48 protein-coding genes and 1 riboswitch (2 of these 49 only partly in view) are annotated in these 57671 nt (G+C 38.2%); of the genes, 41 read left to right on the plus strand and 7 right to left on the minus strand.

From position 1 onward, the window contains the following. Together AC6R0T_RS01210 and thiT are read left to right on the plus strand one after the other, a co-directional pair. On the plus strand, positions 1 to 354 hold the end of the coding sequence (locus AC6R0T_RS01210; protein ID WP_526159576.1) for a hypothetical protein. The gene continues 435 nt to the left of window position 1, outside the view; 354 of the gene's 789 nt are visible here — the last part of the coding sequence; its start codon lies beyond the left edge, outside the window; its stop codon occupies positions 352 to 354. A 120-nt stretch (positions 355 to 474) separates the two neighbouring features. Then, positions 475 to 574: riboswitch (TPP riboswitch) on the plus strand. Positions 575 to 663: 89 nt separating this feature from the next. Next, on the plus strand, positions 664 to 1266 hold the full coding sequence (gene thiT, locus AC6R0T_RS01215) for an energy-coupled thiamine transporter ThiT (protein WP_303753568.1): 603 nt from the start codon (positions 664 to 666) through the stop codon (positions 1264 to 1266). A 158-nt stretch (positions 1267 to 1424) separates the two neighbouring features. On the opposite strand, the gene AC6R0T_RS01220 is transcribed toward thiT, so the two are convergent. After that, positions 1425 to 2204, minus strand: coding sequence for a hypothetical protein (locus AC6R0T_RS01220; protein ID WP_206902574.1), 780 nt, complete (start codon positions 2202 to 2204; stop codon positions 1425 to 1427). 338 nt (positions 2205 to 2542) lie between these two features. On the opposite strand from AC6R0T_RS01220, the gene AC6R0T_RS01225 reads away from it, so the two are divergent. The 14 genes from AC6R0T_RS01225 (at position 2543) to AC6R0T_RS01290 (ending at position 17821) form a co-directional block, all read left to right on the plus strand. Beyond that, positions 2543 to 3256 (plus strand): class A sortase, encoded by a 714-nt coding sequence (locus AC6R0T_RS01225; protein ID WP_206902573.1) that lies wholly within the window; start codon positions 2543 to 2545, stop codon positions 3254 to 3256. Between the two features lie 182 nt (positions 3257 to 3438). Next, on the plus strand, positions 3439 to 5112 hold the full coding sequence (locus AC6R0T_RS01230) for a patatin-like phospholipase family protein (RefSeq protein ID WP_303753567.1): 1674 nt from the start codon (positions 3439 to 3441) through the stop codon (positions 5110 to 5112). Between the two features lie 196 nt (positions 5113 to 5308). Next, positions 5309 to 5530 (plus strand): YdbC family protein, encoded by a 222-nt coding sequence (locus AC6R0T_RS01235; RefSeq protein ID WP_206902571.1) that lies wholly within the window; start codon positions 5309 to 5311, stop codon positions 5528 to 5530. Between the two features lie 13 nt (positions 5531 to 5543). After that, on the plus strand, positions 5544 to 6428 hold the full coding sequence (locus AC6R0T_RS01240) for a YicC/YloC family endoribonuclease (protein WP_303753566.1): 885 nt from the start codon (positions 5544 to 5546) through the stop codon (positions 6426 to 6428). Positions 6429 to 6487: 59 nt separating this feature from the next. Then, entirely contained in the window at positions 6488 to 6769 is a 282-nt protein-coding gene (locus AC6R0T_RS01245) for a lyase family protein (protein ID WP_206902569.1), read from the plus strand. 251 nt (positions 6770 to 7020) lie between these two features. Beyond that, a complete protein-coding gene (gmk, locus tag AC6R0T_RS01250; RefSeq protein WP_303753565.1) occupies positions 7021 to 7635 on the plus strand; it encodes a guanylate kinase in 615 nt (204 codons plus the stop codon). Positions 7636 to 7640: 5 nt separating this feature from the next. Continuing rightward, a complete protein-coding gene (rpoZ, locus tag AC6R0T_RS01255) occupies positions 7641 to 7946 on the plus strand; it encodes a DNA-directed RNA polymerase subunit omega (protein ID WP_206902567.1) in 306 nt (101 codons plus the stop codon). Positions 7947 to 8165: 219 nt separating this feature from the next. Further along, positions 8166 to 10571, plus strand: a complete 2406-nt coding sequence (priA, locus tag AC6R0T_RS01260; protein ID WP_303753564.1) for a primosomal protein N' — start codon at positions 8166 to 8168, stop codon at positions 10569 to 10571. Positions 10572 to 10631: 60 nt separating this feature from the next. Further along, positions 10632 to 11123 (plus strand): peptide deformylase, encoded by a 492-nt coding sequence (gene def, locus AC6R0T_RS01265; RefSeq protein ID WP_303753563.1) that lies wholly within the window; start codon positions 10632 to 10634, stop codon positions 11121 to 11123. Then, positions 11116 to 12060, plus strand: coding sequence for a methionyl-tRNA formyltransferase (gene fmt / locus AC6R0T_RS01270; protein ID WP_206902565.1), 945 nt, complete (start codon positions 11116 to 11118; stop codon positions 12058 to 12060). The genes def and fmt overlap by 8 nt, the downstream gene beginning before the upstream one ends. After that, entirely contained in the window at positions 12053 to 13417 is a 1365-nt protein-coding gene (gene rsmB, locus AC6R0T_RS01275) for a 16S rRNA (cytosine(967)-C(5))-methyltransferase RsmB (protein ID WP_206902564.1), read from the plus strand. The genes fmt and rsmB overlap by 8 nt, the downstream gene beginning before the upstream one ends. A 9-nt stretch (positions 13418 to 13426) precedes the next feature. After that, a complete protein-coding gene (locus tag AC6R0T_RS01280; RefSeq protein ID WP_206902563.1) occupies positions 13427 to 14170 on the plus strand; it encodes a Stp1/IreP family PP2C-type Ser/Thr phosphatase in 744 nt (247 codons plus the stop codon). After that, a complete protein-coding gene (gene pknB / locus AC6R0T_RS01285) occupies positions 14163 to 16325 on the plus strand; it encodes a Stk1 family PASTA domain-containing Ser/Thr kinase (protein ID WP_303753562.1) in 2163 nt (720 codons plus the stop codon). The genes AC6R0T_RS01280 and pknB overlap by 8 nt, the downstream gene beginning before the upstream one ends. Positions 16326 to 16612: 287 nt before the next feature. Further along, positions 16613 to 17821, plus strand: coding sequence for a pilin N-terminal domain-containing protein (locus tag AC6R0T_RS01290; protein ID WP_303753561.1), 1209 nt, complete (start codon positions 16613 to 16615; stop codon positions 17819 to 17821). 66 nt (positions 17822 to 17887) lie between these two features. On the opposite strand, the gene AC6R0T_RS01295 is transcribed toward AC6R0T_RS01290, so the two are convergent. Then, positions 17888 to 18688, minus strand: a complete 801-nt coding sequence (locus tag AC6R0T_RS01295) for a hypothetical protein (RefSeq protein WP_303753560.1) — start codon at positions 18686 to 18688, stop codon at positions 17888 to 17890. Positions 18689 to 18712: 24 nt separating this feature from the next. After that, positions 18713 to 19465, minus strand: coding sequence for a helix-turn-helix domain-containing protein (locus tag AC6R0T_RS01300; RefSeq protein WP_303753559.1), 753 nt, complete (start codon positions 19463 to 19465; stop codon positions 18713 to 18715). Positions 19466 to 19959: 494 nt separating this feature from the next. On the opposite strand from AC6R0T_RS01300, the gene AC6R0T_RS01305 reads away from it, so the two are divergent. The 14 genes from AC6R0T_RS01305 to AC6R0T_RS01370 all read left to right on the plus strand — a co-directional run bounded on the left by AC6R0T_RS01305 (position 19960) and on the right by AC6R0T_RS01370 (position 40242). After that, positions 19960 to 21321 carry a pilin N-terminal domain-containing protein gene (locus AC6R0T_RS01305; RefSeq protein WP_303753558.1) on the plus strand — a complete coding sequence of 454 codons (1362 nt, stop codon included), beginning with the start codon at positions 19960 to 19962 and terminating at the stop codon, positions 21319 to 21321. Between the two features lie 214 nt (positions 21322 to 21535). Continuing rightward, positions 21536 to 25468, plus strand: coding sequence for a SpaA isopeptide-forming pilin-related protein (locus AC6R0T_RS01310; protein WP_303753557.1), 3933 nt, complete (start codon positions 21536 to 21538; stop codon positions 25466 to 25468). Positions 25469 to 25799: 331 nt separating this feature from the next. After that, the gene (locus AC6R0T_RS01315) at positions 25800 to 30224 is read left to right on the plus strand and encodes a SpaA isopeptide-forming pilin-related protein (RefSeq protein ID WP_303753556.1); all 4425 of its coding nucleotides are present in this window, start codon (positions 25800 to 25802) and stop codon (positions 30222 to 30224) included. Further along, entirely contained in the window at positions 30217 to 31455 is a 1239-nt protein-coding gene (locus AC6R0T_RS01320) for a class C sortase (RefSeq protein ID WP_303753555.1), read from the plus strand. The genes AC6R0T_RS01315 and AC6R0T_RS01320 overlap by 8 nt, the downstream gene beginning before the upstream one ends. Beyond that, a complete protein-coding gene (locus AC6R0T_RS01325) occupies positions 31452 to 32615 on the plus strand; it encodes a class C sortase (RefSeq protein ID WP_206902556.1) in 1164 nt (387 codons plus the stop codon). The genes AC6R0T_RS01320 and AC6R0T_RS01325 overlap by 4 nt, the downstream gene beginning before the upstream one ends. 189 nt (positions 32616 to 32804) lie before the next feature. Next, the gene (gene rsgA / locus AC6R0T_RS01330) at positions 32805 to 33734 is read left to right on the plus strand and encodes a ribosome small subunit-dependent GTPase A (RefSeq protein ID WP_206902555.1); all 930 of its coding nucleotides are present in this window, start codon (positions 32805 to 32807) and stop codon (positions 33732 to 33734) included. A 33-nt stretch (positions 33735 to 33767) separates the two neighbouring features. Then, positions 33768 to 34421, plus strand: coding sequence for a ribulose-phosphate 3-epimerase (rpe, locus tag AC6R0T_RS01335; protein ID WP_206902554.1), 654 nt, complete (start codon positions 33768 to 33770; stop codon positions 34419 to 34421). Next, on the plus strand, positions 34418 to 35059 hold the full coding sequence (locus tag AC6R0T_RS01340) for a thiamine diphosphokinase (RefSeq protein WP_303753554.1): 642 nt from the start codon (positions 34418 to 34420) through the stop codon (positions 35057 to 35059). Before rpe ends, AC6R0T_RS01340 begins: the two co-directional genes overlap by 4 nt. A gap of 499 nt (positions 35060 to 35558) precedes the next feature. Further along, positions 35559 to 36419, plus strand: a complete 861-nt coding sequence (mreC, locus tag AC6R0T_RS01345; RefSeq protein WP_206902552.1) for a rod shape-determining protein MreC — start codon at positions 35559 to 35561, stop codon at positions 36417 to 36419. Further along, positions 36419 to 36928 carry a rod shape-determining protein MreD gene (gene mreD, locus AC6R0T_RS01350; RefSeq protein WP_206902551.1) on the plus strand — a complete coding sequence of 170 codons (510 nt, stop codon included), beginning with the start codon at positions 36419 to 36421 and terminating at the stop codon, positions 36926 to 36928. The genes mreC and mreD overlap by 1 nt, the downstream gene beginning before the upstream one ends. Before the next feature lie 188 nt (positions 36929 to 37116). Beyond that, positions 37117 to 38454 carry a C40 family peptidase gene (locus tag AC6R0T_RS01355; RefSeq protein ID WP_303753553.1) on the plus strand — a complete coding sequence of 446 codons (1338 nt, stop codon included), beginning with the start codon at positions 37117 to 37119 and terminating at the stop codon, positions 38452 to 38454. A gap of 152 nt (positions 38455 to 38606) precedes the next feature. Further along, complete coding sequence (locus AC6R0T_RS01360) at positions 38607 to 38831, plus strand: DUF2829 domain-containing protein (protein ID WP_303753552.1); 225 nt, start codon at positions 38607 to 38609, stop codon at positions 38829 to 38831. Then, positions 38806 to 39579 carry a 3-oxoacyl-ACP reductase gene (locus tag AC6R0T_RS01365; RefSeq protein WP_526159586.1) on the plus strand — a complete coding sequence of 258 codons (774 nt, stop codon included), beginning with the start codon at positions 38806 to 38808 and terminating at the stop codon, positions 39577 to 39579. Before AC6R0T_RS01360 ends, AC6R0T_RS01365 begins: the two co-directional genes overlap by 26 nt. Before the next feature lie 150 nt (positions 39580 to 39729). Continuing rightward, positions 39730 to 40242 (plus strand): QueT transporter family protein, encoded by a 513-nt coding sequence (locus tag AC6R0T_RS01370; RefSeq protein WP_206902548.1) that lies wholly within the window; start codon positions 39730 to 39732, stop codon positions 40240 to 40242. Positions 40243 to 40448: 206 nt separating this feature from the next. On the opposite strand, the gene AC6R0T_RS01375 is transcribed toward AC6R0T_RS01370, so the two are convergent. After that, positions 40449 to 42254 carry a M3 family oligoendopeptidase gene (locus tag AC6R0T_RS01375; RefSeq protein WP_303753550.1) on the minus strand — a complete coding sequence of 602 codons (1806 nt, stop codon included), beginning with the start codon at positions 42252 to 42254 and terminating at the stop codon, positions 40449 to 40451. Positions 42255 to 42465: 211 nt separating this feature from the next. On the opposite strand from AC6R0T_RS01375, the gene AC6R0T_RS01380 reads away from it, so the two are divergent. The 3 genes from AC6R0T_RS01380 (at position 42466) to AC6R0T_RS01390 (ending at position 44560) form a co-directional block, all read left to right on the plus strand. Then, on the plus strand, positions 42466 to 42969 hold the full coding sequence (locus AC6R0T_RS01380) for a VanZ family protein (protein ID WP_230709545.1): 504 nt from the start codon (positions 42466 to 42468) through the stop codon (positions 42967 to 42969). A gap of 179 nt (positions 42970 to 43148) precedes the next feature. Further along, positions 43149 to 43874, plus strand: a complete 726-nt coding sequence (locus tag AC6R0T_RS01385) for a YebC/PmpR family DNA-binding transcriptional regulator (protein ID WP_303753549.1) — start codon at positions 43149 to 43151, stop codon at positions 43872 to 43874. A gap of 2 nt (positions 43875 to 43876) precedes the next feature. Beyond that, positions 43877 to 44560 (plus strand): YoaK family protein, encoded by a 684-nt coding sequence (locus AC6R0T_RS01390; protein WP_206902544.1) that lies wholly within the window; start codon positions 43877 to 43879, stop codon positions 44558 to 44560. Positions 44561 to 44692: 132 nt separating this feature from the next. Here the strand turns inward: AC6R0T_RS01390 and AC6R0T_RS01395 are convergent, their stop codons facing one another. Next, a complete protein-coding gene (locus tag AC6R0T_RS01395; RefSeq protein ID WP_303753548.1) occupies positions 44693 to 46093 on the minus strand; it encodes a L,D-transpeptidase family protein in 1401 nt (466 codons plus the stop codon). Between the two features lie 238 nt (positions 46094 to 46331). Then, on the minus strand, positions 46332 to 47327 hold the full coding sequence (locus AC6R0T_RS01400; RefSeq protein ID WP_206902542.1) for an L-lactate dehydrogenase: 996 nt from the start codon (positions 47325 to 47327) through the stop codon (positions 46332 to 46334). 388 nt (positions 47328 to 47715) lie between these two features. Between AC6R0T_RS01400 and pth the strand changes: the two genes are divergently transcribed. From pth to AC6R0T_RS01430, 6 genes are all read left to right on the plus strand, one after another. Continuing rightward, complete coding sequence (gene pth / locus AC6R0T_RS01405; protein WP_206902541.1) at positions 47716 to 48279, plus strand: aminoacyl-tRNA hydrolase; 564 nt, start codon at positions 47716 to 47718, stop codon at positions 48277 to 48279. 391 nt (positions 48280 to 48670) lie between these two features. Next, positions 48671 to 52204 (plus strand): transcription-repair coupling factor, encoded by a 3534-nt coding sequence (gene mfd / locus AC6R0T_RS01410; RefSeq protein WP_303753547.1) that lies wholly within the window; start codon positions 48671 to 48673, stop codon positions 52202 to 52204. Positions 52205 to 52312: 108 nt separating this feature from the next. After that, on the plus strand, positions 52313 to 53920 hold the full coding sequence (locus tag AC6R0T_RS01415; RefSeq protein ID WP_242595739.1) for a putative polysaccharide biosynthesis protein: 1608 nt from the start codon (positions 52313 to 52315) through the stop codon (positions 53918 to 53920). Between the two features lie 18 nt (positions 53921 to 53938). Beyond that, positions 53939 to 54202 carry an RNA-binding S4 domain-containing protein gene (locus AC6R0T_RS01420; protein WP_206902539.1) on the plus strand — a complete coding sequence of 88 codons (264 nt, stop codon included), beginning with the start codon at positions 53939 to 53941 and terminating at the stop codon, positions 54200 to 54202. Positions 54203 to 54280: 78 nt separating this feature from the next. Next, a complete protein-coding gene (locus AC6R0T_RS01425; RefSeq protein ID WP_396139787.1) occupies positions 54281 to 54739 on the plus strand; it encodes an FtsB family cell division protein in 459 nt (152 codons plus the stop codon). A gap of 43 nt (positions 54740 to 54782) precedes the next feature. After that, the gene (locus tag AC6R0T_RS01430; protein ID WP_206902538.1) at positions 54783 to 55232 is read left to right on the plus strand and encodes a S1 domain-containing RNA-binding protein; all 450 of its coding nucleotides are present in this window, start codon (positions 54783 to 54785) and stop codon (positions 55230 to 55232) included. A 68-nt stretch (positions 55233 to 55300) separates the two neighbouring features. Here the strand turns inward: AC6R0T_RS01430 and AC6R0T_RS01435 are convergent, their stop codons facing one another. Further along, positions 55301 to 55822, minus strand: coding sequence for a helix-turn-helix domain-containing protein (locus AC6R0T_RS01435; protein ID WP_303753546.1), 522 nt, complete (start codon positions 55820 to 55822; stop codon positions 55301 to 55303). Between the two features lie 293 nt (positions 55823 to 56115). Between AC6R0T_RS01435 and tilS the strand changes: the two genes are divergently transcribed. Next, positions 56116 to 57492 (plus strand): tRNA lysidine(34) synthetase TilS, encoded by a 1377-nt coding sequence (gene tilS / locus AC6R0T_RS01440; protein WP_303753545.1) that lies wholly within the window; start codon positions 56116 to 56118, stop codon positions 57490 to 57492. Positions 57493 to 57528: 36 nt separating this feature from the next. Beyond that, positions 57529 to 57671 carry the 5' portion of a hypoxanthine phosphoribosyltransferase gene (gene hpt / locus AC6R0T_RS01445; protein ID WP_206902535.1) on the plus strand. It continues 403 nt past the right edge of the window, so the window shows 143 of its 546 coding nt (coding positions 1–143); the start codon lies at positions 57529 to 57531; the stop codon falls past the right edge of the window.

The raw sequence follows: 57671 nt of genomic DNA on the forward strand, positions 1-57671 counted from the left end.
GGGCAGTGGCAAGTGACGCTCAATGAATCGGGTCTGCCGTATACTACGGCTACTGTCAGCTATGATAAAGAAAAAACAGCACAAGCATTAAAAGATGCAAGTAATTATGGTCAACGAATGACACCCTATGGATTTGCCAGCACTCAGATTTTCACCGAGCCTGTGAAAACAATCGAAGCAGCAAGCAAAGCTGTGGAAAAAGTCTATGCTTTAAAAGAAGATGAATTAACAGGGGAAGAAAAAACTGTGGATAACCAAGAAACCTTCGTCTTTACTGTGGGTAAACAAATTAACGGCAAAATGGTACAAGAAGTTGTGGTGATACCTGCAACCGGAGAATATTATACGCGGTAAAGCGGCAGTTAATTTTTAGTAGGTCTTAGTAGGTCTTACCAGCATGACAGCTTTAAGCTGTTCTTTCCACAAATAACATAAAATATGCTATGCTGAGTACGTAAAAAAACAAAATAGAATTCGTTCACAAAGGGGAGCCGTTTGGCTGAGATTGTAAGTCTACTAAACCCTTCGTACCTGTATCGATCATTCGAGCGTAGGAATTGTGACAAGTTTGAAGTGCTACTTCTCCTTTGTCCCGAATAGAAGTTTGCGGCGTTTTTGCCGGTCGTAAACTTTGCGTGACGGTTCTTAAAGGAGGATTTTTTTATGGCAAAAAGACTAGAATTACAAGTATGGGTGGAAGGAACGGTAATTGCTGCAGCGGCAATGGCGCTATCTTTTATTCCGATTCAAACTGCAAATTCGGCCTTTGATCTATCATTGGGGATGGTACCACTTGTTTTATACTCCTACCGGCGGGGCCTTATACCAGGACTAACAGCTGGTTTTGTTTGGGGGCTGTTAAGCATTGTCATTGGGACAGCAATGAAAAATTTTGTTTCAGTACCACAAATAATTTTTGAATATCCCTTTGCTTTTGCATTTGGTGGTTTTGGCGGAATTTTTGCTAAAAAAATCCAGACAGCAGTGGAACACCGGCGTAATACCGCGGTCTTATATGTTGTTTTAGGGGGCGTAGTGGCTGCCTTTGCCCGTTGGTTTTGGCATTTTTGGGCAGGTGTTTTCGTTTGGGGCGCCTACGCACCAGATGGGATGAACCCTTACTTGTATTCCTTTATCTTAAATGGTGCTTCAGCTTTGGCAAATGCGATTTATGTGGCGGTGGTGTTAGGTATTTTGGTGAAAGTAGCACCACAACTGTTTATTCCAAAACGCAGCCATTTCATTTCAGCGGCGAAATCAAAATAAAAAATAAGGCTTGTGGCAAAAGATTTGTCGCAGGCCTTATTTTAATAAAGGTATTATCAGTAAAATATTTAGTGATTGCTGAAAGATCTGGCGATAACTAGCAGATCTGTTGTAACGTAAGTACCAAATTGGTTTTTGCAGTCAATGGTGTGGGTGGTTTAATTTGGCATTAACAATAAATCGTTGTCTTCATGTTTTAAGTACCAATTTCGTTCTGCTTTACTGTAAATTAAAGTAGCCACCAGCATTTCTGGTTTATCATAGCCGAAAGTGACGCTTTGGCGTAAGCCGCTTTCTTCAACTAAATAAATCGGAATGTGAAATTCTTTATTAACGACTTCACTGCTTTTTAGACAGAAGATAACTCCTTCTTGAAAGAGTCCCTTCATTTCTTTTAAAAGATTTAAATCAAGTTTTTCCACAGGGGTTGCTTTTCTGAAAAAACTGCGACGATCATTTAATTTACCTAATGCAACGCGGGTAATTTTGTCAGCTAAAATACGATAAAATTCGTCTAAATAGCGATAGTAAATTCGCGTTAGGCCATCTTTTAAATCAAAGAAGACAAAATTGTTTTGCAACTTATAAAAAAACGGTGAATGAAGATGCGTTTTCATGTGGCCAAAATATAACAGCTCAGAAATTTCTAGCGGCGTTAATTCTTTTAGCATGGCTGCATCGCTAAAATCAATCCACTTTAAATCTTCGGTAATGCGCCCTTTGCGTACTTCGTCAAAAAAGCGATCAACACTTTCGTTGCCTCGAATAATCTTCATACCGGTATGTGCTTCAAATTCACCGTAGTTTGAGGAAGGATCTAATAAAAGTAAATTACTAGGATAATGCACAATGCCATGAACAAAGTCCGCCGGTGTGATTCCGCGGGCCAAAATGGCATTACTCGTTGTATCAATATGTACATAGACCATTTCTGGCATTTTGCCCACTCCTCCTTTATATCACTTTAAGTTATTTTACAATAAACAGTGAGAAAATGCTTGTATCTTTTCTTTTAAGATTATGTTACAACAAGAACACGTTTTTGCAATTATTTCAAACCAATTGTAATAATTTTGCGCTGTGTTCAAGTTGGATTTTCAAATTTTTATGGTAGGTTTATTGAAAAGAAGGGCAAAGTATAAAACACGAGCTAAATATGCTAAAATGACAGTAACAAATAAAAAATTTAACACGAAAATATTTGGTCAGTAAAACCAAATGGGATGTAGTAAGTGAAAGTGGTAGAAAAAATTGCGAAATCAAGGAGAAAAATAACATGAAAAAAAAGTCGCGCCTAAAAAATTGGCTGATTAATTTGTTGTTATTATTATTACTTTTAGTGGGATTGGGTTTAACTTTTAACAATCAAATTAAAAACTTTCTAATTGAGAAAAACGGTGAAAAATATGCCGTATCTGAAGTCACGGCGGCAGAAATTGAAAAAAATCAAAATAAACCAGCTTCCTTTGATTTTGATGCGGTGGTACCTTCTAGCAGTCAGGCAGTCTTTAAAGCACAATTTACTAATCGTAATTTACCAACAATTGGTGGGGTTGCGGTCCCTAAAGTTGGCATTAATCTACCAATCTTTAAAGGGTTAGCAAATGAAGCCTTGTTGTGGGGAGCGGGAACTTTAGAACCCAATCAAAAAATGGGGGAAGGCAACTATGCGTTAGCTTCTCATCGCGCCTATGAGCCAGATTTATTATTCACACCATTAGAGAAAGTTAAAAAAGGTGATACCATTTATTTAACGGATTTAAAAAATATTTACACCTATGAAACAAAAATCATTGTCCGAGTACAACCGACAGAAGTGCAATATTTAGATGTCATTAAGGGGAAAAAACTCGTCACCTTAATTACCTGTGGGGAAATTGAAGGGATAACACGAACGATTGTGCAAGGTGAATTAAAAGAAGTAACACCAGTGAAAGAGGCAACAAAAGAAATGCGGGATGCCTTTGCTTTGAAATCAAAAACTTATTAAATATAAAACAGGTCGCAAGTCTTTGTTGGTTTTTTTATGAAAGCCAAGTAAAGAGATGTGACCTTTTTTCTATTTTCAGACATGAGATTCATAGCAAGAGGCAGTTAGGTTAACTTTTGTTATACTAAAAATAAGCAGGTTTCGTAAATTTTGCAGCATATTTAAGTAAAAGAGGTGAAATAATGCAGACGATAAAACTATATCCCTCTGATTTTATTGACTACCAACCCGTTTTCAAACGTAGTTGTCAACTCTTCTTCTTTTTTGCCAGTAATAGCGCAGCTAGAGCAGATATGAAGCAAAAAGTAAAAGCGGAAACCGTCTGGCAGTTAAGGAAAAAAGAGCTGACTGTTTATTTAACTGGTAAGTTGGCAGCTGATAATTTTTTTGATTTGACCAATTTTTTATGGGACAGCGAGCAAAGTAGTAGTCGCAAAGGATTGTTGCAACTAGTAGACAATTTTTGTCGCATGAATTTTTTTTCAGGCCTACGCTTTGAACTTGATCCTAAAAGAATTTCAACTGAAGTTTTTAACTGGCTGATAGCTAATGATTTTCACGTAGAAAAAGGAGTCTTTAGCCGCCGCTGTCAGTATCAAACAGCGCTAGTTTTAGGCGGTGGTGGAGCCAGAGGGGCCTATCAAATTGGCGTGTGGCAGGCATTACAAGAGCTAAAAATTAATTTTTCCATTGTAACAGGAACTTCTGTGGGCGCGTTAAATGGCGGTTTGATTTTATTAAATGACTTAAAGGCAGCTAGCCAACTTTGGGAAAGTTTAAGTACCGATCAAGTATTGCAATTCCCCGCGGCCACAGCAGATACTCACGCCTTAAATTTATTATTGCGCCAAGTTCGCTCCCTTACCTTTACTGCTTTGCGGGAAAATGGTGCGAGTACGGAACCGTTAAGTCGTTTAATGCAAAAAATTTTTGATGGAAAGAAAATGTTACAAAGTAAAAAGCAGTTATATGTTTGTACCACGCGACTGTCAGATTTTAGTGAGCATGTGTATCACTTTAAAAAAGAACAATTAAAAACAGCCCTCCAGTGGTTAGGCGCCTCTGCGTCTTTTTATCCGGCGATGAAAGCTACTGAGATTGCGGGGGATTTTTATATCGACGGGGGGTATCGTAATAATGTACCTGTTGATGTTGCTGTGGCAAAGGGGGCAACAGAATGCATTGTAGTCGACGTAAAAGGTCCTGGTTTCACTAAAAATTATCAACCCCCATCAAATGTGGCTACGATTTCGTTATCTTCACCTTGGACATTAGGGAGTTTTTTGGTTTTTGATCCGCAGCGTTCCAAGTACAATTTACGGCTAGGCTATTTGGAGACGCTGAAATATTTTCAGCGGTATACCGGTTTTTGGTATACTTTTGTAAAAGAAGATTTCAATGGATTATGGCAGCAATTTTGCAAGCAATTACGAAAGCAACAGCATCCACTATGGCAAATTATTAAAGCGCCTTATTTTTGGCGTAAGTTAAAAAATGCCTATGGGAAAAAAGTTTCCTTTGAAACTGCCGGCTTAGCCATAGCAGAGCTTAGTGGCGTTTGGTTAAATGTCTTGCCAGATGAAATTTATCAACAAGAGTTTTTTATAACCCAAGTAAAACAGGCTTGTGCAGGCCAAATGGGGGAATTTAACGCCACCTTATCTGTAGCAGAGTGGCTGCATTTATACCGAGAACGATTAGTTGCATGGTCAGATTCCCGGTTGTTTTTATCTTTTTTACAATTAAAAGAATACCCGTTTAATTTCCCACAAACTTTACTGGAAAATTTAGCCGTCAGCATTGTTACCGCTGAATTTAGCAAGTACGTGTTTTGTGAGTATCCAGAAGATTTGTAAAAGAGGTGATGCAGCAGATTTCTTAGCGGCTATTTGCTGATTATCAGGAGTAAGGCTGCCTCATTGCGCTATTAAAATGAAAGGTAACGAAGCTATCGCTAGTGAGAAGGAAACTAGCAGGGATTTATCGTGAAAGAAAATAGTTTGTTAGGAAATTACGTATTATAATAAAGAAGAAATACTGGGAGGAAGACAAATGGCGCAAGAATTTTCATATGAAATTTTAGAAGAAATTGCCGTCTTATCTGAAAATGATAAAGGCTGGCGCAAAGAATTAAATATTGTGAGTTGGAACGGGCGAGCGCCTAAATTTGATTTGCGGGACTGGGGTCCAGATCATGAAAAAATGGGAAAAGGTATCACCTTAAGTAATGAAGAATTTTCAGCTTTACAACAAGCGTTAAAATCGATGGAGTAGGAGCCAAAAAAATATGAAGAGTATGACAGGTTTTGGTAAAGCCAGCGTAGAAAGTTCAGCTTATCAAGTGGAAGTCGAAATAAAAAGTGTCAATCATCGCTTTTTAGATTTGCAAATTCGCAACCCCAAACAAATTAATGAATTGGAAAATAGTATTCGCCAAACCGTGAAAAAATCGGTCCAAAGAGGGCGAGTAGAGGTCTTTGTCACCATTAATGAACTGGGCGATACCAATAAAGAGGTGATGATTCATTGGCCGCTTGTAGACAAACTGGTGAATGAATTGCAAAGAGAAGCGGCTGCTCGTTATGGAGAACCGCAAGTATCGGTGGCCAGAATTTTAGAGCAAGTCATAACGCTGCCTGATTATGTGGAAGTAAAGCAAGATAAAGCAGATAATACGCAATTAGAATCCTTCGTGGTGGCAGCCGTAAGTCAAGCGACTGAGGCATTAAATACTAGCCGTCAACAAGAAGGAGCAGCCATTTTAGCGATTTTAACAGAAAACGCACAGGCACTTTCAGGACAATTGGAGCTGTTAAGACAATTTAATAAAACCTTCGAAGAGACCTTTAAGGCACGTTTCGAACAAAAATTGCAAGAATATCTTGGGAATCAAGTCGATCAAGAACGGTTATTAACCGAGATGGCGTTATTAATTGAACGTGGGGACATCCATGAAGAATTGGATCGCTTGGCGATTCATTTGCAAAAATTTGCTGCTATTTTACAAAAAGAAGAGGCCGTAGGAAGAGAATTAGATTTTCTTATTCAAGAAATGAATCGCGAGATCAATACCATTGGCTCCAAAAGTTCGGCAATTGAAATTAAGGAATTTGTCGTACAAATGAAGACAATCGTGGAAAAAATTCGTGAACAGGTGCAAAATATTGAATAACAGTATGTGATACCAAAATAAGTTAAATAAAAAAATTGGTTTAGAAAGGATGAATTAAAATGAAATATTATGATATTACTTTCCATGAAGTTTCCGGTCGCGCTGTCATAAAACGAGGGGTGCCTTCTGAACAAGCGCCTTTTGACGCATGGCAAGATGCTTGTGTCAAAGTTACACCTGAACAATTATTTTTGATGGTAAATGAAACGAATGTCATTTTGGAGCGGAAATTTATTACGCGAACGGATGTTGAAGAAGTCGCTGATCCAATCGATACAAATCAAAAACGTAAAGATGAGTTTACGACGATTGTTAATACATTATCCAATATGGGATTTTAAATTATTTTTAAAGGATAAGGAAAATAACGAGTTTTCAAAAATCAGCCCCTGATGGCACAAAAGCTAAGGAAATTTGCCAAGGTTTTTTACTCAAAATAAGCTTTTTTTAATAAAAAAGCTGTTTGAAACAAAAAACAGCACTTTTTATTCAAAGGTAGCAATTTTGGACGTTTGCGTCTATAATAGAATCACTGTTAAAATTTGCGTAAAGTAAAAGTTGACCAGCAAACAAGAAGTGAAAGGACGTCAGTATGTCAGAGCGAGGCTTATTAATTGTATTATCAGGGCCTTCAGGTGTTGGTAAGGGGACTGTGCGAAAGGCAATTTTTGAAAGTGATGATAATGACTTTCAATATTCCATTTCCATGACTACCCGTGCAATGCGAGAAGGAGAAGTTGATGGGGTCGATTATTATTTTCGTACCCGGGAAGAATTTGAAGAATTAATCGAAGCTGGGCAAATGCTAGAGTATGCGGAATATGTCGGCAACTACTATGGCACCCCTCTTTCTTATGTTGAAAAAACATTAGATGAAGGCAAAGATGTATTTCTTGAAATTGAGGTCCAAGGAGCCCACCAAGTGAAAGAAAAAGTGCCAGATGGCGTTTTTATCTTCCTGACACCGCCGGATTTACATGAATTAAAATCCCGCATTGTTGGTCGCGGAACAGATGCCGCTGAAGTGATTGAAGAGCGGATGAAAGTTGCCAGAGAAGAAATTGAAATGATGGCACTTTATGATTATGCCGTTGTAAATGATGAAGTGCTCCTTGCAGTAGAGCGAATCAAAGAAATTATTGCCAGCGAACACTTTAGAGTCGATCGCGTGATCGGCAAATACATTAAAATGTTAAAGGAGATGTAGTCAAAATGATGCTACGCCCATCTATCGACTCATTATTAGATCGAGTAAACTCAAAATATTCATTAGTAATTTTATCAGCTAAACGCGCCCATGAATTAGATGCAGGGGCTAAACCAACGTTGGATCAATTTGAATCTGTTAAAAACGTTGGCCGTGCGCTAGAAGAAATCGATGCGGAAACATTGGTTAACGATCCTCATCCAGAAGTAAAACGAGCACGTTTGAAAATGGAACAAGAAGAAAACCAAGCGGTACAAAAACGAGAACAACAAGAATTAGAAGCTCGTATTCGTGAAGAACAAAACTTATAGACTTATATAGACAAAAGATGTGGCATGTTGTATTCATACAACGTGCCACATTTTTTGGCAATTACCATTCAACTAAAGTGTACACGGCCTTAGCTAAGCGCTAAGCGAGTTTACAAAGCTTTTCTTATGTAGTTTAATGGCAATTTCTAAATTTTCCTTTATTAACAGACAAACTTTCCTATTTTTAGTAGAATATAGCGGAGAAGGAGGGGAAGTGACATGTATCCTCTAGCAGAAGTCATCGTGGATGTACCAACGATGCAAACAGATCAGCCGTTTACATATTTAATTCCGGCTGATTTACAACCGGTGGTAAAAAAAGGGATGCGTGTTGAAGTCCCTTTTGGTAATGGCAATCGTCATATCCAAGGGTTTGTGGTGGATATAAGTGAAACGAAAACTTTAGATGAACGGCTTAAGCCAATTGTTCGCCTATTAGATATTGCGCCGGTTTTGAATACAGAATTATTGGCCTTGTCTGATTACATGAAAGAAACGACCTATGCCTTTAAAATCACCTGTTTACAGACAATGCTGCCGAGTGTGATGAAGGCAGAATACAAAAAAACGATTCTTTTAGTGGATAAAAAAAGTGAAGCGGCCCACTATTTTCCAGCAAGTGGTGAAATTGATTACGACGAAGCGCAAAAAAATGGGCACTTACCTAAATTAATGAAATTTCGACAAGCGGGCATTGTGGATATTCGTTATGAAGTCCATAATAAAAATCGCGTGAAAACTGTCCGGATGGTGAAGGCATTAGTTGATGCAAAAAAAGCTGAGGAAATATTCCCCACGCTGCGTAAGGGGTCTTTGCGAAAAGCCCAGCTTTTAGAAATTCTAGCTGCACAAAAAGAAGAACTACCAGTAAAATATTTTACGGCGTTAGGTCTAACGACTGCTCATTTGAATCAAGGGGCAAAAGATGGTTGGCTAGAACTCTTTGAAACAGAAACGTATCGCGATCCTTTTGCTGAGCATGAGTTTGAAACGACTACTAATTTTGTCTTAAATGAGGAACAAGAAATGGCGGTCGCAAAAATTTTAGCTGCTTACAAAAAAAAACAAGCTGAGACTTTCTTATTAGAAGGAATTACCGGCAGTGGCAAAACCGAAGTGTATTTGCAAGCTATCCAGCAGGTTTTAAAAGAAGACAAGACCGCGATGATGTTAGTACCAGAAATTGCGTTAACACCGCAAATGGTGGAGCGTTTTAAAAGTCGCTTAGGGGATGCGGTGGCAGTCTTACACAGTGGTCTATCCCAAGGGGAGCGCTATGATGAGTGGCGCAAAATTGAACGAGGTGAGGCACAAGTTGTCGTTGGTGCTCGTTCGGCCATTTTTGCCCCACTAGAAAATATCGGCTTAATCATTGTCGATGAAGAGCATGAAGCAACCTATAAACAAGAAGAAGCCCCCCGCTACCACGCCCGTGATTTGGCCATTTGGCGCAGTCGTTATCACAAGTGTCCGGTCATTTTAGGAAGTGCAACGCCTTCTTTGGAATCCCGAGCTCGTGCGCAAAAAAAAGTCTATACGTTGTTGCCATTACAAAAACGAGCTAATCCCAATGCTAACTTGCCTACAATTGAGATCGTTGATTTAAAAGACGAATACAGCAAAGGCAATATGACTTCTTTTTCTTTAACATTGCAAGAAAAGATGCAAGATCGTTTGGCAAAAAATGAGCAGATTGTTTTATTGTTAAATCGCAGAGGTTATTCTTCTTTTATGATGTGCCGCGATTGTGGTTATGTCCTTGATTGTCCGAACTGTGATATTTCATTGACCTTACACATGGATACGAAAACGATGCGTTGCCATTATTGTGGTCATGAAGAAGCTATTCCCCATAAATGTCCGGAGTGCGGTAGTAAAAAAATTAGTTATTACGGTACAGGGACACAAAAAGTGGAAGCAGAACTGCAAGAATTATTACCAGAAGCGCGAATTTTACGGATGGATGTTGATACAACCCGTAAAAAAGGCGCCCATGAAAAAATTTTGACTGCTTTTGGCGAGAAAAAAGCGGATATTTTATTAGGAACCCAAATGATTGCCAAGGGTTTGGATTTTCCAGACATCACTCTAGTGGGTGTGTTGAACGCAGATACAGCACTAAACTTGCCAGATTTTCGTTCCAGTGAACGAACCTTTCAGCTCTTGACGCAAGTTAGTGGTCGCGCTGGTCGTGCGCAAAAGGCTGGCGAAGTTGTGATTCAAACCTTCAATCCAGAACACTACGCCATTTCTTTAGCTAAAGCCCAAGACTACGAGCGTTTTTACCAACAAGAGATGCGCATGCGGCATCAAGCGGGGTACCCCCCTTATTATTTCACCGTGAAATTAACGGTGAGTCACGAAACAGAAGTGCAAGCAGCACAAAAAAGTTTTCAATTGGCACGACAATTACAAGCAGCCCTCAGTCCCAACGCGTTATTACTAGGGCCAACACCTAGTGCCATTATGCGGATTAAAAACCGCTATTATTATCAAATTATTATTAAATACAAAAACGAGCCAGCTTTAAAACCGCTCTTAGAACAAATTTTAGACGAGAGTCAAATAGATCAGAAAAAAGGACTCTACGTTTCAATTGATAATGAACCTTTGAATTTTATTTAGTTGCTAGTGTTCGTAGCAGGCTTTGTACAAAAAATGCTACCAGAAAAGTTAGGAGTAAATATGCCTTATCCAATTTTATTAGATCCAGATCGCCGCTTACGGCAAGAAAACAAAGAAGTAACCGAAATTACCGATGAATTAGTCATGATGATTGATAAAATGCATGAAACAATGCTGGCTCATGATGGAATTGGCATCGCCGCACCACAGGTTGGCAAAAATCTGCAAGTTGCGATTGTCGAGTTGGATGAAGAAGAACGTTTTGAAATGATCAATCCTAAAATTATTTCAAAAAAGGGGAGTACAGTTGATGTGGAAGGCTGTTTGAGTATTCCCCATGTCTATGGTACCGTCAAGCGATACGACCTTATTACAGTTCGTTTTTATGATCGCGAAGGCGATGAGCTGGAGGTAGAAGCAGACGGATATCTTTCACGGGCGATCCAACATGAGATTGACCATCTTCACGGTATTTTGTTTACCGATAAAGTGATTGATTACATTAAAGAAGAAGATTTAGAAACCTATATGGAGGAGCATGAGGATGACTAAAATTGTTTTTATGGGAACACCGGCTTTTTCTGTACCGATTTTAGAAGGTCTATTAGCGGCAGGGTATGACGTGCAGGCAGTTGTCACACAACCAGATCGTCCAGTAGGGCGTAAGCATGTCATTACACCGCCGCCAGTGAAAGCCGCAGCTTTAAAACATGACCTGTTAGTTTTACAACCAGAAAAAATTAGTGGTTCACCTGAGATGGCTAAAATTGCCGAATTGGCACCAGATTTAATTGTGACAGCTGCCTTTGGTCAATTTTTACCGGAAAAATTATTGCAAATTCCGCGACTTGGTGCAATTAATGTTCATGCTTCCTTGTTGCCAAAATATCGTGGCGGTGCGCCTGTTCATTATGCCATTATGAATGGAGATGACAAAACGGGCGTAACGATTATGGAAATGATCAAAAAAATGGATGCTGGTGCAATTTATAATCAGGCGGAAATCCCAATTACAAAAACAGATGATGTGGGAACGATGTTTGAAAAATTAAGCTTATTAGGCAGAGAATTGCTTTTGGCAACATTGCCGGAATTGATTAAAGGTAATGTGACGAAAATCCCACAAAAAGAAGATGAAGTGACTTTTTCACCGAATATTAGTCGCCAACAAGAAGAAATTGACTGGCAAAAGACAGCTGTTGCCATTGATAACCAAGTTCGCGGCTTACGTCCTTGGCCGATTGCCTTTACGACTTATGAAGGTGCCCGGTGGAAAATTTGGAACGTGACACCGCTAGTGGAAACGACCCAAGAAGTTCCAGGTACGATTATTAAAAAAGATAAAAACCAATTGTGGGTAGCTTGTGGCAAGAACACAGTTTTAGCCCTGAATGAACTGCAACCTGCCGGTAAAGGTAAACAAGATATCAAAGCCTTTTTAAATGGCGTTGGTCAAAAAGTAGCGCAAGGAGAAAAATTAGGTGAGTAATAAAATTCCCAAATCCATGAAAAAATCAGTGCGTTTTGTGGCATTGCATGCGTTAGAACGCGTTGAAAAAGGCGGCGCTTATTCAAATTTGTTGATCAATGATGCCATTTTAAAGGGGAAGCTTTCAGATAAAGATGCTCGTCTTTTAACCGGCCTTGTTTACGGGACAATCTCCCGACAACTTCTATTAGATTACTATTTGTCCCCCTTTTTAAAAGGGGCTAAAAAAGTTGATACGTGGGTGCGTTTATTATTACGCCTATCACTTTTTCAATTACTTTATTTAGACAAAGTGCCAGATCACGCCATTTTAAATGAAGCCACTGAAATTGCCAAAGTGCGAGGAAATGTTGGGATTGGCAAATTTGTTAACGGCGTTTTACGCAACGTGCAACGTCGTGGTGTACCAGAGATTGCCGCAATAGAGGATCCTTTAGAACGATTAGCCACAGAAATTAGTATGCCGATGTGGTTGACTGAAAGATTTGTCCAACAAATTGGTGAAGAAAATACTCGTAAACTAGGCTTATCGTTATTTGAAGTTAGTCATGTTTCTGCCCGGGTGGACCTTAGTAGTATTACGCGCGCAGAAGCCATTGCGACTTTAGCAGAAGATGGAATAAAAGCAGAAGAAAGCATCGTATCTCCTTATGGTATTGTTGCTAAAAAGGGCTTTTTGGCGGGGAGTCAACTTTTTCATTACGGTGCACTAACCGTACAAGATGAAAGTTCAATGCTCGTTGCGCCAGCTTTGCAAATAGAACCGGCGATGAAAGTTTTAGACGCGTGTGCTGCTCCTGGGGGAAAAACAACGCATATTGCAACATTTCTTGATGCCACAGCCGGAGGAAAAGTGACGGCATTAGATATTCACAGCCAAAAAGTGAAACTCATTAAAGAAAATGCTGCCCGTTTACGCGTAGAAGATGTTGTTACGACACAACAATTAGATGCCAGAGAAGCTCATGAAGAATTTGAAGCAGGAACTTTTGATCGTATTTTGGTGGATGCACCTTGTTCTGGTTTAGGTTTAATGCGTAGAAAACCAGATATCAAATATCAAAAACAAGCGAGTGATTTTGAACGCCTGCCGATTATTCAAGGTGAAATTTTAAATAGTGTGGCGCAAACATTAAAACCTGGGGGCTTGCTGGTTTACAGTACGTGTACCATTTTAAAAGAAGAAAACCAAGAAGTTGTTGCACGCTTTTTACAAGCTCATCCTGAATTTAAATTGGTACCTGTAGTTGCAAATGAACGTATCACAAGTAAACTAGTAGATGAAATGTTGACGTTATATCCACAGGACTTTATGACAGACGGTTTTTTCATTAGTTGTCTGAAAAAGGAAAAATGAGGTGGCAAGATGCAGATTAGTTTTCAAACGGATGTAGGCAAAAAGCGTAATAGCAATCAAGACTATGTAGCTATTTTTAAAAATAAAGCCGGTATTACTTTAGCCATTTTAGCTGATGGCATGGGAGGACACCAAGCCGGAGATGTGGCGAGTAAAATGGCGGTGGAAGGTATGGGGGAAAAATGGCAAGAAACCACCCTCACTTCGCCAGAAAAAGCTTGTTCATGGTTTGTTGCGGCAATTCAAAATGCTAACGAGGCTGTTTATAATTTAGGCCAAGAAAAAATAGAGCTGCAGGGTATGGGGACTACAATTGTTTGTGTGGCGGTTTTTGAAGAGGAATTCGCGCTAGCACATGTTGGCGATAGCCGCATGTATTTAGTCCGGGACCACGAAATTACCCAACTGACAGAAGATCACTCTCTAGTAAATGAGTTGGTGCGCTCTGGTGAAATCACAAAGGAAATGGCAGCAACGCATCCTAGACGTAATGTGTTGACCCGCTCTGTCGGGATGCCAGGATCAGTGGAAGTAGATATTGCCAGTCATTTTTACAAAGCTGGCGATTATCTGTTACTTGCTTCAGATGGCTTAACCAATATGCTAGCAGATGATGTTATTAAATGGATTATTGATGAACCCATTACACTGGATGAAAAAGTGGCCAAATTAATTTCTGGGGCCAATGACGCCGGTGGTGCGGATAATATTACCGTTTTACTAATTGAAATTGGGGGCAGTGCTCATGATTGAAATTGGTAAAAAACTAAGTGGCCGCTATTTAATAATTGGTAATATCGGTAGCGGTGGTATGGCGAATGTCTTTTTAGCCCAAGATTTGATTTTGGATCGCGAAGTGGCGATTAAAATTTTACGCTTTGACTTCCAAAACGATCAAGATGCGATTCGCCGCTTTCAAAGAGAAGCGCTAGCGTCAACAGAACTTGTTCACCCGAATATCGTGACAGTTTACGATGTGGGAGAAGAAGACGGGATGCAGTATTTAGTGATGGAATACGTTAAAGGGATGGATTTGAAACAATATATCAAAAAAAATTATCCTATTCCCTATCTCACTGTTGTTGAGATTATGCAGCAAATTTTAAGTGCTATTGCGCTGGCCCATCAACATCGCATTATTCATCGGGATTTAAAACCGCAAAATATTTTGATTAATGAAGACGGCGTGGTGAAAATTGCTGACTTTGGAATTGCCATTGCTTTAACGGAAACGTCGATTACCCAAACCAATACAATGCTAGGCTCTGTTCATTATTTATCACCAGAGCAAGCTCGTGGCAGCATGGCGACCAACCAGTCAGACATTTACGCTATTGGAATTATTTTATATGAAATGTTAACCGGCCGGGTGCCTTTTGACGGAGAGTCAGCCGTAACGATTGCTTTAAAACATTTTCAAGAAGAAATGCCTTCGATTCGGACATTTGATCATAACTTGCCACAATCATTGGAAAATGTCGTTTTACATGCAACGGCTAAAAATCCTGCCGATCGCTATAAAACTGCAGATGAAATGCGAGAAGACTTGGCGACAGTCTTAAATCCGGAGCGTTTAAATGAACCACGGTGGCAACCTCATGCAATGGATGATGCAACGAAAGCACTAACGCCGATTCCAGAAGAATTAATTACCCAAACGCCACCCCAAGAAAAATCACAACCACAAGAGGAAGCTCAAGTAAAGAAACCAAAGAAAAAACGTAAATGGTGGCTAGTTCCGATACTTTTATTTGTTTTATTATGTGGCGGCTTAGCTTATGCCTTCTTTTCTGGTGGTAAAAGTGAAGTAACTGTGCCAGATGTTAGTGAGATGACGGTAGCCGCAGCAAAAGAAAAACTGCAACAAGTCGGTTTAAAACCTGGCAAGGTAGAAAAAATCCCCAGTGAAACGGTGGAAGCCGATCGAGTAGTAAAAACAGATCCGGCAATTGGCAATGTCGTCAAAGAAAAAACAGAGATCACGATTTACGAAAGTATCGGCCAAGAAAAAATCGATATGAAAGATGTTACAGAAGAAAACTACGATGATGCTTTACGGATATTAAAAAATCTTGGCTTCCAAGAAAGTAATATTAGCCGTAAAGATGAGTACAGTGATACGGTTCTAGAAGGCAAAATTATTTCCCAAGATCCAACTGAGGGAGAAAAAGTTTCACCAGAATCTCAAAAAGTTGTTTTAACAGTTAGCCGTGGTGTTAAACCGGTAGCATTGATCGATTATAGTGGTTACACGTACAACGAAGCTGTAAATGATTTGATGGAAAAAGGGATTAAGGAATCCCAAATTAAAAAAGAAGAAACTTACAGCGATACAGCACCTGCAAATCAAGTTATCGCCCAAACACCCAAAGATGGTCAAGAAGCTATTCCAGATAAAACCCAGATTATACTGACAGTAAGCCTTGGGACAGACAAAATTACGTTACCTGACTTAGCCGGCAAGTCTGACGTAGAGGCCCAAAATACGTTGAAAGATTATGGCTTGGACTATGAGAAAGCTGAAGAATTTTCGGATACTATTGCCAAAGATCAGGTTATTAGAACTGAACCGGGGGCGGGGCAGACGGTAAAAATTGGCGATACAGTCAAAGTGATTCTCTCAAAAGGACCAGATAAAAGTGATGCGCCAGAGACGTTTAAAGTGAACTTATCGGCAAGTTACACAGGCACCGACTCCAAAAATCAACAAGTGAAGGTCTTTTTAACGGATGCTAATGGTACGAAAAAGCAAGTCGCTGACTTTACCTTAGCACCAAATGATACCCATAAAGAAGCGATTGATGTCACGGTCAAAAAAGGTGAAAGTGCTACTTTTTATTTCCAAAGAGACAACGGTCATGAAAACAGCCAAGCTGTTAGTGGAGCTGGCGATATTGAAGTGCCTTAATTAATCACTCATTTAAAAGAAGATGAAAAACTAGGACAAAGCCATTTGCTTTTGTCCTAGTTTTTTTGTAAAAAAGTTTTGATACGAAAAAGCTAATTGATAGAAATTTTCTCGCGTTTTTTGGTGCTTTTTATTTGTTATGAAGCACGAGCTTTTTTATTTCAATTACGAATTGGCAGCTAATCGATTCTTGCTTACTTTTTGAAAAAAGTTTGTGCCGAAATGGACGTTGCTTAAAAATATGCTATACTTTAAATGAGGATATTTTAATATTAGGTGGTGAGAAGATGAAACGCCAGATTGAACTACTTGTTTTTACGATTGTTATTTTTCTCGGTTGTTTTGCAGTAGCAAGGCCAACCTTTGCAACAGAAGAAATTACATTGCGTCTGCATAAGCGCATTTTTTTCGATATTGAAAATAAGATAACCTATGATTTGAAGGTAGCAGATGAAAAGAGAGCCTTTCTTAGTCAAACATTGCCACAAGATGGGGCTAACTTTATCATTTATGATTTAACCCAACCCCTCGATGCAAAAGCAAAACCTAAAAAAATTGTATTAGCAGATTGGAAAGATGCGACACGTCGCGATGTTTTTGAGGTAGCCAAAAAATATAAGATTGTTGCAAAAGCACAAACGACTTATGACAAAAAGACAAAACAAGCTGGCGTTGCGACCGTGAATCTTCCCCGACAGCAAGCAAAAGATCCTTTGTATTTAATCTTAGAAGTCAAAGCAGAGCCGAATTCAGAAATTAACGGGGTGCAAGAGCAAAGTGTGGTTCCTACCGTATTTGATCCCAAAGAATATCCTGAAAATGAAGTAGATTTGTATTTGGAAACAGTATACTATTCACGACATCCTTATTTTTTCAATTATGGCAAAATGAGGGGCACCGGTGAAATGCCTTTAGCTGGTGTGGAGTATGTGTTATATAAACTTAATGATGAAGCGAAAAGACTTTACTTGGAAAAAAATGATGGCAGTGATACGTGGTATTCCTGGACATTTTCTGAGCAACCTAGAAATGATAAGCGTCTAGAACACTTTGTATCCGATGAAGAAGGATTAATTACTACGAATCATCGCAACTTACCACCAGGAACTTATTATTTTCAAGAAATTAAAGCAGTTCCAGGTTTTGATAAAAATGTGCAAATCAGCGATGTCGAAGTCTTCATTCCAACATCCTGGACGGATTTAAAAGGGGATTTTTTCCCAGCCACTGTTAATGGCGTAGGAATTTGCGAAATGCGAGATGGTAAAGTACCAGAAATTGTATTACAAAAGGCGACGCCTAAAGTGCTGCACGTTCAACGGGCAAAAAATAGAGTCCAAGGTTTTAGTCTGAATAATGTAGTCTTGGCTACAAAGCAGTTGCCTGAAAAGTTTAAAAAAGGCGAACTAGGTTTTGAGATTATGTTGATTGTACTATTTTTACTGCTGTTGTTTGGATTTTCCATACGTAAATTTTATAAAGATAAAACCAAATAAATAAGTAACCCTAAATAAAAGCCAAACCTGACCGAAATCACTCGATCAGGTTTGGCTTTTATTGCTTTAATTGGCAGCATCGATATCTTTAGACATTGCTTTGTCGCATTCATCGTTTAAAGAAGATAGTTGCTGACAGTTTTTTCTTTGCAGCTTAGATTGCTGTAATGTTTTTTGACGATAAGCGTGCCAAAGTTGGGCAAAAAGTTCTTTTTCATAATTGCTATCTTCGATTAATTCAACAATGAAATTTGGCTTTGCTAAATTATCAGGTAAAAGAACGTCAAAGGTACTGATGAAAAAATCAATATTAGGATCATCAAAGTTCGTAAAATAAACTTGAACAAAGCCAAACTGATTTAAAACTTCTTTGACGGTTTGCATAATAAAGTAATCAGGAATTGTTAAAATACCGACATTTAGTGTTTGGTTGTCGTAACAGTTTTTGAAGGTCGGCAAAATATTATAGGTCACATCTTCTACTAAATCATCACAACAATCCGCAAGCCAGGCAAAGTTTTTACGACGGCAGATGCGACGGAAAAAATCACCATTTCGCTTTAATAATTCAAGATAGGCATCATGTTCATGGGCGTGTTCATGACGCGTAATATCCATAATTAAAGGAGAATCACCTTGATGAATGACATAATTCATTAAGGTCACGAATAAGTTGATATGTAATAGAAAGGACTCTTCATAATCAGGCGTTGTTTCAGGGACTAATTCGGTAAAGAAGTATTGTTCATACTCTTCAATTAAGTCGATTAAACTATTTCCCGCTTCCTTTAGTTCTTCGTAATATTCGTTAAGTTCTTTGATTCGAAAGTCGTTGATGTTGATATAAAAAGGCGTGAAATACAACATGTAGGAAATAAAACGACCTTGTAATTATGCCTGCTGTGGATCGGTGATGAATTTTTCACAATAAGTTGTCAACGATGGCAAGAACTCACTAAAAGGCAACGTTTGAAATTTAGGTAACTCCAGTTTGTAACCTTGTTCTGCCCGCAAACGATTAACGCAAAGGCGCAGAAATATTTCCCGTGGGTGCATGAAATTCGCTTTATCAAAATGAAGCTCCCGCATAATCTTACGTTCGTCACAAAAATCGAATTCACTCTGATGGATATCTTTTCCTAAATTTCCCGCCCACAAATAGGTGGTATAAAACATCCGTAGCATCGCTTCATTTCCGTCAATCTTCATTTTAGAAGCTAGTAGGCGAATTCTAAAAGAATTTAAATACTTTTTCAAAGGACGTAATTTCCGTAAAATCGTTGATTGACTCAAGTAAAAATCTTCACAAAAATTTTCAAAAGTTGCTTCAGGTTTGATTAAGGAATACAAGATGAAATTATACGGAATAGAAGTCCGAACGAGATATTGAATGTATTCGTTGTGATGATAGTCTGCCGGGTGCCATAATATTTTACCGTTAGCAGTTAAAAAGGGCTTCCCTGCAAGTTCTAATAAATTCTCATGAATTTCTTGTGTCAGGGTGCTTAAGGTTGTATAGGACAAATTTAGTTCAGAGCAAAGATAATTTATCGAGTAGGTGCCTGCTTCCTTATCTGAAAAAAACTCCATCACGCTGATTTTCTGTCTGGCGGCGTCATCTAAAATTAATGGGCTTAGTAACATTATTCCACCTCCTTAAAGAATACTTATCTAATTTTTATTTTATCATGATATTGTTAAAATTAAAATATTTATATATAGATTTGTTATTTTGTTATTTGGGAAAGCTTTTAAAATGGCGTTTATAGCTTGCTTTAAACTAGGTGAGTTGTTTGTTGATTAAAAAAAGATTAGATGATATTCTTATTTAAGTGATTTATTTGAAGATTGTAAAAGCTTTTTTGGTTGGAGAATCATTACATCTAAATCAATTTTAACAAATAATCTTTATGTTTTTAATAAATTTGCTAAGTAAAAAAGATTAAATAATGGAGGAAAGGAACTTTTTTCAAATTAGATCGCTAATTCTGCAAAGTTAAATAACGATCGTTTCTATTCTTTTTTTGAAGAAAAGAAAAGTATGAGTAAAGTGAGAAAATCAATCAGAGTGTGTACAATAGAGGCACACTCCATTGCTTAAACTTATTTATAAGTAGATGGTTAAGTGGAGGGGTTATATGAAAAAAATAATATTTTTATTACTACCATTATTTATGGTCGGTTTATGTTCAGCTTTTTTTGCTGGAAAATCAGCTGACGCAGCGGGTGAGGCGATCGATATCGTCTTGCACAAACGAATTTTTCGGGATGTGCGTTGGCGAGCTAATGAAAATTTGGATTCTTGGTTTTATGATAATGACGGACTTCCTATCGATAAAGAAAAGGAAGACGGTCAAAGTCAGGATAATACATTATTAGAAAATTCAGTTCCGCTAAACGGCGCCCAGTATAAAATATGGGATGCGACAAAATTAGTGGATGTATCAACCTTTAAAAAGTATTACCACGACAGTGAGATTCAGGATGCAAGAGATATCGTACAAGTCTTTTCTCGCATGACAAGAAGTAATGCCATTAAGATTGCTGAAAACGCGCAATTACCACAAATGAGCATTGCCAACAGTAAGACAGTAGTAACCAAAAATGATGTGATCACAAAAGATAATCCCGCTTCAAAGCAAGCGGGAATAGCACGTTTTACTAATTTGCCACGTAAAGAAGGCGATACCTTTAAAGCCTATTTAATTGTGGAAACAGCGGTATCTGAAACAAAAGAATTAAATGTTGACTTGGAAAAATTTGCTAAGCCGATTTTGGTGACATTACCTGTGATGGCAAATAATGAAGAGTTAACAGAAATCCATCTGTATCCCAAAAATGTCGGCTATGTTCGTGATCCATACTTTTATAAATTTGGTCAAAACCGAAGCGGTGAAAATCTAGGTGCGCTAGCGGGAGCAACATTTGTTTTATATCGGGAAGAAAGCGGGAAACGGCTTTATTTGGACATGAGTCCCACAACGGATCTGAAAAATAAATGGGTAGAATCTGAAGACCCCTTAAACGATGAACGGGTAAACAAATTTATTTCAGATGAAACGGGCTTAGTTAATACCGGGGAACGCTTTTTACCTTCAGGAACTTTTTATTTTGAAGAAGTTCAGGCAGCAAACGGCTATGAAATTACCGCGGAAGCGAGAAAAGTGGAGGTCGTCATTCCAGCAACTTGGGAAGAAGCAGTAACGATTAACGGCCAAAAAATGGAAGAACTTATCACGGGTATTGTGCCGGAAGCTGCGCAGCAAAAGCAAATGCCGCGTGTCTACAATACGCAAAATGAAGCAGTTCACTCCCAGCAAGAAACTTCAAACAGACTACGTTTACCACAAACACTTGGTCAGTTAGTTGCGGCAGTTAAAGCAACCACCCGCCGAATGTTACCGCGAACAAATGAAGGAAAAGCTGCATTTTCAGTGATTGGAGTAATTATTCTTATTGGTGCAATTTTCTTGTGGCGCAAAAAAAATGAAGATAACTAAATTTAGTGAGCTAGTATGGTTATAAAAATAGTAAAAAGAATATTTCAGGTTAAGTAATCTCGTTTTGATTTCAGCGATAAAATAAGATAGTTGAACGTAATGAGGCATACAGTGAGACGAAGAAATTTGTTAAATCTACTGCCTTTTTTCATTTCATCATGAATAACGCTTGTTTTTTCTGGTAAGTAAAACGATTTATTAAAAGGAGTTATGAATGATGAAAAAGAAAATTACTGCATTATTAATCATAGTATTAATGCTATCACCGTTTCTTGAAGGCTTGTTGTCGGCATCGTCTATCTGGAAAACATCTGCCAGTAATGATGAAACAGAAGACGTGATCAAAAATGATAATCTTTTGTTGACGCAAACACTGCAAGAAAATGAAACGGGGCCGTATATTCAAATCAAGTATCAAAAACGGCCGCATCAACCAGATGAAACTTTACGCCTCCATTTTTTAGTAGCCGATGAGGAAAACAAAAATATTGACTTAGAAGCGGCCACTGATTTTGGTAAAACACCAGAAGGTTGGTACTCTGAACAACAATTGAAAGAAGAAGGAACGTTCAAAATCCCTATTACAGCGGGGAAACGTTACTATTTAGCAACGCGTTTAGTAGCAGAAACACCTGCGGCAACAGGTGAAAATGAAACGGCGCAATCTTCGGGACAAGTTGTAGAAAATCCTTTGCTTAGTGAAAAAGAGCAAGCAAAAAAAGAACTAATTTTTGTGCCGAAAAAAGATGAATTGGATTTGACTGATTTAAGAGATGCTAATGATAAACAAACTCTGATTCAGATTAAAGGACTAAAAGTCAGCTATACGAATACGTTAAAAGATAATGGCGCAAAAGCAGACTGGCAAGTTACTTTTACTAAAGCTTTTTCAGAAAATCAAAAATATAAAATCAGATACCAAATTTTAAATCCGAATAACAAAGCCAATATCTCAAAGGATAACGTGACAGAAGATAAAGGAAATTATCGCGAAGAGAAAAACGCTAACCCAACGAGTAATTTCACAGCAGAATTTGGAACAGATACAAAGCAGATGAAAATATCTGTCTGGTTAGTGGATGAAGCTAAAAAAGAAACGCAACTGTTGGATAAACAAGTGGTGACAGCAGAAGAGACTCAAGCAAGTGGAGGTGCTGGTAGCAACAGCTCACAAACGACTTCCACAAGACAAATAGGAGCAGAAAATTCTCCAACATCAGCAGATGGATTGTCCTATGCTAAGACGGTTTATGATGATGAACCCTCCGCACGATTGACAACGTTACGAGCAGCGGGCTTGTTCCATGTCTTTGCAAAAAAAATTGATTTAGGTCAACATTTGAATGGAAATTTCGCCGCTCCAATCGCTAATGTAAGAACGAATACGGGAGCGGGTTCGGCAAATGAACTTTTTTATGCCGGAGAGCTGGGAGATGGCTTTAATGGTATTAACAAATCTTCGCCACAAGCACCGGCTAAATTTGTACTGGGGTCAGGTATTTCTTATCGTAAGAATGCAAATGAAATATATTTAAATAATAGGAAGGTTGATTTTAGCGGTAATATAAGTTTTGAGCGGGAAAGTTCTATACCTTACATCAATTTTGAGGAGGAATTTACTTATTTAGAAAATCTAAATAGAGATATTGCCACTTGGGAGCCAGACATTGTTGTTGATAAAGCTTTCTTTACGGATAATAATAATCAGATTCATGAACAAAAGATTGATTTAACCAAAGCACCCTACGACAATATGGAGTCTATCGTGATTAAAATCGCGCCAAGTGCCCATGAGGTTCAACGTAAATTAACCATTAAAGGATTAGAGCCCGATCACTCGGGGAAAGTGCGCAACGTCTACTTTAATGTGGAAATTCCGGCAGGTACCAAAAATTTTAATTATAAACAAGAAATCGAGCTCCAAGATTCTGATGGTCAAAAGATTAATACAGGAGAGCATTCTGTCTTTACAAAAAGCCCTGTGCTGTATAATTTCTATTCAGCAGGTAGTGACGCTTTATATAAAGAAAACATTAATATTGGTGCAATTATCCAAGGTGCTATCGTTGCCCCAGGTGCCACAGGCAAAGCGAGTACAACAGTTGAAGGAAATTTGATTTTCTCAGAGTGGAATGGGGGAACAGAAACCCATAAATGGGATTATAAACCTAAGGGTAGTGTGACGATTATTAAACAAGATCCTGTTGAAGATGAATATCTGGGCGGGGCGGAATTTGATTTATATGTAATTGAGCAAGATAAACATGTCAAAATAAATCCAGACGGTCAGCCATATAAGACGGATGCGCAGGGGCGCCTAACAGTTAGCGGTCTTTCACAAGGGTATCAATATTACTTTGTTGAGATTACCCCACCAAAAGATAAAAATGGGCAGTCTTATCCGGCTTATACGGATAAAATTTATTTTAAGGTTACGCCTGGTACAGCGACTACCACAACCTATCACCCTGTCTATAATGTAAAAGCACAAGCGGAGTTTAAGTTTGGCGCTAAAAAATTATTAAAAGATACTGTCGACAAAGAAACGAATTTCTTGTTTGAAGTTCAAAAAATTGTGGAGGGTAAAGCAACTGCCACAGCTGCTTACGGTAAAGTAACTTACACTAAAAATGACGGGAGCAACACTGAAAAAGTTATCAAGTTTTACCCTTCAGCAGGTGATCGTGATAGCGAAAAAAATGAAATTGGCGATAGCGACTGGGGAAAAATACTTGAAGATGGCGCAAATTATCAATTAGTGGAAACTTCAACTCATGGTTACAATGTGAAATATTCAGGTTACGGCGGTGAAGGGAATAATAAATTTACTGCTAATTTTGCCAAAGATAAGGCCGTTCATATCAACTTTTTAGTAACAAATTATGAAGATGAATTTACCATCAAAGGCAAAAAAGAAGTTTCAGAAGCAGTTGCAGCAGATAAAACCTTTAAATTTGAAATCAAAGAAAAATTGACAGATAATATCTTGGCCTTTGGTAAAGCAGAGGTCAAAAAAGGTGAAAAAACAGCGACTATTAAATTTTATAAGGATGAAAACTATCAAATTAGCATCAGTGGTAATGATTGGTTTGCAATTGTGAATCCAGACAAGACATATGTGATTGTTGAAACGGAAAAACAAGGTTATAACGCCAGTTACAATGTGAATGATGTTGCTACGGATGAAATCAAATTCGTTGCTGGGGCTGTTAATAATATTGGACTTGTCGTCAAAAACAGCAAAGATAAAGAATCACCAAAAATTAATTTGACAGGTAGTAAAAAGGTAACAGGAGAAAATTTAGAAGAAAGCAAAACTTTCAACTTTGAATTACGCAAACAAGATGGTAATAAACAAGCAACAACCGATCCTTTAATCGCAAATGGAGAAGCTATTGTCTCTGAGAAAAATAATCCTGCTCCAATCGTTTTCACAGACCCTAACAATAATAATGCTGAAATTACGACTAAAGATCAATGGACAGCGCTGTTAGGTGAGGGTAGCTATTATATTGTGGAAACAAATAGTGAAGGGTATAAAGTTGTTTATACTATCCGCGGCAACTCTGATGAATCTCAAGGGAATTCTTTTGATGTTCCGGCTCAATATAATGAAGATATTACGATTAATTTTACAGCAGAGAATACCAAAGAAGACATTTTTGAGTTTGAAGCTGAGAAAAAACTCACAGGTAATGTGCCGCTTCCTAATGGTGGTAAAGAATTTGAATTTGAAATTCAAGCTTTGGACACAAATAAACCAGTCGCTTATGGTAGTGTCAGTATTTCTGCAAAAGATATTAAAACAAAAATTCGCTTCACTGATACAACACCAGCAAGAAATACCATTACCGATTGGACAAAAATTTTAGCAGATGGCAAAGAATATCAACTTGTCGAAACGACAACTGGGTATCACGTTCGCTATTTGGACGCGAAAAGTAAACCAATAAACAATACGTTTACCGTGAATTATGGTGAAAGTGAGAAAATGTACTTCTTGGTTCATAATGAACTAGATGTAGGAGACCTGCCTTCTACTGGGGGAAGTGGAATCGTAAAGTTCATGCAATTGGCACTAGTTATTTTGCTAATTGGTGGTCTAATTGGCGGTTATTACTGGTATCGTAACAAACAAGTGAAGTAAAAATGAGAAAAGAGTTGATTAGCATTTTGCCTAATCAACTCTTTTGCGTTGCAAATCATTTTATTTTTAAGACAACTGATAAAAATAATCGCAAGATTATTTTGAAATAAAAAAAAAATAGCGTATTCTAATCCAAAAATTTCATTAATAATCCTGTTATTTAACTGTTTGAAATACTTTAGTGCACGATAAATGCGATTTGAATTGTGTAATATTATATTTTGATTAAAAGATAAGTTTTTGATAAAATTAGACTATAAAACTAATTTTAAATATAAGTGATTTCAAAGTAAATTGTTGAAATTTTGTTTAGGCAGAAAGGAACAGGCTAATGAAGAAGGGCAAATACTTATCATTGTTTACCGTTATGCTATTACTCGTGCCTTATATATTTATCTTAGCTGGGGTGAATGCCAAAGCAGATGAAATTTATCAATATCAGGACAAGCGTTTTATTGCCACCGAAGAAGTTGACATTTCTTACAAGTACACGGTTAACCAAAAAGAAAATAGTATTTATTGGCAAATTGAATTTACCAAAAATGCGATTCAAGATGAAACAAAATTGGGAATCCAAGTGGTGGATGTGGATGACAATTTAGTGGCCGCTACTAACACCCGATTTCCAGAAAAAAAGTTTAGTCGTACGACCAATAGTGCCAAAGAAATCGGCGTGGTTGAAAAGACAGCAAATAAAGTCAAGGAAAAAACCACCTATCAAATGGTTTTTCGGACGCAAATTAGAGTTGCAAAGCCGACTTATCGTTTAGGAATTCGTCTGCTGGGACAGCGGTTGAATGCAAATAATGGCCAATTACAAGAAATCAATTTTCATAGTGCGGGAAAAGTTTTGGAGATGAAAGCTGCACCAGTTGATAAAATTGAAATCATCTCACTGGATGCATTGTTACCAAAAAACAAAAAAGTTTCTCCTATTTCAGAAAGTGTATTAAAAGTTTTTGCTAACGGCAGCTGGCAAGATTACAACACAGTGCCAGATGTTGTCATTGACGAAGGAACCGAGCTGCATTTAGAGCAGATCATTGATATTAAAAAGTTTATAGCCAATCCAGCTGTCGCTCAGGCAATCGGGCAAGCAGAAAATCAGACTGCTGCTAGGGGTAAGGAACTACAACTTAGTTACACGTTCCAATTTGGGATTGATAAACGGTTTAAACTGCCAGAACAAGCTAGTACGATACAGCCGATTCGCTTGGAGAATAAGGACGTTAATTACGGCTATTATAAAATTAAGTCTGCCAAAATGGACAGTCAGGAACACATTTGGGAAGTAACATTAAATCAAAATGCATTTTTTATCGATAATTTAATTTTACCTTTGGTATTAGAAACTGGCATTGAATTAGAAGATGATAGTGGTCATGCAAATTTATTATTGGCACAAACGGCTACAGCTAAAAAAGAGCAAGAAATTAAAACAACACAGTTGAGTTTTAAAATTGAAGAAACAACATCGCCAAACCAGACATTGGTGTATGATACTCAACTTGGTGGCGTGCCCATCGTATGGGAGACGACCGTTACACCAAAAAAAGTGGCTGGAAAATATGCCAAAATTAATAGTATGACGTTAACAAGCGATGACATAACACCGCCTTATAAAGATGATGAAACCAGTAGCGGCGACGGCTTTGATTTTTTCTTTACCAACGAAAAGTTAAAGGAAGTCCTCAAGCAAAAACAGCTGCCGCTGTTTGATATTACGGCGTACGACGAAAGTGGACAAAAAGTTGCCGTTCCCCGCTATGAATTAGTTCACGTAGATGAAAAAACCAATCGCTCGCAAGTCGAATTTGTTGAAGAAGTTGCTGTTAAATTGGTTATTAAGACGACAACGGTAACGCGTAAAATGCATGCAGCTCGAAATGTGGTAAATCGGGTCAGTGGGACTTCTAAAAATGCAGGCAGTGCAGTGAGTGAAAAAACATTGGCAGTACCTGAGCATCGGCTGCATTTAGTAAATGATAGTCAAGCTGAAGAATCATTTGAATGGCGGGCTGCTTATTATCGAAATGCGCAAAGCACCGGGAAAATGACAACCACAGGCACACCAGGAACTGAAACAATCACATTAACGGTGAATGCAGGGAAGTTGGATAGCGACTCGATTAAAATTTTTGATGAAGATGGAATTAAAGGCCGCAAATTAGATGAGCGCCTGTATTCTGTGGATAAAGTTGACGATCAGACTGTGACAATTACTTTTTTTGATTTTGTGAAAAATGATCCAAAAGCAAAATTAACCGATGGCCGGTATTATATTTGTTATAACTCGACAGAAAAAGACGCACAAAAAGTCGTGGCTAAAGTTTTTAGTAATACAGGGTTAGCAGCTGAGGCCACTAGTGAGAAAAAAATGGCAATCGCCGTTAATCCAGTCGCTTTTAGTGGCTGGCACAATACGATGTTGTGGGAAGTAGAAGCCAAGACGATTCGTGCAAAAGGTCCGGTCGAATTAGCCTTAACCTTGGAACAGCGTGGCCAAAATTTTTATTTTAAAAAAGGCGATGTGCCTAAGACCTATGACTCAGCTGAGATTGAAAGATTAACGAATGAAAAAGGCGTTGTGGTAACAGCAACCAATGCGGCCGGTGTTACTCGTTATTTAAAAGATGACGAATACACGTTGCAGGTTAGCAATAAAAAAGAGCTGACTTCCGCAACGGGTGCGTGGGAAGGCAAGAGGGCGGGATTACAGATTATCGTGCCAGAAAAAGTAAAGGCCGCAACCCAAAAAATTACGGTCTATTTGCAAACAAGGACAGGTGGTATTGCCGATATTGAAGCGATGCCGGCGAAAAAAAATAATATGTATCTTGACGCTGCCCTAACACAAGCCAATCATAGTGTGAAAACAACCGGAATCTCCACGATTAGTGATGAGCGTTTTTTACAAAATATGGATAGCCAAGCAGTCTACAATGAAAGTCGTAGTAAGATTGACTGGATTTATTTTGCGAATACCCGCCGTTACGATTTGAAAAAAGAGCAAAGCTACACCATTTCCTTAGACAAAGAGCGGGTAATCAAGGCAAATCAAAGTGAGTATCATTACTTCACCGAAAAAGATTTAAACCAAATTCGTGTGTATCAATTAATTCCAGATGAAAATGCCAAGTCAAAAGGAATTTATGCCAATGCTAATAAAACCTTATTAGCTAAATCGCAGTATCATATTGTAAAAAAAGAGCCCATAACCCAAGGCGGGGAAACTTTTTACAAAGAAGTGGAAATCATTTTAGATGAAGACTTGGGGTGTTGTGGCTTAGCGATAGAAGTTTCTTCGACCTTTGATCAAAGTGCGGATTTAAACCAAGAGACAGCTAGTGGAAGTTACAGTTTCGTTGGCGATTTTTCATTTGAATATGGCGGACGCAAATTTCAAAAGAGTGAAGCGGAATATTTGTTAAAAAGAGATCGCCTGTTTTGTAATGAAGGTTTTTATGACGCAAAAGACAATACCGTTACCTGGGATATATTGGTAAATGCCCAATGGGATAGCTTAGAGCAGCTAGTAATTGAAGGTGCCCCAGTGGAAAATCAAGTCATTGATTTAACCAGTATTGAAGTGTCTCATCCGACAATTATTGAAGGAGAATATTTTCCCGGAAAAAAAGTCAACAATGAGGAACGCTTATTTGATGTTCGGCTAAATGCCGATGATAACTATCAAAATGGCTTTCGCATCGATGTGAATCGCAAAGTTGATTTTCCTCTTTACATTCGTTACAAGGCTAAAGTAGTAGGGGACAGTCAAGCGGTTAGTAGTAAAACAAGAGTAAGTGCAGCTGAACAAGAAACACTAGAAGTGCAGCGAGAATTGGGTCTGCATAATCCGAATAAAGCCCAAAAGCAGACGAGTTATACGTTGAACATTGCTAATTTGGTTAAAGGGCCGGCCACACCAATTAAAAATTCGCAATTGCGCTTGGAGAAAAAAACATCAAGCGGCTGGCAAACCGTTACGACTGAAATTAAGACAAACGAGCATGGAATTGCCAAAGTAGACAATTTAACAGCGGGAGAATATCGAATTAATGAAATAAAAGTTGCGGGATTTTTGTTAAATGAAAAACCCTATTATTTTAAAGTTCCCTTTAATCCAGCTGAGATAGACACAATTAATGCAGATAAGTTTTTGTTGACCGGCCGTAATGAAGTGATTGATGTAATCATTTATAACGAATTAAAGCCTTTTGATGTGACCATAATTTATAAAGATAATGAAGGAGATACGTTAACTGGCGGGCGGATGCATTTGGCAAATCAAACCGGAGAAATTTCCCATAACCTCCCTGGTGTCGCATCACCAGAATTAGCCCAATTTGTGGTGAAGGACTTACCAACAGGTATTTATCAGATAAAAGAGTTACGCGCACCAGCAGGCTATCAAGAAATGGCGAGTGCCATAACGTTGTCCATTGTCAACACTGGCAGTGTTTTAATCAATGGGGACAACACCAACTTGGATTATTTAGGCGGGTTTGTAAATGGGGAGGATCGCTCATTTGTGAAATTAAAGGGCGGTAGCCAAAACAATCAAGTTATGATTGAAATTTTAAATCACCCGATTGCGGCCACGAGAGCTGAAAATCGCCATAATCGCGAGTTCTTCACAGTTGGAGTAGCGTCAATTTTTGCAATTCGAAATATCGCGGATATCTATTATGTTTGTGGGAAAACACCAATTCGAATCGTGGACAAAAATAACAAAGGGAGCAGAAAAGATGAGTAAAAAAAAGGCTAATAAAAACAAAATGTCCAAAGATGAAAAAATTAATTTAGCTCTGAAATTTACGATGGTTATTTTGTTTTTAGTCGGAGCAGGTGTTTTTTCGTATCCTTTTGTAGTAGATTCTTTAAACAATTATATTGATCAGCAGCGGATTGAAGCGTATCAAAAAGAATTACAGGAAAAAAATGAAAAAGAAGCCGCCGCGATAAAAAGAAAAAAAGCGGCAGAAAATGCCAAAATGGCGCAACAAGGCACGAGTATTCCAGGCATGGGGGTAGTAGAAGATCCCTTTGAAGAAAGTGTAGGCGACAATTCTTCGCCAGGAAGAGCCTATTTTGCCAAGCACACAGTCGGAGCAATTTACATTCCCAAAATCAATGTTAGTCTACCTGTTTTTGACACGACCAATGATGTATTACTGGATAAAGGCGCAACAATTTTACAAGGCAGTTCATTTCCAATTGGGGGTAAAAGCACACATTCGGTCATTACGGGTCACACGGGACTGCCCGATAAAATGATCTTTACGGATGTAGATAAGTTAAAAAAAGGTGATAAATTTTATTTGGAAATTTTAAACGAGAAACTCGCTTATCAGGTGACAAAAATTGAAACAGTATTACCAAATGAGTTAGATATGTTGAAAGTTGTGCCAAATCAAGATTTGGTAACGCTGGTTACTTGTACCCCGTATATGATCAATTCTCATCGCTTATTAGTCACAGGAAGTCGTATTCCCTATGAAGAAGAAATGACAAAACAAATTCAAAAGGCAAAGGAATATCATAAGCGACGTCTGGTTGAATACATTGGGATCATTGTCTTAACATTAGGAGTCTTCTTGTATTGGGTTTGGCGTAAATTCGTGCTGATTGCTAGTCGTAAACATCGTTACGATTTAGTTTTTCAAGTCGTTGACGGAAATAAGCAGCCTGTTGCAGGCAAAACTTTTCGTTTACTAGATTATCGCAGTCGGCAATTGGAAAGTGCGCTAGGCGATTTTCCTAAAGCCGTTACAAGTGATGAAAATGGGCAAGTCTTGTTTAAACAAATTCCGGGAAATATTTATCGGATTGTTTGGGAAGATACCGATAAACCCTATTTGAAAGCAAAAATTGGTCGTGTGAAAGACAGTCGTTTTAAGATAAAAACGAAAAAAGGACTGTTGGAAAAAGTTGGTAAAAATAGACAACGCAACTATCAAATGAATTGGCAAAGGAGCAAACCATGAAGAAAAAAGCGCCTAAAGGTAGTGTGAAACGGCTCATTGGCAGTATCATGATAATTTTAATGTTTGCGATCGGATCCTTAATTGCTTTATATCCATTTTATATTAATGCGTTAAATGACTTTTTAGATGAAAAACGATTGGAACAAGTTCAAAAAGATTTGGCGACAAAGCAAGATGAATTGGAAAAAAAGCGTAAAGAAAACGAAGCATTAACAAAGGGCGGGTTCGCACCAGGAAATGATCCTTTCGCAGAAGAGATTAGCGATAAGCAAGACGAAGCATATTATCAAAAACATTTGATTGGTAGAATTGCCATTCCTAAAATTGAAGTGGATATTCCATTGTTTGATACCACCAATCACTTTCTTTTAAATCGGGGCGCGACAGTTTTACAAGGGACATCTTTTCCCACCGGAGGAGCAAATACCCATACGATTATTTCAGCCCACAGTGGTTTGCCGGATAGAATTTTATTCACAGACTTAGAAAAAGTAAAAAAGGGCGATCAATTTGTGTTAACTGTCTATGGAAAGAAATTGGCCTATGAAGTCAATAAAATCGAAGTGGTGCTTCCTTCTGAAACAAGCACCTTGAAAATTGAAGCAGGACAAGATCTAGCGACGTTGATTACCTGTACGCCGTATATGATTAATTCCCACCGTTTGTTAGTTACCGGACATCGCGTGCCCTATACTAAGAAATTGGAAAAGGCCGTAGAAAAAGGGAATACTGCGCGGGAACAAAAAAATGTTTTGATTATTGCCGGCACAATTTTGTTAGTATTACTGATGCTTTATTTATTGTATCGTGCGGTTAAGGCCTTTATTTTAAAACGGCGCCGTTTTGATTTGACCTTTGTCAGAGAAGACGATACCGGAGAAAAAATTGCGACAGCTCACTATATTTTATTTAATAAAAAAGGCAAGGCACCGGTGATTCGCAATGGGGATACCTTAAAAGCTACGGCTAACGCCGATGGAATGGTGACGTTTCAAGATTTACCAGGAGCTATGTACACCTTAAAAGAAATCAGTCCAGATAACACTTTATCGCTAAAAGTTGGCGTTAAAGGCTGGCGACAAAAAGCAATCCAGTTTTATCCAAAGTCAAAACAAAAAAGCTGGGTAGTGCATTCAGACAACCCAATCATTCGTAAATAAAGCAAAAAACAGGTCTGTGATAATTTTTATCACAGGCCTGTTTTGTACACCATAAAAAAGAAAAATAAACTGGTTTTACCAGGCCGCTTAGTTACAACCAGTTTTTATTAAGGTTCAATTTTTAGTAGCAGATAAGCAATGCTCAGAAAAACCAAAAGAAATTTTTCAAACGAAAGTAAAAGCAAAACTATGGTAAAATATGGAAGTATAGTCTTGAACTTTATAGGAGGACAATGGGTGAAAGGTCAAATCAGAAAAGCTTTAAGTGGCTTTTATTATGTAGTAGCAGAAGATACCACGTATCAAACAAGAGGACGGGGGAATTTTCGCAAGCGTAAATTGACGCCCTTGGTTGGAGATTGGGTTGAATTTGAAAGTAGTAATTTAACTGATGGTTATATTTTGGATTTGTTACCACGTAAAAATGAATTAGTGCGTCCCCCAGTAGCCAATGTTGATTTGGGAATTGTCGTCATCAGTATGGTGGAACCGGCTTTTTCTTATAACTTATTAGATCGATTCTTGGTCAATTTAGAATACAAAGAGATTGAGCCGGTCATTTATTTAAGTAAGTTAGACTTATTGCAGGATACACAGCAGCTTGCGCATGTTAAAGCGGTTTACGAAAAAATCGGCTATAAAGTCATTGCCTCAGAAAATGAGAAAGTAAATATAGCCGCCTTGAAAAAGTTATTTAAAGACAAACTAAGTGTTTTCATGGGCCAATCAGGTGCCGGTAAATCGACTTTATTAAATAAAATCCGACCAGATTTAAAATTAGCTACGGCTGCTATTTCGGACTATTTGGGGCGGGGGAAACATACAACGCGCCATGTCGAATTACTGCCAATCGACGGCGGTCTTGTTGCAGATACGCCTGGGTTTAGTTCATTGGAATTTCAAGATATTACCGCCTATGAGTTGCCTCGGATGTTTCCAGAATTTGTCGCTGCGGCCCCTTTTTGTAAGTTTCGCGAGTGCCAGCATGTCAATGAACCCGGCTGTGAAGTCAAACATCGCGTAGAACAAGGCGAAATTGCATCAGTACGTTATGATAATTATTTGCAATTTTTAGCAGAGATTGAAAAACGGCGTCCAATCTATAAGAAAAATAAATAACCTTTTATTTGAAAATTGTCAGGAGGAGTTTTTATGAAAATTGCACCATCGATTTTAAGTGCAGATTTTGCCAATTTAGCAAGAGATATTCAACGCGTTGAAAAAGCAGGTGTTGATTACATTCACGTTGATGTAATGGACGGGCACTTTGTTCCCAATATTACAATTGGCCCTGCTGTCGTTGCAGCGATTCGTCCGGTAACGAAATTACCTTTGGACTGTCATTTAATGATTGAAAATCCGGAAAATTATATCTTAGACTTTGCTAAAGCAGGAGCAGACATCATTAATGTTCACGTAGAAGCAACACCGCATATTCATCGGGCGTTGCAAATGATAAAAAATGAGAATGTTAAAGCAGGGGTAACCATCAATCCGGGCACTCCGGTTGTGGCTATTCAACACGTATTGCAGATGGCTGATTTAGTATTGGTGATGACTGTAAATCCTGGTTTTGGCGGCCAAGCCTTTATTAGTGAAGCAGTTGAAAAAGTTAAAGAATTGAAAGCTTTAAAAGAAAAATTCGGCTATCACTACGAAATTGAAGTAGATGGCGGAATTGTGCCTGAAACAGCAGAAATTTGTAAAGCGGCTGGCGCAGATGTTTTTGTGGCCGGTTCTTATATTTACAATGCCCCCGATATAGAAAAACGAATTGCCGCTTTGAAAGAAGCTTTGGCCAAATGAATATTTTACTAGTGGCAGGTGGGGATCCTAAACTTTGGCCAGCAGATATTATGGTCAAGCCCTTTGATTTATTTGTCGGGATTGATCGCGGTGCACTTTTTTTATTGGAAGAAAATAAAGAAGTGGCTTTAGCAGTAGGAGATTTTGATTCCTTAAGTAAAAAAGAGCATGACCTAGTGGGACAAAAAGCACAGGAAATCCTGTCGGCGATTGCTGAAAAAGATGACACCGATACCCAACTGGCCTTAGCTTCAATTTTTGCAAAATATCCTTTAGCCCAGGTGACGTTAATCGGCGCAACGGGTGGTCGTCTTGATCATTTATTGGCTAATATTTGGCTAGGCGTAGAACCACGCTTTACACCTTTTATGCAGCAAATTACGATTCGTGATAATAAAAACTGCTTAAGTTATTTGCCAGCGGGAAAACATCGCGTAAAAAAAATTCCGGGGCTAAAATATTTAGCTTACTGTTGTTTAACCCCTGTTTCAAAACTTACGTTAACAAAAAGCAAATACACATTAAATCAGGTAGAAGTATTACAGCCAACGTCATATGCTAGTAATGAATTTATCGGCCAAGAAGCTGAAATCAGTTTTGCCAGCGGCATTGTAGCAGTCATTCAAAGTCGGGATTAGTAAAACCTAATTTAGCTTTAGCTAAAAAGAAACTAAGTAAAAAAGCTGTTTGAAGTAATTTTTTGTAACAGTTTCTTACTTGAAGACCAGGCTAGTTCTCTAGTGGTGCTAGCTGGGGAGTTGTTAGTAAAAGTGAAAGCTGCACGTTGTAACTTTAAAAAACGCTCTTATTAAAAGGGGTGTTACACAAGGTTTGCAAGGTGTTTTAATGAAAATAAGTCGGATACCTAAAATGCGCGTAGCAATTTTTTAGGGCCGGCTTATTTTTTTACATAGGTCTAGCTCGTTCATTTTTTCTGCTGGATAAAAATCGCACTTGACGGGTATAAAATTACAGTCGCTAAGCTTTACTTTATCCAATTTGTGTAAAGAAGATGATTATTTTACAAAAAATCTCTTAAGAGTCTATACCTGCCTTTTGTTTAAAAGACTTTAGTGGTAAAATCATTACTATCAGTCGCACGCAACCGTGCCGGCTTTTTTCTTGAGGGGTGTATTTGTGAAGAAATTTAATCCGAATAAAAATATTATCATTACGCTGATTTTAGTCATCGTGGTGGTTTCTGTGATAAGTATTACGGCAGCTAGAAGAGCCAATAGCGAAAAAACAAACTTGGGTCAGTCTGTTGCAAATGATAGTGTCGCAATTGTTGACCGCGTTATTAGTGCGCCAGTTAAATTTGTTGAAAATACTTTTAGTAATGTGCACAATTTATTTGTGACTTATAGTGAAAATGAACGGTTAAAAAATAAAATCGATTCTTATGATGAATTGGCACAAAAAACTAAAAATCAAGAACGAGAAATAAAAAAACTACAATCTGAATTGAAATTAAATGAGACGTTGACAGATTTTGAAAAGGTTTCGGCTAACGTCATTACCCGCTCACCGGATGCTTGGCAGGATATGCTGGTCATTGATAAGGGGTCAAAAGACGGCTTGAAAGTCAATATGGCAGTTATGTCACAAAAAGGTCTCGTGGGTCGGATTGTTGAAGTCAACTTAGCTTCTGCAAAAGTCGAATTACTTACTTCTGCGAATCAAAATTCCAATCATTTTCCTGTTCGAATTTCCGGCAAAGACGGCGAAACTTTTGGTCTACTGCGAAATTATGATGAAAAAACAGGGACGATGATTGTCAATCAACTGACCGGCGAGAAAAAATTAAAAGCTGGCGATGTGGTCCAAACTTCAGGCTTAGGCGGAAATTCTCCGGCGGATTTACCAGTTGGAACAGTCGTTGAATTTAAGTCGGACGATTACGGTCTAGACAAGCAAGTTTATGTGAAACCTTATGCGGACTTATACGATATGTCTGTTGTCACGGTCGTAAAAAGAGCGGTAGGTGACAGTGACTAATGGTAAAAAAAGATACTGTGAAATACTATGCGGCCCCAACTTTTTTCATCTTAATGCTGCTGGATGGTCAGTTTACCCGCTTGTTGGAAAATTGGAGTCGTAATTATTACATTGCCAATGCGCATTTATTGCTCCTTGGACTTATGTGTGGCTGCATGGTTTTATCAAAACGCTACATGTTAATTACCTCAGTAGTATTGGGAATGTTGTTTGATATGTATTATGTCGGCGTATTAGGTATTTACATGGTGGCTTTGCCACTGAGTGTCTGGTTGATGTATGCCTTAGCGGATACGCTGTATCGTAACGTTTTCACGATGTTTTTTGGCATGATTATTTTTGTTACTTTATTTGAACTGGTGACACTGAGCATTCAAATGCTATTTAAACTTGCTGATGTAAGTGATACGTTTTTTATCAGTCGTTTTTTAGGCCCGACCTTGTTAATCAATATGCTTTTATTCATAATTTTTATTTTTCCCTTCAAAAAATTATTTGTTATCGAATAATTTTTGAAGGTTTTTTTATGCTTACAACTTTGTCATATAAAAAAGTGCATTTGAAACATTTTTGTAACATTTCGTTTATCTTAATGTCATATGGCTGTGGTACAATTTTCATGTCGTCGGGAAAGGTCTAAAAAAATTCCCGAATAATTAAGAAAAAATTCAAAGTAAGCCAGTCGGAGGAATGAAGAGTGAAGAAGAGTTTGTTATCAGCATTGTTAGTTTGCTCATTAACACTTACAGCAGTTGCAGCTCCCAGTGTAGCCGCGGCAGATACTATCGATCAAAAAATTGAAAATCAAGATAAAGTAATCAACGATTTAAAAGGGCAACAAGCTAGCGCCCAAGCACAAATCGATACACTTGAAAGCGAAGTTGCAGCCATTACAGCTAAAGCCGAAGCTTTGGTTAACGACCAAGTTAAATTAAATAAAGACACACAAAAATTACAAAAAGAAATTGCAGACTTGAAAGTTCGGATTGCAAAACGGGAAGAAGCGATTAAAAAGCAAGCCCGTGACGTCCAAGTGAATGGCCAAAGCACGAACTTTATCGATGCAGTTGTAGAATCTGATTCTCTAACAGATGCTATTGGTCGTGTTCAAGCAATGACAACAATTGTTAAAGCGAACAACGATTTAGTAAAACAACAAAAAGCTGATAAAAAAGCCGTTGAAGATAAAAAAGCTGAAAACGACAAAAAATTAGCCCAAATCCAAGCAAACCAAGCCGAACTTGAAACTCAAAAAGCAGACGTTCAAGGCAAACAAGCAGATTTAAATGCAATGAAAGCAGACCTTGCTTTGCAACAAAATACTGCTGAAGGCCAAAAAGCTGGCTTGCAAAAAGAAAAACAAGAAGCAGAAGCAGAACAAGCGCGCATTCGCGAACAAGAAAAACAAACGGAAGCTGCACGTAAACAAGCACAAGAACAAGCAGCGCAAGATGCTGTAGCGCAAAGCGCAACAACAGAAGAATCTAGTTCAGCTAGCTCATCAGCAAGTAATGGTTCTTCAACTGGTTCAGCAAGCAACTCGAATACATCTTCAAGCTCAACTGGTTCATCAAGTACGAATAACAATAGCAATACTGAATCATCAAACAATAATAATAATGGTGGTAGTTCTGCTGCAGAAACACCTAAACCAGAAATTCCAAAACCAGAAATCCCAGCGCCTTCAGGTGGCGGTGTGATTGGTTACGCACAACAATTTATCGGCGTCCCTTATGTTTGGGGTGGTAAAGATCCTTCAGGTTTTGACTGTTCCGGTTTTGTTGGCTACGTTTACTTACACGCAGCTGGCCGTAACATTGGTACTTACACAGTAGCGCAAGAATCTGCTGGTACTATTATTCCTGTAAGTCAAGCACAACCAGGTGATTTATACTTCTGGGGTTCACCAGGTAGCTCACATCACGTTGCAATTGCAATGGGTGGCGGACAATATATTCACGCACCACAACCTGGTCAATCTGTTTCAATCAGTTCTGTTTCTTACTTTGCACCACAATTTGCGGTTCGCATGTAATAAATGAAATTCTGACACGGTCTTCATTTGGAGATCGTGTTTTTTAGTGTAGTCAATCAGTAAAAAGCGTGCTAAAGTAAATATAAATTTGCAACTCGTACAGATAGGTATTTTCTATTTGCTACTCGCTTTAGATAAGGAGAAGAAAACAAATGACATTTGAAGAAATTTTACCCCACTTAAAAAAAGGAGAAGAAATTATTCGTAAAGGCTGGAGCGGTTTTGAACTTTACGTAACCTTAGTAAAAGGAGAAGTGTATGATAATTCCCCTGTTACGCCTTACTTTTTAATTAAAACTGCTGATGAAGGATTTTCGAGCTTTGCTCCAACGGTTTGTGACATTTTGGCAAATGATTGGGAAATTGTCCATGAGTGAGGATGATAACAGCGCGTTTTTAAATCAGGTGGTTTTCGTGACAGGGGTGGCTTCTGGGATTGGTCAGGCACAAGCTAAAGCTTTTTTAGCTGCCGGTGCTAAAGTCTTTGGTGTAGATGTGCAGGAAGACTTTAGCCAAAATTTTATAGATTATGGGGAGAACTTTGTTGGTTATATCGCGGATGTATCAAAAAAAGAAGATTGTCTCAATGCGGTTACCGCTTGCATAACCTGCTTCAATCAAATTGATATTTTATTAAATACCGCTGGAAAATTGGATAACTACAAACCGCTTTTAGAAACCGATGATAATTTATGGCAAGACATTCTTGCGACAAATTTAAATAGCATCTACTACATTACCAAATCCGCTTTACCCGCTTTGATTAAAGCTGAGGGAAGGGTTATTAATATGTGTTCAATTGCCAGCCTTGTCGCAGGCGGTGGTGGGATTAGTTATACCGTTAGTAAACATGCTATTGCTGGATTTACGAAGCAATTGGCGTTAGATTATGCAAGAAAAATTCACGTGGTAGGGATTGCACCAGGAGCAATAAAAACACCAATGAATGCCGCTGACTTTGCTGGGGATGGTAAAATGGCTGCTTGGGTAGCAGAGGAAACGCCAGTTAAACGGTGGGCGCAACCTGAAGAAGTAGCGGATTTAACCTTGTTTTTAGCTAGTAGCAAAGCGCGCTATCTGCAAGGCAATATTGTCCCAATTGATGGCGGTTGGTTATTAAAGTGAAGACAGTTTAATAACCAATATAAAAAGAAGCTTTTTTTTGTTCAGGGTCTTTGCTATAGTTAAAGACAGGGAATAAATCCCACTGCACCACTTCAATCCTTTGGGTGCAGTTTATTACCAAGGTGGATAACCTTGCAAAGGAGAGAGTCAATGGATAATCAAATCAAAAAGTTAGGTTCAGTTCACTGGAAGACAGATGAAGTTGCCAAAATGGCCGTTGTTGCGGCGCTATATGTGGTGGTTACGGTTTTTTTAGCTCCTTTTAGTTTTGGCCAAGTCCAATTGCGCGTAGCAGAAATGTTCAACTTTTTAGCCTTGTACAACAAGCGCTATGTGTGGTCTGTGACCATCGGTTGTGCTATTGCCAACATCGCTTCCCCCAATGGGATCCTTGATGTTTTAATCGGAAGTGTCTGTACTTTTTTTGTGTTAGTTATTTGCCGTAAAATTTGTGCGAGTTTTACGGATATGCGGATTAAAATTGCGATTTGCGCTGTGTTATTTGCCTTTTCGATGTTTACTGTTGCCGGGCAACTAACTATTTTATACAAAATGCCATTTTGGATTAATTGGGGATATATTGCCATTGGCGAGTTACTGTCTATGACTATTGGCGGGATTATCATGTATACGATTGGTCAAAAAATCGATTTAACAAAATAAATTTCTAAAGCAGACGCGATTGAAGGTCTGCTTTTTTTTGTGCTCTTTTATAAGGTAGTTTTCAAAAGAAAGTTGGACGTTTGCAGACTTTCACTGCGACTAAATCAGAATTTCTTTTTTGTTTTGATCGAGCTACTAAAAAAATTATCATTGCAAAAAAGGACAGTGACCAAAACGCGTCACTGCCCTGCCAGATTTTAAAATCCTTATTTTACATACTCTTCTGTTAGTGTCATGAAGTCGTTGATATCATGTAGCACCATATCGATTCCTGCTTGCCAGAAATCTGGTTTAGTTAAATCAACATTTAAATGTTTTTGGGCCAATTCTTCTGTTGTCATAGCAGCAGTATCTCGTAATAAAGCAATGTATTGATCTTCAAAATTACCATCACTTTTCATAGCTTGGGCATAAATTCCCATACTAAACAAGTAGCCAAATGTATATGGGAAGTTATAAAATGGCACATCATCAATAAAGAAATGTAATTTTGCTGCCCAGAAATGAGGATGATATTTTGCTAAACCATCGGCATAAGCTTCTTTTTGGGCAGCTACCATCATTTCTGTAATTTTTTCTGGTGCCACTAGACCCTGTTGGCGGGCAGTGTAAAAATCATTTTCAAAAATAAAGCGGGCATGAATGTTCATAAACATCGCAATCGCATTTTGCATTTTTGCATCTAATAAATTGATTTTTTCTGCTTTGGTTGTTGCGCCTTTTAACGTTGCGTCAGCGACGATTAGTTCTGCAAACGTACTAGCAGTTTCGGCAACGTTCATGGCATAATCTTGATTCAAGCGGGGAATGTCCCATAAAACACTGCTGTGAAAAGCATGTCCTAATTCATGGGCTAATGTGGCCACTTCGTTAATAGAATTGCTATAGGTCATGAAAATGCGTGACTCTTGTGTTTCTGGTAATTCGGTACAATAGCCACCAGGACGTTTGCCGGGACGATCTTCTGCTTCAATCCAGCTTTTTTCAAAAGCCATTTGGGCAAAATCTGCCATTTTTGGACTGAATTTGCGGAAGTTATCTAAGATAAAAGCAGCCGCTTCGTCATAAGTGAAAGTGCGTTCTGTCATACCGTCCAAAATAATCGGAGCATCTTGATCTTGCCATTCCATCTTCTCTTTACCGAATAATTGTGCTTTTCTCGTTAGAAAGTCTACGATTGGTTGCTTATTTTTTTGAATAGTTCCCCACATCGCATCAAGTGTGGCTTTTGACATCCGATTGTATTCCAACGGTTGTTTTAAATAATCGGTTGTGCCATGTAATTTGTAAGTGGATAAACGAAAACCATCCAAATGATTTAACGTATCGGCAAATAAATCGGCTTTTTCGCGCCAAACATTTTCCCAGGTGGCAAATAAAGCAGCCCGCACCTCTTTATCAGGATCTCCCATCATTTTATTGAAAGCTTGACCGGCAGATAGTTTTTGGACGTTGCCTGCTTCATCGGTAAAAGGGATCTCAATGGTTGCAACTAGTGTATCGTAGTGTTGACTCCAAGCGTTCAAGCCATCCAAAGATAACGTATTGATAATATTTTCAGCTTCTTCAGATAACAATTCATTACCATCACGCCGAATTTCGCTTAAACGAAAGGCAACAGTTTTTAACGCATCGCTTGTCAGGAGGTTAGACCAATCTTGATCTGAAATTTCAGTGAATTTTTTCGCTAAGATTGTTTCACTTAATTGAAAGATTGGGGAGAGTGAAGTTAATTTGCCATAACGAATTTTGGCATCCACATCGGTTACATCAGCAGACATTAGTGCGTTTAAAAATGAACTGCATTGAGAAAAACCGTTGGCAATCTTTTCTCGTAAGTTTAATAGAGCTGCTAAATTTACGGTAATATCACGATCTTTTACCTCAAAATTTTTGACCTTGCTTTGATAGTCTTTTAATTGCTCTTCTAAGAGTTCCATCCGGCCAGTCAGTTCCTTTGATTGACTACCACCAGGGAAAATACTGTCTAAATCCCATGTTAATGCGTACATCTACAACACTTCTTTCTATTAATTTAATCCTTTTTAGTATAGCACAACAAAAGTATTCAGAAACTTCTGAGAGCTTTGAATTTTACAATTATATTGAAACTAATCCTAAAATAATGACCTGGTATTAGAAAATTAAATAAGTCTATAACTATAAAGGAAGATAACAATTACTCGTTTGTGGTAAAATTAGAAACTGAATTGGAGGCGTCATATGAAACGAAATTTTAAAAATCCATACGTGTATTTAGGCATTGCCATTTTCATGATGGTGATTTTATTTATCAGTTCTTCGCAAACGTACCACCAACAATCACAAATCGGTTTTTTGGAAACACTTTTAAAAAATGAGCCCTTAAAAAAGCCCCTAAGTCAGATTGCTTTTAACTATGCCGGCAGTGAAGTCAGCATTGCGGCTAAAGGCTATTTTTCCTTTGTGGAGTTTTTTATTCGTAAAGGAGCACATTTTATAACCTACTTTATTTTAGGCGCAAGTTTGACATTGGCCTTATATTACCGTCAAAAAAATTTCTGGTGGGGTGGCTTCTTTGGTCTCTTAAGTGCCACCGGTTATGCTGCTTTGGATGAATTTCATCAAATGTTAACAGGGGATAGAACACCGCTTTTTCAAGACGTACTTTTAGATATGTCAGGGGCACTAACAGCGATATTCATCATCTTGCTTTATCTTTTGGCTACTAAAAAAAGACTTTCATAGCTAGATAAGACCTGTGGCAAAAAATGTCAGCGGTTTTTACTTAAAAATAAGGTTCTCGTCATCATTTTGTTCTAACTTATTTTTTGATATGGTCTTTGATTTGAAAAATGTGGATAAAGGGCTACAATAAAGAGGTGAGCCTAAAAGTTTAGGTAAAAGTGTAACGAGGAGGAGTTTAGATGTCAGGACATTCAAAGTGGAACAATATTCAAGGTCGCAAAAATGCGCAAGATGCAAAACGCGGTAAAATTTTTCAAAAATTATCCCGGGAAATTTATATGGCAGCAAAATCTGGTGGTGGTGACGTGGCAATGAACCCAGCATTACGCTTAGTGGTAGATAAGGCCAAAGCTGCCAATATGCCAAATGATAATGTTGATCGGGCCATTAAAAAAGCAACTAGTTCTGCCGAGGAGGCAAATTATGATGAAGTAACCTATGAAGGTTATGGTCCTGGTGGGGTAGCAATTTTAGTTCATGCCTTAACAGACAATCGCAATCGCACTGCCACAAATGTCCGCGTAGCTTTTACGCGTAATGGCGGTAATTTAGGGGAAACAGGTTCTGTTAATTATTTATTTGAGCGAAAAGGGTATATAGCCATTGAGCGTGAAGGCCTTGCTGTAGATGAAGATACGATGTTTGAAGATGTTTTAGAAGCAGGTGCAGAAGACTTGATTGCTGCTCCTGAAGTTTTTGAAATTTATACGGCAGCAGAAGATTTTACCGCAGTTAGAGATCAGTTAGAAAAAGATGGTTTTACTTTGGCGCAAGCTGAATTGACCATGGTACCACAAACCACGATTGTTTTAGATGATGAACAAAAAGCTAAATTGGAACAACTTGTAGACAAATTAGAAGACGATGACGATGTTGCAGAAGTCTTTACCAGTATGGAAAATTAAGCATGCAATTACCCAAGTTTAAATTTCTCGACGAACGGATTGCCATTCATGAAAGCTTACCGGTCGGAGTCATGCTGGCTATGGCGGGCGGTTTTTTAGATGCTTATACGTATTTATTTCACGGTGAAGTTTTCGCTAGTATGCAATCTGGTAATGTCATTTTACTGGGCTTAAATTTGGCGCAAGGTAATTTTGACCATATCATTCGGTATGTATTTCCCATTTGTATCTTTTTGTTGGGCATCTTTTTTACTGACGTGTTGAAATTTCGCTTTGAACATGAGCGCTTTGTTTGGCAAAATGTTGCAGTCGCCATTGAGGCGGTGGGGATTTTTTGTGTCGGGATTTTTTCTGATTCTGGTCATAATTTATTGATCAATTCTTCGTTGTCATTTTTTGCAGCCATTCAGTTTGCTACATATCGGCGTTTAGCAGGCTTGCCTTATGCTACGACAATGACGACTGGAAATTTGCGCTCAATTGCAGATTATACGTACCAACATTTTTTCAAAAAAGATCCAACTGCCAGTTTTAAAATCAAATATACGGCTACGATTATTTTTGCCTTTTGTTTAGGGGCAATTTTAAGTACGCTGTCTGCCCATCTTTTTGCTGGAAAAGCAATTTGGTTGGTATCCTTATTGCTATTTGGCGTACTTGGCATTACCATTTATCATCAAAAATGAAATAAGCCTAGCTTAGAAATTTTTTCTAAGCTGGGCTTATTTTATACATAAAAAAAGACTGCGACAAAAATCTGTCACAGTCTTTTTGCATAATCTTTATTAGACATCATTTTAGCACGACGATTTTAGCAATTAAAAAACTAGAACCGGTGTACCAGTTGAAACCATGTTGAATAATTTTGCCATTACGTCTGGTGGTGTGTTGATACAGCCGTGGGACCCACGTGTTTTCCAAAGATCGCCACCATAGGCTGGTTGCCAGTCTGAATCGTGAATACCAACGCCAGTCCAATCTATAGGCATCCAGTAATCTACTGGACTAGCATATTTTGTTCCGTCGTCATTTTTGCCTCGGAGTGTTTCGTTGCGAGATTTTTCCCAAACATAGAATACGCCAGGTGGTGTCGGTGATTTTGGTTTACCCGAAACAATATCGGTTTCCAGTGCAACCGCACCATCTTTGTAATACCACATATGTTGATTTTGTAAGTCTACTTCAATATACGTACTGCCGACTAAAGGTTTGTCAGCTGTGCCACTGCCTTTTACAATTGGTGAGCGCGTGAAGTTTTCACCCTTCATAATTTGTTCCATTAGTGCGGGTACTTCTTGATCTGTTTGGATAGTCCAACTTAAAGTGCCATCTGGAACTGTCACATCACCTCGCAGTGTGCTTTTGAAGTTTGTGGGATTACTGCTTGTATTATATTGTTGACCTAGTTCGGTTACATAGCCCGTTACTTTGTCTTTATTTAAGGTAACTTTACCATCTTTATATTCCAACCAGTCCATGATAGTGGTTGTTGGAATTTGGAATTGGTCACCATTAATGGAATAATTTGCTTGAATTTGGGCAACTTTATTTAAAGCATTTAATTCTTCTTTTAAATTTGCATCATTGGCGGTAACTTTTGGCTTTTCAGTATAGTTGGTTAACTCCAAGCTGTCTTTATTACTGCTGACTGCTTTTTTGACGTCAGCCACGACAGCTGCAACATTAACGGAATTTCCTTCGACCTCAGGAGTCACTGTAAAACCGCCAGGACCTTTTGTTAAAGTAGCATCTTTTGTTTTTGTACGGTTTTTATTAAATTCATTTAATTCATTTTCAATTTTTTTAATCGCACTGGTAAGTTGATCTTCGTTGACTGCCACGCCGTCTAATTTATCGTCACTTTCAGCAAAGACATACGCCACGCCCCATTTCCAACGATTTTGGGCATCTTTGATTTTTTCCAAATCTTTGGTGTAGTCAGTTTTTAAACCTAAGTCAACTTTTTTTATCGACTGCCAATTTGTGCCATTATCTTTAATATCAAAGGTTTGCTCATCGGCGGCCCCTTTTAGTTTCGCATTGGCTTCTTTGACCGTCAAATTTGCAATGCTTGTTTCATTGATTTTTGTATTGGGTAAAAAATGATCGCTATAATGAAAGCTCCGCGCGGCATATGCGCCCCCGGCAATAACGAACAAGGCTAAAAAAATAGCAAGAATCACTTTAGTATGTTTTTTGTGGCGAGAAGCTCTAGTCATCAGATATCTCCTTAAAGCGTTTAGTTTTATAATAAAATTATATCGAGAATATCATAGCACAGATTGTGAAAAAAGCGAAGATTATGCTTAAAAGACAATAAAAAATTTAAAACTGCTGTTTTCATTAAGTATACCTTTAATGAAATGATTAAGGAGCCTTATTTTGAAATTTTTCATCAAAAAAACCTGCCAACAAAAATGCGGGCAGGTTTTTTTAATTAGATTAAATTATTTAAGCTTATTTAGCAGCGTCTTCGGCTTCTAATTTTTTGAATGCTTCATCTACAATATCTTTTAATTGTGAAGCAGAAGCGTTCATACGGTCTTGTTCTGAGTCAGTCAATGGAATTTCAATAACTTGTTGAATTCCTTGCGCATTGATGACAGCAGGTGCACCGATATAAATATCGTTTAAGCCGTATTGACCTTCCAAGTAAACAGATAATGGGAAGACTGCATTTTCATCATTTAAAATAGCGCGGGTAATTCGTGCCAAGGCCGTTGCGATACCATAGAAAGTTGCGCCTTTTTTATCGATGATCGTGTAGGCTGCGTCACGAACACTAAAGAACAAGTTAACCATAGCTTCTTCATCGACGTCAGGATTGTTTTTAATCCATTCGTAAATTTGTAAGCCGGCAACGTTAGCGTGTGACCAAACTGGAAATTCTGAATCGCCGTGTTCACCTAAAATATAGGCATGGACATTGCGGGCATCTACTTTAACTAATTCCGCAATTTTTTGGCGGAAACGAGCAGAATCTAAGGAAGTACCTGAACCGATAACGCGTTCTTTTGGAAAACCTGAGAATTTCCATGTTGAGTAAGTTAGAATATCAACTGGGTTAGCGGCAACCAAGAAAATGCCGTTAAAGCCAGAGGCCACGATTTGAGTTACAACGTCGCGGTTAATTTTTAAGTTTTTATGAACTAAGTCTAAGCGAGTTTCACCTGGTTTTTGAGGTGCACCAGCAGTAATAACAACTAAATCGGCATCATGTGCGTCTGCGTAAGTAGCTGAGTAAATTTTCTTAGGAGAAGTCCAAGCTAGGGCATCAGTTAAATCTAATGCGTCGCCTTCAGTTTTTTTGACGTTAATATCGACGATCCCAACTTCTTGGGCGATATTTTGAGTTACAAGTGCAAAAGCATAACTAGAACCAACAGCTCCGTCACCTACTAAGATAACTTTTTGGTGGTCTTTTAAGAAAGCACTCTTTTTTCCATCTGTCATGTTTGTTTCATCCCTTCTCAGATTATTTCCTTCACAAGCAATCCTATCATTTCAGTTATCTTTTGTCATGCGATATGCCTCGATATAATACAGTTTTATCAGCTGTTTCTTTTTGTGAGCACTTACATTATTACGAAAGTTTGTTTTAGTTTGAACAATGGATTTTAGTGGGAATATCTCTAAAAAAAGCTAAAGAGCGCTTGCAACTTTTAGCTAATCTGTAAGTTTGTGTTATAATACTAAAACAATACAGTTAATAAAATTTTTTAATTAATGTGCAATTAACGAAATAGTGAGCGTAGCTAACTTGATTGCAAAACTAGACTAGGGGATAATTTGTCGCCTGGCCTTTTGGCGTGTTTTAGTTGAAGTGAAATGAGGAATAATAATGAAGATGATCGTTGGCTTGGGAAATCCTGGGTTGAAATATGCAAAAACAAAACATAATGTCGGCTTTATGACAATTGATCGTTTAGCCCAAAAGTACAACGTTACGTTTAAACGCAACAACTTTGAAGCTGAACAAGGAGAGTTTTTTCTTGATGGTGAAAAAATTATTTTAGTTAAACCCCAAACCTTTATGAATGATTCTGGTAGAGCTGTGGGACCTTTGATGACGTATTTGGGTGTTTTACCCGAAGAGTTAGTGGTAGTATATGATGACTTGGATTTAGCGGTAGGGAAAATTCGTTTACGGCAAAAAGGCGCATCTGGTGGCCATAATGGAATTAAGAGCATTATAACACATTTAAAAGGCAGCCAAACTTTTGATCGAATTAAAATCGGCATTGGTAGACCGCCTCAAAATATGACAGTTGTCAATCATGTACTAAGTCCTTTTTCACAAGATGATTTACCATTGATTGAAACCAGTATCGACCATGGTGTCGCTGCTTTAGAAGAATATTTTAAAACAAATGATTTTATTAATACGATGAATAAATTTAATTAATAAAAACAAGATTAACTGAGTAGCTAGCGCAGCAATAAAAAAAGCGTCTTTAGTGACCGAACCCGTCACTTAAAGCCTCTTTATCTTATTGCTCGCTAGCAAAACGGCTATTTAAAACATCTTAATGAAATCGAGTTTTATCAGCTAGAAAAATCGACAACAAGCAAATAAAGTTGAATGATAAAAAGCATCATTAAAATTTATTTGTCTTGTCGCTCATTTTCTGAACGAGCCGCTAAAACATCTTAATGAAATCGAGTTTTAAACAACCTGCCAGCTCGACAATAAAAAAAGCGTCTTTAGTGACCGAACCCGTCACTTAAAGCCTCTTTATCTTATTGCTCGCTAGCAAAACGGTTATTTAAAACATCTTAATTTAGGAGGTAAAAATATGGATTTGCTTGGTTTGTTTGATAAGGTACCGCAGATTGGCCAATGGCAAGAACAGTTAGCCCAAAAGAGTAAACGGCAATTGTTAACTGGCCTTTCAGGTTCGGCCAAAACACTGGCGCTGGTCAGTACATTAAAAAAATTGCAAAAATCAATTTTAGTCATTACGCCGAATTTGTATTATACCAATCAATTAGTTGAAGATTTGCGTAATGTAACAGATGCTGTTTTTGCCTTTCCAGTGGATGAAGTCCTATCAGCAGAAATGGCTTTTGCCTCACCAGAAGCAAAAGCAGAACGGGTGCAAACATTAAATGCTATTTCCCAAAATGAATTGGGGATTTATGTTATGCCAGTGGCAGCGTTGCGAAAGTACTTGCCTACGCCTAAGACGTGGCGTGACTATCAATTGCATTGGCAAATTGGTGATGAGTTAGATTTAACAACTTTACCAGCGCAGCTGGTTTTAATGGGGTATCAGCGGGAAAGTATGATTGCTAAACCCGGCGAATTCAGTATTCGTGGTAGCATCATAGACATTTATCCTTTACATGCAGAATATCCGGTGCGGGTGGAATTATTTGATGTTGAAATTGATTCCATGCGCTATTTTGACGTGGAAACACAACGTTCTTTAGGGAATGTAGACCATGTTTTGATCAGTCCAACCAGTGAGCTGGTTTTTACTGACCTTGAGCTCAAAACAGGTGCCAAAAATTTAAAAATAGCTTTGGAAAAACGTTTAGCAGTCACCAGAGAAAAAACAGATCAAGAGTTTTTAAGTGAATATTTTGGTCAACTGCAAAATGAGTGGTTGAAGGGCGAGCCAGGAGAAAATGTCAATTTTTATCTTGATTTTCTTTATGAGCAGCCAACGACGATTGTGGATTACTTTGCAAAAGACACGCTTTTAATGGTAGATGATTATCCCCGCATCATGGAAACCAATCGTGAAATTGAGCGAGAAGAAGGGGAATGGCAGGTTCAAAAAATTAGTGAGCTGCGCGTCTTTAGTGAACAAAAATTTGGCGTAGACGTGCACCAGTTCTTCCAAAAGGAAACATTTACGACTAGCTTTTTTGCATTATTTCAAAAAGGGATGGGAAATTTACGTTTTGGCGCGATTTGGAATTTTCAATATCGGCCGATGCAACAGTTTTTCAGCCAAATGGGTCTATTAAAAGCCGAGTTAGAACGCTGGGAAAAACAGCAGCAGACGGTTTTATTTTTAGTAGCAGATGAAGAAAGAGCACAAAAGTTGGACCATAATTTCCGTGATCATGAAATTTATGCACCGGTGGCCAAAGGGGATAAATTAATTACCGGTCGCAGTCAAATCGTGATCGGTAGCTTGCAAAGCGGTTTTGAAATGCCGCAAGATCGTTTAGTCGTTGTGACAGAAAAAGAGATTTTTCAAAAAGTAAAACGAAAACGCGCGCGGCGTCAAACAATTACCAATGCCGAACGATTAAAAAGCTATAACGAATTAAAACCAGGGGACTATGTTGTTCATGCTAATCATGGGATTGGGAAATATATCGGCATGGAAACCTTGGAAGTCGATGGCGTTCATCAAGATTACATCACGATTTTATATCAAAACGACGATAAGCTCTTTATTCCCGTTACGCAATTAAACTTGATTCAAAAATATGTTGCTTCAGAGTCCAAGACCCCTAAAATTAATAAATTAGGTGGTAGTGAATGGAGTAAAACAAAACGAAAAGTCTCCGGTAAAATTGAAGATATTGCCGATGATTTAATTGCTTTATACGCAAAAAGAGAAGCAGAAAAAGGCTTTGCCTTTGCACCAGATGATGCGTATCAAAAACAATTTGAAGATGCTTTTCCATATACGGAAACAGATGACCAACTTCGCAGCGCTGCTGAAATTAAGCGAGATATGGAAAAAGCAAAACCGATGGATCGCCTGCTGGTGGGGGATGTTGGGTTTGGAAAGACCGAAGTAGCGCTACGGGCTGCCTTTAAGTCTATTAAAGAAAGTAAACAGGTTGCCTTTTTAGTTCCTACCACGATTTTAGCGCAACAACATTATGAAACGATGCTTGATCGTTTTGAGGGTTTTCCAGTCAATATTGGTTTGCTTAGTCGTTTTAGAACGAAAAAACAACAAGCTGAGACACTGGAACAAATTCGCACCGGGCAAGTGGATATTGTAGTAGGAACGCACCGCTTATTGTCCCAAGATGTGAAATTTTCTGATCTAGGATTATTGGTCATTGATGAGGAACAACGTTTTGGTGTGAAGCACAAAGAACGTTTGAAACAATTACGTTCTCAAGTGGATGTTTTGACCTTAACGGCGACACCGATTCCCCGCACGTTGCACATGTCCATGTTAGGGGTACGGGATTTATCGGTCATTGAAACACCACCGGAAAATCGTTATCCTATTCAAACCTACGTGATGGAAAAAAATCCTGGCGCAATTCGAGAAGCGATTCACAGAGAACTAGCCCGAGATGGTCAAATTTTTTATTTGTACAATCGAGTGGAAACGATTGAAAAAAAAGTCGATGAATTGCAAGCTTTAGTCCCAGAAGCCCGGATTGGTTACGCCCATGGTCAAATGACAGAAATTCAATTGGAAAACACGTTGTTAGACTTTATTGAAGGGCAATATGATATTTTAGTCACCACGACGATTATTGAAACAGGAGTGGATATTCCAAACGTCAATACGTTGTTTGTGGAAAATGCCGACTACATGGGTTTATCTACTTTATACCAATTAAGAGGGCGCGTTGGTCGGAGTAATCGGGTAGCTTATGCGTATTTCATGTATGAACCACAAAAGATTTTAAATGAAGTAAGTGAAAAGCGACTCCAAGCGATTAAAGATTTTACTGAACTAGGCTCTGGTTTTAAAATTGCAATGCGAGATTTATCGATTCGAGGCGCGGGTAATTTATTAGGTGCCCAGCAGCACGGCTTTATTGATGCGGTTGGTTTTGATATGTATTCGCAAATGTTAGAAGAAGCTGTTGCCCGCAAGCAAGGTAAAAATATTCAAAGCCAAAAAACTTCAGTGGAAATTGACTTGGGGATTGACGCTTACTTGCCGGGTACGTATATTACTGACGAACGCCAAAAAATTGAAGTATATAAACGGATTCGTGAATTAGAAAACGAAGAGCAATTGGATGAATTGCAAGATGATTTGTTGGATCGTTTTGGAGAATACCCGGATGAAGTTGCCCATTTATTGACGATTGGTCAAATTAAAATGGACGGCGATCGCGCTTTATTGGAAAGTATTCGCAAGATTAATCAACAAATTAAAGTAACATTAAGTAAAGTTGGTACAAAAACGTATACAGTCGAACAATTATTCGAAGCGTTGTCTGTGACCAAAATGAAAGCTGCAATGGCTGTAAGTAACGACAAAATGACGATTACATTAACCATTGGGCAAAAAATGACGCAGGCTGTCTGGCTTCATGAAATTCAAGAATTTATTAAAGCGTTACGAGAAGAAAAATATAAGCGCGCGATTGTACCTGAAACGAAATAACTTAGCAAAGTTTAAAATTACTTTATTTTAAGTAAAGAAATGTAGATCAGATGTTCTTTCATAGCAAATTGAGGCACACTAAAAGGGCAAAAAGCAAGAGGTGAGAAGATGAAGGCAGAAAATGCCAAAGAAAAAGTAAGTCAAATGCAAAAAATGATGCAAGGCGCCTTTGTGCTAACTGCCGCTTCTTTTATTGCCAAAGTATTAAGTGCGATTTATCGCGTTCCCTTACAAAACTTGGTGGGAGACAAGGGTTTTTACGTGTACCAGCAAGTATATCCTATTTATGGTTTGGCGATGACCTTAGCGCTATCGGGACTGCCCCAATTTATCTCCAAATATATCGCAGAAATAAATGGTGTCAAAGAACAAAAAAATGCCATTCAAAAATTAATTCCAGTCGTATTTTACTGCGGGCTAATCTTGTGGGGAGTGACTTTTTTTGGTGCTGGTATTATTGCACTTTTAATGGGCAATGAGCTGTTAACCCCGTTAATTATGATTGTATCTTTCACCTTTTTATTGATGCCTTTTCTCGCTTTTTATCGTGGTAACTTTCAAGGGCAACTGCAAATGGTTCCCAGCGCAGTTTCTCAAGTGGTGGAACAATTTGTTCGCGTCGGTGTCATTATTGCGGCAGCGCTTATGTTTCAAGCTGGCATTTTAGATGTCTATGAAACCGGTACGCTTGCTATGAGTGGCGCTGTTTTTGGCGGACTGTGGGCTGTGGTACTGCTCGTTTATTATCAAAAGAAAATCAGTGGCGTCAGTTTGAATTTACTAAAGGATTTTCATTTTGGTAAAATTGATAAGAAATTAGTGCGGCGCTTTGTGGTTGAAGGCGGTTTGCTGTCGATTTACACGGGGTTTTTGATTTTGTTTCAATTAATTGATTCTTTTGTCATTGCCAATGAATTACAAAATTTTGGTTTTAATCAAACGAACGCACAAATTGCTAAAGGAGTATATGATAGAGGACAGCCCATGGTACAATTAGGTTTGGTAGTGGCTGCTGCCTTAAGTTCTACTTTTTTACCAGCCTTAACGAAATATCTAGTTGCCCGGAATCATAAGTTGTTTCAAAGTTCAGCCAAAATTTATTTGCGCCTGACAACGAGTATTTCACTGGCTGCTTCTTTTGGGTTGGCGCTGGTCATGCCTTCTTTAAACTATGCTCTCTTTAAAGATCAGGCCGGTAACGACGTCTTACAAGTTTTTGTTTTTTCTGTCTTTTTAATGGCAGTCATTCAAGCTTATCAAGCAGTCGCCCAAAGTCAAAATCATTTTCGACCGGCTTTAAAAGCGGCGATTATAGGCTTAGTGGTGAAATTTGCCACGACATTAATTTTGACCGCCACAATGGGAACGTTAGGGGCCAGCGTGGGGACGATATTGGGTTTAGTGGCGACTTTGTGGCGTCTCATTCAAGCTGAAGATCAAGTGATTAATCGTTTTTGGCGTGAGCGTTTCTTTCTAAAAAAAATGATAAGCAGCTTATTAGTTATGAGTGGAGCTGTGGTGCTATTTTATTTTTTAGTGGCTCTTTTTGGCGGATTCCAAACGCGTTTTGGAGCACTTGTAGTGACTATTTTAGCGGTTGCAGTAGGGGTTTACGCCTTTTTAAAAGCTGCGATACGCTTTGATTTGTTGACACTAAGAGAATGGCTAATGTTGCCTTTTGGTAAAAAATTATTACGTTTAAAAAAATCTAAATAAAGAAAACGAGGGAAAAAGATGCGTTTAGACAAATTTTTAAAAATTTCACGGATCATCAAGCGGCGTTCTGTCGCAAAAGAAGTAGCGGATAAAGGTCGCATCCAAGTAAATGGCAAGCTGGCCAAATCTTCTAGTACGGTTAAAGTTGGCGACCAGGTCAAAATTGGTTTTGGAAATAAGACCTTAGAAATTAAAGTCTTAAAATTACATGAGTCCACCAAAAAAGAGGATGCTGCTCAAATGTATGAAATTATTAGCGAAATAAGAAACGAAAATGTCTAGAAATTCATTAGACAAGCCTACTTTAAGTTGCTATAATTAATTTTGGATTATCCAATTTGCGCAAGGTAAGGAAAGGACGTGACAGACGTGATAAATGGCCGCAATCAAAATGTTGAACAACTTGATAATGAATATGTCAAAAAACAAATTGCCAAATATCAAGAACAACATCGGAAGGTTGTTTTTAAACGTCGTCGTTTAACGTTACTTTTAGTCATTACCTTTTTGATTTTTGCTTTTGTCGGTTTCCAACTTTTTTCAGATCATCAACGTTTGGTGAAATTAGAAGCGATAAGACAAGAAGCTCTGGCAGATAATAAGGTAGTAACAAACAATGTCGACCAATTGAAAAAAGAAGTCGCTTTGCTAAAGGATGAAGACTATGTGGCAAAACTTGCCCGCAGCCGTTTTTATTATTCTAAAGACGGTGAAAAAGTTTATCCTATCGCTGGGAATAATCAAAGCAATAAACAAGAAGACGCAAAAGTGGAAAAAGCCATTGATCGGACGAATGGGTCATCTACTGCTGAAGAGTAGTAAATATAAATTTCAGGTTTAAACTAGGAGGAACAAATCTTTTATGTCAATCGAAGTAGGAGCTAAGCTGCAAGGAAAAGTGTCGGGGATTACAAATTTTGGTGCTTTTATTGATCTGGGTAACCGTAAAACTGGTTTGGTGCATATCAGTGAAGTATCAGATGGCTTTGTCAAAGACATCAACGACGTTTTAAAAGTCGGAGATGAGGTAACAGTGTTGGTAACATCTGTTGGTGATGACGGCAAAATTGGGTTATCCATTCGCAAAGCAGTAGATAAACCACAAGCAGAGAAAAAGGAATTCAAAAAAGAACCAAGTCGTCGTCCAGCTCCTAAGAAACCATTTTCTAAAGGACCTAGCGTAAGTGCTAATAAAAAAGAAGACTTCGATTCATTGATGAGTTCATTTTTAAAAGACAGTGATGATCGCCTATCTTCACTTCGTCGTAATACAGAAGGTAAACGTGGTGGCCGTGGCGGCCGTCGCAGCTAAAAAAACTGTACCGCAATAATTTTGCGGTACAGTTTTTTTCTTAGCTCAATTGATCATTTTTTATCAGGCTAGAATAATAGGGAAGCAATTATTAAGGCAGATAAAAGGATAAGGGATAACAACATGCCTACACTAATAATAGGGTGACTATTTTTGAAAAATTGCCAAGCTGTGGTGTTAGTACTTGCCAATTGCTTTGTAAAATAAAACAATACCAGCATGTTTAAAAGCATACCTAAAGACAAGCAAACCATAGCAAATAAAGATAATTTACCAAAAAAATTTTGCGTAACAAAAGTTAGACCGAAAATAATATTTGTTACCCAACTAATAAGAAAGTATTTCTCCGCTATCTTTGTTGCCTCGATTTTCTTAATGTTTTCTACCACATTTGATCCCTCCAATAATAGATTATCAAGTGATAAATGAAAAAGTTTGGCTAAAAGAATCAGGCTATCAATATCTGGAGTGGTTTTATTGTTTTCCCAATTTGAGATCGTTTTTGTTGAGACAAAAATTTGCTCAGCTAGCTGTTCTTGTGTCAATTTGTGGGCTATTCTTTTTTCTTTTAATAAAATTCCTATTTCCATTTATCTACTCCTATAATTTACCAACAGGTAGGTGTTGTTTCCATCCAATATATTGCAGATCATACAATAAGTCACGAGTAAAAGATTTCTAATCCACCAGCTTAGTGAAAAATTGACTAGAAAAATATTACAATTCTGATTTTAAGGCACTTTAATCGATGAAAGGAATGCGTTACTTTTCTTTTTTTGCTAGATACTGTTACTTCTTATTTTGCCGCAATCGTGTAAAATAGAAAGTAACAGCAAAAGACGCAACCAGCGATAAAAGTGTTGGTGCCTAAAGAAGGAGAAAGATGGAACGAGAATTTGAACAGTTGGGGAATAAGCAAGCCTTTTGGCAACAAGGAAGTCGAATATTATTAGCGGTTTCTGGTGGAGCAGATTCTTTTGTGTTGCTACGTTTAATGGCAAAAATGAGTCTAAAATATGATTTTTCCATCGGAGTTGCCCATATTAATCATCAACTAAGACCAAGTTCAGCCAAAGAAGCGCAGAATTTGGCTCAGTATTGTAAGGAACACGCCATTTCCTTTTATGAACGAAAATGGGAGGACGTTCCTCATGCCGGGGTAGAAGAAGCGGCACGAAGGTTTCGCTATGCTTTTTTTACTGAACTGATGCAGGATTATTACTTTGACACATTGATGACTGCTCACCATGCAGATGATCAACTGGAAACCATGCTGATGAAAATGATTCGAGACGGCCAATTGAAAAATGCAATGGGAATTAAAGCGCGCCAAGCTTTTGCTGGCGGCAAATTAATTCGTCCCCTTTTACCCTACAGCAAAGAAGAGATTTATGATTATGCTAAAAAAGAAGCGTTGCCGTATTTTGAAGATGAAAGCAACTACTATTTAGATGTGCAGCGAAATCGAATTCGTCAACAGATAACGCCGCTTTTAAAAGCGGAAAATCCCCAAATTTTAGCGCATTTTCAGCAATTATCCCAACAATTGATTTGGGCAGAAGAAATTATTGAAGAAAAAATGGCAGCTTGGGTTAGCGCAAATGTGACGCAAATAGAGCAGAGTTTAAGCTTTAAGGTTAGCGCCTTTTTGACCTTACCAATAAGAGAACGTTATTTTACCTTGCAGTATTTGGCTCAAAAACTAAAACGCAGTTGTGAGGTGACCATTACTGAAGAAAACTTGCAACGCATTTTGGCTCTTCTGAAATCAGACAAAGCCCAATGGCAATTGGATATTGCAGCAACGTGGCAAGTTTTAAAAATGTATGATGAACTGACGATTGGCAAAAAGCCAACTGTTAATAAGGCGCAAACTTTTCATTTTAAAGTAGGCGATAGTGGCTTTTTGTCTGAAAATGAATGGCTAGCTATTGTTTCTGTAGATGAAACTGTTAATCTTCCCGAAAAAGTCAAACTTTGGTCAGAAATCAGTCAACCTTTAGCATTAAACTTCCCCAATGAGGTGATTATTCGAAAAAGAGTGGATGGGGATCGCATTCAACTAAAAGAAAGCTTGCGCAAAAAGGTTAGCCGCATTTTAATTGATAAAAAAATTCCCAATGATAGACGGGAAAAAACGTGGGTTGTGACAGATACGAACAATCAAGTCTTGGCAGTGCTACCAATTGCCTTTTCTTATTTGAGTATTGCTGTAGAAACTGATAAAATACACTACAGACTGCTTTATAAATACCAATAATCTATCCATTGGTGATAGTAAAATAAGGAGACAGACATGTTAGCAAAAGATATTGAAAAAGTGCTTGTATCACGAGAAGAAATCAACGCCCGCTGTAAGGAACTAGGAGAAGAATTAGCAGCAGAATACAAGGATAAAAATCCCCTTGTGATCGGTGTTTTAAAAGGTTCAATTAATTT

The organism is Enterococcus sp. S86.2, from assembly GCF_059834485.2.

Excerpts from the sequence above, each read along its gene's own strand:
- tilS (WP_303753545.1), top strand. The coding sequence starts at position 56,116 with ATGGAACGAGAATTTGAACAGTTGGGGAATAAGCAAGCCTTTTGGCAA.
- pknB (WP_303753562.1), top strand. The coding sequence starts at position 14,163 with ATGATTGAAATTGGTAAAAAACTAAGTGGCCGCTATTTAATAATTGGT.
- rsgA (WP_206902555.1), top strand. The coding sequence starts at position 32,805 with ATGGTAAAATATGGAAGTATAGTCTTGAACTTTATAGGAGGACAATGG.
- AC6R0T_RS01290 (WP_303753561.1), top strand. The coding sequence starts at position 16,613 with ATGAAACGCCAGATTGAACTACTTGTTTTTACGATTGTTATTTTTCTC.
- AC6R0T_RS01225 (WP_206902573.1), top strand. The coding sequence starts at position 2,543 with ATGAAAAAAAAGTCGCGCCTAAAAAATTGGCTGATTAATTTGTTGTTA.
- fmt (WP_206902565.1), top strand. The coding sequence starts at position 11,116 with ATGACTAAAATTGTTTTTATGGGAACACCGGCTTTTTCTGTACCGATT.
- AC6R0T_RS01230 (WP_303753567.1), top strand. The coding sequence starts at position 3,439 with ATGCAGACGATAAAACTATATCCCTCTGATTTTATTGACTACCAACCC.
- AC6R0T_RS01385 (WP_303753549.1), top strand. The coding sequence starts at position 43,149 with ATGTCAGGACATTCAAAGTGGAACAATATTCAAGGTCGCAAAAATGCG.
- rpe (WP_206902554.1), top strand. The coding sequence starts at position 33,768 with ATGAAAATTGCACCATCGATTTTAAGTGCAGATTTTGCCAATTTAGCA.
- rpoZ (WP_206902567.1), top strand. The coding sequence starts at position 7,641 with ATGATGCTACGCCCATCTATCGACTCATTATTAGATCGAGTAAACTCA.
- AC6R0T_RS01240 (WP_303753566.1), top strand. The coding sequence starts at position 5,544 with ATGAAGAGTATGACAGGTTTTGGTAAAGCCAGCGTAGAAAGTTCAGCT.
- AC6R0T_RS01315 (WP_303753556.1), top strand. The coding sequence starts at position 25,800 with ATGAAGAAGGGCAAATACTTATCATTGTTTACCGTTATGCTATTACTC.
- def (WP_303753563.1), top strand. The coding sequence starts at position 10,632 with ATGCCTTATCCAATTTTATTAGATCCAGATCGCCGCTTACGGCAAGAA.
- AC6R0T_RS01370 (WP_206902548.1), top strand. The coding sequence starts at position 39,730 with ATGGATAATCAAATCAAAAAGTTAGGTTCAGTTCACTGGAAGACAGAT.
- AC6R0T_RS01280 (WP_206902563.1), top strand. The coding sequence starts at position 13,427 with ATGCAGATTAGTTTTCAAACGGATGTAGGCAAAAAGCGTAATAGCAAT.
- AC6R0T_RS01300 (WP_303753559.1), bottom strand. The coding sequence starts at position 19,465 with ATGTTACTAAGCCCATTAATTTTAGATGACGCCGCCAGACAGAAAATC.
- mfd (WP_303753547.1), top strand. The coding sequence starts at position 48,671 with ATGGATTTGCTTGGTTTGTTTGATAAGGTACCGCAGATTGGCCAATGG.
- priA (WP_303753564.1), top strand. The coding sequence starts at position 8,166 with ATGTATCCTCTAGCAGAAGTCATCGTGGATGTACCAACGATGCAAACA.
- AC6R0T_RS01380 (WP_230709545.1), top strand. The coding sequence starts at position 42,466 with ATGAAACGAAATTTTAAAAATCCATACGTGTATTTAGGCATTGCCATT.
- AC6R0T_RS01235 (WP_206902571.1), top strand. The coding sequence starts at position 5,309 with ATGGCGCAAGAATTTTCATATGAAATTTTAGAAGAAATTGCCGTCTTA.
- AC6R0T_RS01325 (WP_206902556.1), top strand. The coding sequence starts at position 31,452 with ATGAAGAAAAAAGCGCCTAAAGGTAGTGTGAAACGGCTCATTGGCAGT.
- AC6R0T_RS01360 (WP_303753552.1), top strand. The coding sequence starts at position 38,607 with ATGACATTTGAAGAAATTTTACCCCACTTAAAAAAAGGAGAAGAAATT.
- AC6R0T_RS01320 (WP_303753555.1), top strand. The coding sequence starts at position 30,217 with ATGAGTAAAAAAAAGGCTAATAAAAACAAAATGTCCAAAGATGAAAAA.
- mreD (WP_206902551.1), top strand. The coding sequence starts at position 36,419 with ATGGTAAAAAAAGATACTGTGAAATACTATGCGGCCCCAACTTTTTTC.
- AC6R0T_RS01245 (WP_206902569.1), top strand. The coding sequence starts at position 6,488 with ATGAAATATTATGATATTACTTTCCATGAAGTTTCCGGTCGCGCTGTC.
- AC6R0T_RS01415 (WP_242595739.1), top strand. The coding sequence starts at position 52,313 with ATGAAGGCAGAAAATGCCAAAGAAAAAGTAAGTCAAATGCAAAAAATG.
- AC6R0T_RS01430 (WP_206902538.1), top strand. The coding sequence starts at position 54,783 with ATGTCAATCGAAGTAGGAGCTAAGCTGCAAGGAAAAGTGTCGGGGATT.
- AC6R0T_RS01375 (WP_303753550.1), bottom strand. The coding sequence starts at position 42,254 with ATGTACGCATTAACATGGGATTTAGACAGTATTTTCCCTGGTGGTAGT.
- pth (WP_206902541.1), top strand. The coding sequence starts at position 47,716 with ATGAAGATGATCGTTGGCTTGGGAAATCCTGGGTTGAAATATGCAAAA.
- gmk (WP_303753565.1), top strand. The coding sequence starts at position 7,021 with ATGTCAGAGCGAGGCTTATTAATTGTATTATCAGGGCCTTCAGGTGTT.
- AC6R0T_RS01365 (WP_526159586.1), top strand. The coding sequence starts at position 38,806 with ATGATTGGGAAATTGTCCATGAGTGAGGATGATAACAGCGCGTTTTTA.
- AC6R0T_RS01220 (WP_206902574.1), bottom strand. The coding sequence starts at position 2,204 with ATGCCAGAAATGGTCTATGTACATATTGATACAACGAGTAATGCCATT.
- AC6R0T_RS01420 (WP_206902539.1), top strand. The coding sequence starts at position 53,939 with ATGCGTTTAGACAAATTTTTAAAAATTTCACGGATCATCAAGCGGCGT.
- thiT (WP_303753568.1), top strand. The coding sequence starts at position 664 with ATGGCAAAAAGACTAGAATTACAAGTATGGGTGGAAGGAACGGTAATT.
- AC6R0T_RS01310 (WP_303753557.1), top strand. The coding sequence starts at position 21,536 with ATGATGAAAAAGAAAATTACTGCATTATTAATCATAGTATTAATGCTA.
- AC6R0T_RS01305 (WP_303753558.1), top strand. The coding sequence starts at position 19,960 with ATGAAAAAAATAATATTTTTATTACTACCATTATTTATGGTCGGTTTA.
- AC6R0T_RS01340 (WP_303753554.1), top strand. The coding sequence starts at position 34,418 with ATGAATATTTTACTAGTGGCAGGTGGGGATCCTAAACTTTGGCCAGCA.
- AC6R0T_RS01390 (WP_206902544.1), top strand. The coding sequence starts at position 43,877 with ATGCAATTACCCAAGTTTAAATTTCTCGACGAACGGATTGCCATTCAT.
- AC6R0T_RS01400 (WP_206902542.1), bottom strand. The coding sequence starts at position 47,327 with ATGACAGATGGAAAAAAGAGTGCTTTCTTAAAAGACCACCAAAAAGTT.
- AC6R0T_RS01395 (WP_303753548.1), bottom strand. The coding sequence starts at position 46,093 with ATGACTAGAGCTTCTCGCCACAAAAAACATACTAAAGTGATTCTTGCT.
- AC6R0T_RS01435 (WP_303753546.1), bottom strand. The coding sequence starts at position 55,822 with ATGGAAATAGGAATTTTATTAAAAGAAAAAAGAATAGCCCACAAATTG.
- AC6R0T_RS01295 (WP_303753560.1), bottom strand. The coding sequence starts at position 18,688 with ATGTTGTATTTCACGCCTTTTTATATCAACATCAACGACTTTCGAATC.